Origin of the sequence: Photorhabdus aballayi, from assembly GCF_026153155.1 — a bacterium.
GTDB classification, from domain to species: domain Bacteria; phylum Pseudomonadota; class Gammaproteobacteria; order Enterobacterales; family Enterobacteriaceae; genus Photorhabdus; species Photorhabdus luminescens.
This window is the reverse complement of the sequence record NZ_JAPFCD010000013.1, coordinates 57,672-110,088: the sequence shown is the minus strand read 5'-3', so window position 1 is coordinate 110,088 and position 52,417 is coordinate 57,672. Positions and strand designations below refer to the sequence as shown.

39 protein-coding genes, 2 tRNA genes and 1 pseudogene (1 of these 42 running past the window's edge) are annotated in these 52,417 nt (G+C 41.6%); 20 read left to right on the top strand and 22 right to left on the bottom strand.

Annotated elements, in window-relative coordinates:
* The 5 genes and pseudogenes from OO184_RS09500 to OO184_RS09480 form a co-directional block, all read left to right on the top strand.
* A pseudogene (locus tag OO184_RS09500) lies at nt 1-3,333 on the top strand (hemagglutinin repeat-containing protein); the annotation flags it as partial.
* Between the two features lie 1,009 nt (nt 3,334-4,342).
* Nucleotides 4,343-4,708, top strand: coding sequence for a ribonuclease toxin immunity protein CdiI (gene cdiI, locus OO184_RS09495; RefSeq protein WP_265378965.1), 366 nt, complete (start codon nt 4,343-4,345; stop codon nt 4,706-4,708).
* A 117-nt stretch (nt 4,709-4,825) separates the two neighbouring features.
* Nucleotides 4,826-5,095, top strand: a complete 270-nt coding sequence (locus tag OO184_RS09490) for a hypothetical protein (protein WP_265378964.1) — start codon at nt 4,826-4,828, stop codon at nt 5,093-5,095.
* Between the two features lie 43 nt (nt 5,096-5,138).
* Nucleotides 5,139-5,819 (top strand): hypothetical protein, encoded by a 681-nt coding sequence (locus OO184_RS09485; RefSeq protein ID WP_265378963.1) that lies wholly within the window; start codon nt 5,139-5,141, stop codon nt 5,817-5,819.
* A 22-nt stretch (nt 5,820-5,841) separates the two neighbouring features.
* Nucleotides 5,842-6,333 carry a hypothetical protein gene (locus tag OO184_RS09480; RefSeq protein WP_265378962.1) on the top strand — a complete coding sequence of 164 codons (492 nt, stop codon included), beginning with the start codon at nt 5,842-5,844 and terminating at the stop codon, nt 6,331-6,333.
* A gap of 146 nt (nt 6,334-6,479) precedes the next feature.
* Here the strand turns inward: OO184_RS09480 and OO184_RS25445 are convergent, their stop codons facing one another.
* The 4 genes from OO184_RS25445 to OO184_RS09460 all read right to left on the bottom strand — a co-directional run bounded on the left by OO184_RS25445 (nt 6,480) and on the right by OO184_RS09460 (nt 14,233).
* Nucleotides 6,480-6,677, bottom strand: coding sequence for a hypothetical protein (locus tag OO184_RS25445; RefSeq protein ID WP_265378961.1), 198 nt, complete (start codon nt 6,675-6,677; stop codon nt 6,480-6,482).
* Nucleotides 6,678-6,754: 77 nt separating this feature from the next.
* A complete protein-coding gene (locus tag OO184_RS09470; protein ID WP_265378960.1) occupies nt 6,755-7,219 on the bottom strand; it encodes an avidin/streptavidin family protein in 465 nt (154 codons plus the stop codon).
* Between the two features lie 493 nt (nt 7,220-7,712).
* On the bottom strand, nt 7,713-9,743 hold the full coding sequence (locus tag OO184_RS09465) for a hypothetical protein (protein WP_265378959.1): 2,031 nt from the start codon (nt 9,741-9,743) through the stop codon (nt 7,713-7,715).
* A gap of 2 nt (nt 9,744-9,745) precedes the next feature.
* Nucleotides 9,746-14,233: a hypothetical protein gene (locus OO184_RS09460; protein WP_265378958.1), complete on the bottom strand. Its 4,488-nt coding sequence runs from the start codon at nt 14,231-14,233 to the stop codon at nt 9,746-9,748.
* A 485-nt stretch (nt 14,234-14,718) separates the two neighbouring features.
* On the opposite strand from OO184_RS09460, the gene OO184_RS09455 reads away from it, so the two are divergent.
* Together OO184_RS09455 and OO184_RS09450 are read left to right on the top strand one after the other, a co-directional pair.
* Nucleotides 14,719-16,086, top strand: a complete 1,368-nt coding sequence (locus OO184_RS09455; RefSeq protein WP_265378957.1) for a pyridoxal-phosphate dependent enzyme — start codon at nt 14,719-14,721, stop codon at nt 16,084-16,086.
* A 17-nt stretch (nt 16,087-16,103) separates the two neighbouring features.
* Complete coding sequence (locus OO184_RS09450) at nt 16,104-17,258, top strand: trans-sulfuration enzyme family protein (RefSeq protein WP_265378956.1); 1,155 nt, start codon at nt 16,104-16,106, stop codon at nt 17,256-17,258.
* Between the two features lie 91 nt (nt 17,259-17,349).
* Here the strand turns inward: OO184_RS09450 and deoD are convergent, their stop codons facing one another.
* The 5 genes from deoD to OO184_RS09425 form a co-directional block, all read right to left on the bottom strand.
* Nucleotides 17,350-18,066, bottom strand: a complete 717-nt coding sequence (gene deoD / locus OO184_RS09445; RefSeq protein WP_265378955.1) for a purine-nucleoside phosphorylase — start codon at nt 18,064-18,066, stop codon at nt 17,350-17,352.
* Nucleotides 18,067-18,142: 76 nt separating this feature from the next.
* Nucleotides 18,143-19,366, bottom strand: a complete 1,224-nt coding sequence (deoB, locus tag OO184_RS09440) for a phosphopentomutase (protein ID WP_265378954.1) — start codon at nt 19,364-19,366, stop codon at nt 18,143-18,145.
* Nucleotides 19,367-19,436: 70 nt separating this feature from the next.
* Nucleotides 19,437-20,759 (bottom strand): thymidine phosphorylase, encoded by a 1,323-nt coding sequence (gene deoA / locus OO184_RS09435; RefSeq protein ID WP_265378953.1) that lies wholly within the window; start codon nt 20,757-20,759, stop codon nt 19,437-19,439.
* A 72-nt stretch (nt 20,760-20,831) separates the two neighbouring features.
* Nucleotides 20,832-21,611 (bottom strand): deoxyribose-phosphate aldolase, encoded by a 780-nt coding sequence (gene deoC / locus OO184_RS09430; RefSeq protein WP_265378952.1) that lies wholly within the window; start codon nt 21,609-21,611, stop codon nt 20,832-20,834.
* Between the two features lie 460 nt (nt 21,612-22,071).
* Nucleotides 22,072-23,337, bottom strand: coding sequence for a NupC/NupG family nucleoside CNT transporter (locus tag OO184_RS09425; RefSeq protein ID WP_265378967.1), 1,266 nt, complete (start codon nt 23,335-23,337; stop codon nt 22,072-22,074).
* 608 nt (nt 23,338-23,945) lie between these two features.
* On the opposite strand from OO184_RS09425, the gene OO184_RS09420 reads away from it, so the two are divergent.
* Nucleotides 23,946-24,602: a phosphohydrolase gene (locus OO184_RS09420; protein ID WP_265378951.1), complete on the top strand. Its 657-nt coding sequence runs from the start codon at nt 23,946-23,948 to the stop codon at nt 24,600-24,602.
* A 17-nt stretch (nt 24,603-24,619) separates the two neighbouring features.
* Here the strand turns inward: OO184_RS09420 and OO184_RS09415 are convergent, their stop codons facing one another.
* Nucleotides 24,620-25,513, bottom strand: a complete 894-nt coding sequence (locus tag OO184_RS09415; RefSeq protein ID WP_265378950.1) for a LysR family transcriptional regulator — start codon at nt 25,511-25,513, stop codon at nt 24,620-24,622.
* Nucleotides 25,514-25,683: 170 nt separating this feature from the next.
* On the opposite strand from OO184_RS09415, the gene OO184_RS09410 reads away from it, so the two are divergent.
* The 9 genes from OO184_RS09410 (at nt 25,684) to OO184_RS09370 (ending at nt 37,911) form a co-directional block, all read left to right on the top strand.
* A complete protein-coding gene (locus OO184_RS09410; RefSeq protein WP_265378949.1) occupies nt 25,684-27,207 on the top strand; it encodes an MFS transporter in 1,524 nt (507 codons plus the stop codon).
* A 543-nt stretch (nt 27,208-27,750) separates the two neighbouring features.
* Nucleotides 27,751-29,058, top strand: coding sequence for a 3-dehydroquinate synthase II domain-containing protein (locus OO184_RS09405; protein WP_265378948.1), 1,308 nt, complete (start codon nt 27,751-27,753; stop codon nt 29,056-29,058).
* A 78-nt stretch (nt 29,059-29,136) separates the two neighbouring features.
* Entirely contained in the window at nt 29,137-29,856 is a 720-nt protein-coding gene (locus tag OO184_RS09400; protein WP_162202246.1) for a class I fructose-bisphosphate aldolase, read from the top strand.
* A 56-nt stretch (nt 29,857-29,912) separates the two neighbouring features.
* On the top strand, nt 29,913-32,348 hold the full coding sequence (locus tag OO184_RS09395) for an AMP-binding protein (RefSeq protein ID WP_265378947.1): 2,436 nt from the start codon (nt 29,913-29,915) through the stop codon (nt 32,346-32,348).
* A gap of 43 nt (nt 32,349-32,391) precedes the next feature.
* Nucleotides 32,392-33,087 (top strand): methyltransferase domain-containing protein, encoded by a 696-nt coding sequence (locus OO184_RS09390; RefSeq protein WP_265378946.1) that lies wholly within the window; start codon nt 32,392-32,394, stop codon nt 33,085-33,087.
* Between the two features lie 40 nt (nt 33,088-33,127).
* Nucleotides 33,128-34,789 (top strand): FAD-dependent oxidoreductase, encoded by a 1,662-nt coding sequence (locus OO184_RS09385; RefSeq protein WP_265378945.1) that lies wholly within the window; start codon nt 33,128-33,130, stop codon nt 34,787-34,789.
* A 57-nt stretch (nt 34,790-34,846) separates the two neighbouring features.
* Entirely contained in the window at nt 34,847-36,571 is a 1,725-nt protein-coding gene (locus OO184_RS09380; protein ID WP_265378944.1) for an FAD-dependent oxidoreductase, read from the top strand.
* 72 nt (nt 36,572-36,643) lie between these two features.
* Complete coding sequence (locus OO184_RS09375) at nt 36,644-37,096, top strand: cupin domain-containing protein (RefSeq protein ID WP_265378943.1); 453 nt, start codon at nt 36,644-36,646, stop codon at nt 37,094-37,096.
* A 68-nt stretch (nt 37,097-37,164) separates the two neighbouring features.
* Nucleotides 37,165-37,911, top strand: a complete 747-nt coding sequence (locus tag OO184_RS09370; protein WP_049582867.1) for an SDR family oxidoreductase — start codon at nt 37,165-37,167, stop codon at nt 37,909-37,911.
* Between the two features lie 356 nt (nt 37,912-38,267).
* Here the strand turns inward: OO184_RS09370 and OO184_RS09365 are convergent, their stop codons facing one another.
* The 6 genes from OO184_RS09365 to OO184_RS09340 all read right to left on the bottom strand — a co-directional run bounded on the left by OO184_RS09365 (nt 38,268) and on the right by OO184_RS09340 (nt 43,582).
* A complete protein-coding gene (locus OO184_RS09365) occupies nt 38,268-39,041 on the bottom strand; it encodes a TatD family hydrolase (protein ID WP_265378942.1) in 774 nt (257 codons plus the stop codon).
* 14 nt (nt 39,042-39,055) lie between these two features.
* Nucleotides 39,056-40,111, bottom strand: coding sequence for a patatin-like phospholipase family protein (locus OO184_RS09360; protein ID WP_265378941.1), 1,056 nt, complete (start codon nt 40,109-40,111; stop codon nt 39,056-39,058).
* Nucleotides 40,112-40,307: 196 nt separating this feature from the next.
* The gene (locus OO184_RS09355) at nt 40,308-40,685 is read right to left on the bottom strand and encodes a BON domain-containing protein (RefSeq protein WP_088373612.1); all 378 of its coding nucleotides are present in this window, start codon (nt 40,683-40,685) and stop codon (nt 40,308-40,310) included.
* A gap of 322 nt (nt 40,686-41,007) precedes the next feature.
* On the bottom strand, nt 41,008-42,597 hold the full coding sequence (prfC, locus tag OO184_RS09350; RefSeq protein ID WP_265378940.1) for a peptide chain release factor 3: 1,590 nt from the start codon (nt 42,595-42,597) through the stop codon (nt 41,008-41,010).
* A 156-nt stretch (nt 42,598-42,753) separates the two neighbouring features.
* Nucleotides 42,754-43,200, bottom strand: coding sequence for a ribosomal protein S18-alanine N-acetyltransferase (rimI, locus tag OO184_RS09345; RefSeq protein WP_265378939.1), 447 nt, complete (start codon nt 43,198-43,200; stop codon nt 42,754-42,756).
* Nucleotides 43,169-43,582: a DNA polymerase III subunit psi gene (locus OO184_RS09340; protein WP_265378938.1), complete on the bottom strand. Its 414-nt coding sequence runs from the start codon at nt 43,580-43,582 to the stop codon at nt 43,169-43,171. Before OO184_RS09340 ends, rimI begins: the two co-directional genes overlap by 32 nt.
* A 128-nt stretch (nt 43,583-43,710) precedes the next feature.
* On the opposite strand from OO184_RS09340, the gene rsmC reads away from it, so the two are divergent.
* The 3 genes from rsmC to OO184_RS09325 all read left to right on the top strand — a co-directional run bounded on the left by rsmC (nt 43,711) and on the right by OO184_RS09325 (nt 45,263).
* Nucleotides 43,711-44,727: a 16S rRNA (guanine(1207)-N(2))-methyltransferase RsmC gene (rsmC, locus tag OO184_RS09335; protein ID WP_265378937.1), complete on the top strand. Its 1,017-nt coding sequence runs from the start codon at nt 43,711-43,713 to the stop codon at nt 44,725-44,727.
* Nucleotides 44,728-45,020: 293 nt separating this feature from the next.
* Nucleotides 45,021-45,107 (top strand) — tRNA-Leu (locus tag OO184_RS09330).
* A 69-nt stretch (nt 45,108-45,176) separates the two neighbouring features.
* A tRNA-Leu gene (locus OO184_RS09325) sits at nt 45,177-45,263 on the top strand.
* Between the two features lie 67 nt (nt 45,264-45,330).
* Here OO184_RS09325 and OO184_RS09320 read toward each other — a convergent pair.
* The 6 genes from OO184_RS09320 to OO184_RS09295 form a co-directional block, all read right to left on the bottom strand.
* On the bottom strand, nt 45,331-45,597 hold the full coding sequence (locus OO184_RS09320) for a DUF1435 family protein (RefSeq protein ID WP_265378936.1): 267 nt from the start codon (nt 45,595-45,597) through the stop codon (nt 45,331-45,333).
* Between the two features lie 138 nt (nt 45,598-45,735).
* Entirely contained in the window at nt 45,736-46,476 is a 741-nt protein-coding gene (locus OO184_RS09315) for an aspartate/glutamate racemase family protein (RefSeq protein ID WP_265378935.1), read from the bottom strand.
* Between the two features lie 85 nt (nt 46,477-46,561).
* Nucleotides 46,562-47,782: an MFS transporter gene (locus OO184_RS09310; RefSeq protein ID WP_265378934.1), complete on the bottom strand. Its 1,221-nt coding sequence runs from the start codon at nt 47,780-47,782 to the stop codon at nt 46,562-46,564.
* 127 nt (nt 47,783-47,909) lie between these two features.
* Nucleotides 47,910-50,042, bottom strand: a complete 2,133-nt coding sequence (locus tag OO184_RS09305; RefSeq protein ID WP_265378933.1) for an SGNH/GDSL hydrolase family protein — start codon at nt 50,040-50,042, stop codon at nt 47,910-47,912.
* A gap of 28 nt (nt 50,043-50,070) precedes the next feature.
* Complete coding sequence (locus OO184_RS09300; protein ID WP_265378932.1) at nt 50,071-51,843, bottom strand: carbamoyltransferase family protein; 1,773 nt, start codon at nt 51,841-51,843, stop codon at nt 50,071-50,073.
* A 197-nt stretch (nt 51,844-52,040) separates the two neighbouring features.
* On the bottom strand, nt 52,041-52,417 hold the final stretch of the coding sequence (locus OO184_RS09295; protein ID WP_265378931.1) for a non-ribosomal peptide synthetase. Its footprint extends 7,792 nt past the window's final position; 377 of the gene's 8,169 nt are visible here — the last part of the coding sequence; its start codon lies off the right edge, out of view; its stop codon occupies nt 52,041-52,043.

The window sequence follows — 52,417 nt, the reverse complement described above, 5'->3', positions numbered from 1 at the left end:
GGCGTTGCTTTCAGCAAACAGCAACAACTCACCCCCGGCATCGCCTTAAGCCCATCGCAAATGGCGCTGCTCACCTCGGACATTATCTGGCTGACCAACCGCACCGTGACCCTGCCGAACGGCACAACGCAGGTGGTCGCCGTGCCGCAGGTCTACGCTCGCGTGAATAAAGGCGACCTGACCGGTGACGGCGCCCTGCTCTCCGGTAAAAACGTGACCATAAATAGCCAAAAAGATATCACCAACAGCGGCACTATCCGCGGGCGTGAAGTCACCCAACTGACAGCCAGCAATCTGATCAATAGCGGCTTTATCCAAAGCGGCAGAGTGGATTTAACCGCCCGACAGAACATCACCAACCACGGCGGACAAATTCAGGGCCGTGACCGCGTTTCTGCACAGGCAGATCGGGATATCACCAGCGCCTCTACCCTGCGCGGAGAAGGTGCTGACCGTTGGCTGGATCGGCCGGCGGGCATTTATGTCCAAAATGACAACGGTACCTTGTCGCTGAAAGCCCTCAACAACATCCATCTCACGGCTAGTGACGTGGAAAATGCAGGCAAAGACGGTCAAACAGAGATAACCGCGGGCCTCGACCTGACTCTGGACACTCTGCGCACTCATCGCACAGAAAACAGTGACTGGGGGAGCGACAACTATCGCCATCTCACTCAGGAGCGTGACACTGGCAGCCAGATAACCACCGCGGGCAACCTGGCACTGCGAGCAGGTAACAACCTTAACGCTACCGCGGCTAACGTGAACGCCGATCAACAACTCACCGCCCAGGCCGGGAACAACATCACCCTAAATGCTGGCACCGCTTCATCAGACTTGGTAGAACACAGCAAACAGACCAGTAAAGGCTTACTCTCCAAATCCTCCGTCGAAACCCACGATGAGGTGCATGAACGCCGGGCACAGAGCACCACACTCAGCGGCGACCGCGTGACCGTACAAACTGGGAATGACCTGAATATCATCGGCAGTAACGTGGCAGGCACTCAGAATGTTAATCTGGCTGCCGGCAATCAGCTCACCATCACGACCGCGGATGAAGCCCGTCATGAAACACACTTCAAACAAGAGAAAAAATCCGGTCTGATGGGGACCGGGGGTATCGGTTTCACCGTCGGCAAAGCCAGCCAAAAATCCACTACCGACATCGACAGCAACCTCAACAAAGGCAGCACCGTAGGCAGCAGCCAGGGCAATGTGACATTCAGCGCCGGAAAACAGCTCAACCTTCACGGCAGTGATGTGGTGGCGGGCCGCGATATGCAACTTTCCGGTCAAAACGTTAACATCACCAGTGCGGAAAACAGTCACACCGCCATCACCAAAACCGAACAGAAACAAAGCGGCCTGACCGTGGCCCTGTCCGGCACCGCAGGCGGGGCCCTGAATTCCGCAGTTCAAACGGTTCAAGCCGCCAACAATGAAAGTGACAGCCGCCTGAAAGCCTTACAGGGCACCAAAGCCGCCCTGAGCGGGGTACAGGCTGTCCAGGCTGCTCGTCTGGCCAATGCTAAAGGCGGTGACGACAAAGCCAACAACAACCTGGTGGGGGTCAGCCTCTCCTACGGCAGCCAGTCCTCCCGATCAGAACTGAAACAGCACCAGACCACTCAACAGGGCAGCAGCCTGATGACCGGGGATAATCTCACCCTCACCGCTGCCGGCACACCAGACCAGAACGGCGATATCCGCATTCAGGGCGGCCAATTGCAGGCGGGTAAAGACCTGCAACTCAATGCCAGCCGGGATATCCAGCTCTCATCCAGCCAGAACACCGAACAGACCACCGGCAAAAACAGCAGTCGCGGGGGTTCACTGGGCGTCGGTTTCACGGCCGGACCGGGGGGCACAGGTATCAACCTCTCCGCCAGCGCCAACTACGGTAAAGGCCGTGAAAGCGGCAACGGCGTCAGCCATAACGAAACTACGCTGGATGCGGGGCAAACTGTCACCCTCAACGCTGGCCGGGATGCCACGCTCAAGGGCGCTCAGGTCAGCGGCGAACAAATTACCGCCGACGTAAAACGCCACCTGACGCTCAGTAGCGAGCAGGACAGCAACCGCTACGATATGAAGCAACAAAATGTCAGTGCCGGCGTTAGTGCCACTATCGGCTCAGGTGGTTCATTGAACCTCAGCGCCAGCCGCGACAAAATCCACAGCAACTTTGACTCCGTACAGGAACAAACCGGACTGTTCGCCGGCCAAGGCGGCTATCAAGTGAAAGTGGGGGAACATACTCAGCTTGACGGCGCAGTAATTGCCAGTACCGCAGACAAAGACAAAAACACCCTCGATACCGGTACTCTGGGTTTTGGCGATATAAAAAACAAAGCGGATTTTAAAACCGAACACCACAGCGTAAGTGTCAGCACCGGCGGCTCAGCAGGCGGCATGTTGCTCAGTAACATGGCCGCCAATACCCTGGGCGGCGCTAACCGGGAAGGTCATGCTCAAAGCACCACCCATGCCGCAGTCAGTGACGGCGCCCTGATTATCCGGGATAAAGACAACCAGCAACAGGATATCACCACCCTGAGCCGGGATACCGACCACGCTAACAATGCTCTCAGTCCTATCTTTGACAAAGAGAAAGAGCAGCAACGACTGAAACAGGCCCAACTGATTGGCGAAATCAGTGCGCAGGTGATTGACATCGCCAGCACCGAAGGAGCCATTATCGCCACCAAAGCCGCCCACGCCAAACTGGAGAACATCAGTGACCCGGATAGAAAAGCGGCCATCAAGGCACTGGAGGATAAAGGTAAAACCGACATCACCCCGGAACTTATTAAAGACCAGATTTACAAGACTGCCTATAATCAGGCATTGAATGAATCTGGCTTTGGCACCGGTGGCAAATACCACACCGCTTTACAGGCTGCTACCGCTGCTATTCAGGGACTCGCGGGCGGCAATATTGGGCAGGCGCTGGCGGGCGGCGCTTCCCCTTACCTGGCTGGGGTGATTAAAGACCTGACCACCGACCCGAAAACCCATGAAGTCGATGTCGTCACTAATACTCTGGCCCATGCCATTCTGGGGGCAGTAGCTGCCGAAGTCAGTGGTAGCAATGCGCTGGCTGGAGCAGCAGGCGCGGCGGGTGGTGAACTGGCCGCCCGGGCACTGATGAAGCATATTCACGGCGAAAATGTTAAAGTCAGTGACTTAAGTGAAGAGGAAAAACAGACCATCAGCACCCTCTCCACTCTGGCGGCAGGTCTGGCTGGCGGCATTGCCGGTGACTCCACTGGTAGCGCCGTGACCGGGGCCCAAGCAGGGAAGAATGCGGTCGAGAATAACTTCCTGAGCGTGAATGATCTGGATCGCTTTGCACAGCAAGCCCGAAGCTGTGAAGGGGACAGCTGCCAACAAGTGATCAAGGATATGGTTAATACCAATATCCGCCAGAACCAGGAAATGATGGACTTCTGTAACAGCAACCCGGACCAGTGCGCCCAAAAATACGGTTACCTGGTTGAACAGTGGAATGTGTTTGAACGCACCCTCAAAAACATGGATCGGGATGGCACGTTACCCAATGAGTTCAGGAACTACCTGCCCGCCGTCAATACACTGGGTCAGGCGGCCACGGGTAAGGTGGGTGAACTTGGCTGGACGAAACGCTTTGAAGCCATGGGCATGAGCAAGGAAACGGCGGCTGCCATGGCCATGACGTTGCCTGTTGTGATGGAGGGGGCTAAAGGGCCGAAGTCATCGTCAAAAGTCTCGGGTGATAACAAAGGCAGCAACTGGAGTGCAGGCGAAGGAAAATACAGTCCGAAGGATCAAGGTACGGTAACAAATGTTGAGCACCCAACGGGTAAGTATGGATCTAAGGCAGAAGAAAAGCCCCGTTATCCTGATGGAATAAATTTCAACCCTGACCAAAAGATTCACTTAGCTAAGATAGATGGCTATACGCAACAACGGGGAATTAAAGGAGCTCACAATATTAATGAGTTTCATGCCGCAGGGAAGGAAAAACAGATAAAAATAGTGAGTGAAAAGCCAACAGAAACAAAAGGTATTACTCAAATAGAATATTTAATACCAACTAAAGATCGTGCTGGTAATATCACTGGACTTAAAGGCGATGGTAAGAATGGGCCATTTAAGAAAACAGTATACGATCCAAATATATATACAGACCAAAAAATGTTGGAACTAGGTCAAAAAGCTGCTGCTAGCGGGTATAAAGAGGCAATATCGAAAGGGCAACGTGTATATGATGCTAAGTCTGGTGGTATTGAGTTTAGAGTTTACCTAGATTTAGATAGTGGTCGAGTGAATAATTTTCATCCTAAGTGAGAATAATCATATGAATAAAGAATTATTTGGGCAGCCATATGAAGACTCAGATCCTCATTGGATAGTGAAACATTATTTTGACCGTATGTATAACGATGGAGAATTTTTGAGAACCATAGAGTTATTGACGGAAAAAGGGGCTTTAAATACGGATGGTGCATATTGTCATTTTCCAGATATGGACAGTTATTATGAAGAAGATCATTTTGAAGGTGTTTTGTTCGCTTATGGTTGTACAGAATATGACGAAGCAGAAGTGATTGTAAGTGAAGAAACTTGCTATGACTATGTGCGCTTAGCTTGTGAAAAATATCTTTATCGGCATCCAGAAGATAAAGATAAAATTAACTCTTTACTTGCCAAAATGCCTTGTTAATCTCCAGATCCCAGCCCAAGCGCTGGGATCTTCTTTTTAGCCGTCAGCTGTGCTCAACAAGCCGGATAATCAACTGCCCGTGCTCAATGCTGACCTGCACCGGCTGCCCGGTGGTAAATGAACTGCACCCCAAAAGTTGGGATCTTCCTTTTAGCCGCCAGTTGTTCAGAGCGTCGCAGGGGCGCAGCTTGCGGGCTCTGTGCCGCCCGCGCCCGCAGAACGAGCACCCGCCGCCCAAGCAAGTTGGGCGACGTTCGCCCGTTGCCGAAAAAGGGGCTCCCCAGACAAGGGCACGGCGGGAAAAACCGGCCTTCGGAGGCGAAAAGCGCGTCAGGGAGTTTTGGGTTCGGCAGTCAGCAAGGACTGGGGAAATCTGGTGATAACTGACTGAGTATACAGGGAAAGTCGGCGTTCGGCGGTCAACTTCGCAATGGAATGCGTTATTGTGGAGAATAATTTCCTGACAGCCAAAGATGTTTACGAACTGAAAGAAGAATTGCTGTCAGCAGAGAAGACTGGCACAGATAAGCCGGCAATTTACGACAAGCTTAAAGAGCACAGCGAGAAAAACCGTCAGGAAGGTGTGGCGGATAACTGTTCCCATAATCCGGGCTGTGTGGTGTCCGTCTGGGAAATGATGAACTCGGGAACGGACTCCAGTGGCCTGAACCGAACTTCGCTCTTCTCCAGTCTCAGCAGTGAGGAGATGGCACAGTTAAACCGCTTTGTGCAGGCAGAGAATGTGGAAAGTGCTCAGGCGATTTACCAGTCGCTGCCGGATGTGGTAAAGAAGGTTGTTGAAGGCAAGGAGTTCGCGGAGCAGTTTGGTATAATACCGAAAGTGGGCGGCAATAGCGAGATAATTGGGCTGGGGATTGCAGGGAAGAAGCAAACCAGGGAATCTATGGCTGCTGCTCTGCAAGCGATAGGAGTTCATGACACGAAAGAAAATAATGTACTAATAATGGATAAATTACTCGATTCAGCCAAATCAGTTACAGCCAAAAACCGTAGAAGCTCTATTGTATTAGAAGGTCGTAATGGCAATGGTCACTCTGTCCGTATAAATGCGGTATGGACGATTTTACCTGATGGTTCAAAACGCCTTTGAACTGTAACAACAGGAAAATTCAATGATGGAAAAAAATATTGCAGTACTGCGTGAACAACTAGATAGCTATATACAAAATGGCTATTTGGACATTAATTCCTTTGATAATCCTGATGATGAAGCTGCTGAGGCTCTTACTGAATTATCGTGCACAGATAAGGCATTATGTGAACAATACTGTAGGCTTATTTTAGAGTCATCTGAAATAGGTGATACTTACTTAGATTCGAGATGTCTTGCGCATTTATTTGACTTAAACAAAAAATATAGTCTCGAATATGTCCAAAAAAATGTTCTAAATATGTCAGCTCCAGTATTAGAGGCTACTATGGAAGGATTGGATATGTATAGTAAAACACCATTTAGAACACATTTCTCTACTGAACTAATTGTAAATATCAAGAAGCGTTATGATGAATTAGCTTCAGACGATGCAATTAAAGATATGCTAGATTACAGCTATGAATGGTTTGAAAGAATGTATTTAATCCCCGCAGGATTACCAAAAGATTAATCTTTGTATATATGCGACTATTAACTTAAAAATCCCAGCACAAGTGAACTGCCCCCAAAAGTTGGACATCCAACAAGTAGGGGGAAGTTCTCCACGAAGAAGTACAGGAAAAATTCGCTTAAGTTTAAGAGTAAAGTCGTGCCACATCACCGCTGGCCTGAATATCCCCGCCAGCACCAAACGGCAAAGGCCGTGAAAGTGGCAACGGCGTCAGCCATAACGAAACTACGCTGGATGCAGGACAAACCCTCCCCCTCACCGCTGGCCGAGATGCCACGCTCAAAGGCGCTCAGGTCAGTAGCAAACAGGCATAGCAGTGATCTTGCTGAAATTGTTGGCACCATCAGTAGATCACATAACGTTATGCCTGCCTCATTTTTTCTGAGTATTCCTCAGCGCACGGTGGCGGGGAAATTAAATTTTATTTGTTTATTCTATGAAATGTATCAGTTCCTGAGTTTATTGATGCCCATTCGTCTTTAATATCCTCAGGTCTACTGGTCATCATCCATAAGGTAGTAATTTTTTCTGGAAAGCTATTTTTGGCCGTTGTTGGCTCTGTTGTTACAATGAAAGGTGAATTTATATCAATTTGACCTACCCATGAAGTTATCGCAGCATATTCATCCCAATTCACAAGAAAGACAATGAGGTTTCCACATATAGTCCCTGTGATAATTCCTGTCGTTGAACCTCCCTCAGCGCTTACAGCGCTAGTATATTTACCTGTAAAAAATGGTTTTTTATCTTTCTGTATAATTTCTATTGTAGAACCAAGTTCGTTAACCCATTTTCCTGATATGTCTGCATTATTACTATCTATGTCATCTAAGCCGATCATGCTCTTCGTAGCGACAGATTTTCTAATTATTTCTTCAAGTAACATAGGTCCTCTCCATTAAGTATGATTGAACTTTCTTGGTGTCTTAATGACAATGATAAGTATAATTCATATCTTTTATCTTTCGTGTTGTTTTGTTAAAGAAAATTAATTTGTTGATATATATGGATTTATAATCTAATGACACGCTGATAAATATATATTATGTAGGGTGATTTATTATAGAGATAATAGCGAAATGGTTTTATTTAATAAGAAAATTATTTTCTTTCATGGTAAAAATGAAACATTGAATTTTTTAGCAATTAGATATGTTTAACTACATTGAAAGTAATAAAACCCCATATGGTAATGGGGTTATGGGAAAAATAGATTATCTGATTAAATTACAGACTCTCTACTTGGATACTAACGTGATTTCGCGAACGTCATCAATCTCTGGGAGGATTAGCAGGCATGGCACCGTGACTTTAGCATAGCCTCGGTGCCCGCCGCTGTAATCCTTCCGTTCTTTCAGAGAAAGCCTTTTAACTTCCACTTAGTTCTCAATGTATATCTTAGCTATTTTCTCGAATAAAGAGCTTTTACTAACTTCCCTTAACTTTAATATATCGTTGGTAAAAGAACGTAGGAAAATAGATGTGATATTTTGTTCCATAGCATTTATCTGTTTACCCTCTTTATCGATAGTCAGAATATTGTAAATTAAGTTCTCTTTTGCAATCGTTTGATTAGGTGAATTGCATGGTGATACAAAATACAATAAATCATTCCCCTTCGGTTGAAGATAAATATGTTCATACTGACTATTTTGTTTAGGTGCTAAGTAATAGGGTAAAACTGTTTCAATAGGATTACATACTCTATTTACTAAACTTTCATCTTCCAAGGCATATTCAATATTATCTATTTTCTGATTACCGATGATCCTGGGAATTCTATCTGAGTGATATCGGCTAAGACATATTTTTTCAACATTATCAAATAAATAAAAAGACTCATTATAAAGTTTTGGTATTTTTTTCATAAATTCGCACTTTTCTTTAAGGTCCGATCGACTCTCTACAAGTGAATGTTCATTAATAAAAATCGTTTTATTATGAATATCAACATCAACTATTGAAGCAAGTATTTTATTATTTTTATTAAACCACTCTGGAATCCTAATATATACAAGAGTTATCTTTAAATCTGGAAGGTCAATATTTTCAATTTTTTTCTCTTTGAAAACTCTCTCTTTTAGCCAAAGTTCACTCTTGATCTTTTGGATTTTTATAACTATTTTATTGCTTAATTTTTCTAAGCCAGTCTTCTTATCGTTTCCCACAATATTATCATCTAAATTTATACCCTGAATAACTGTTTCACCTTGCGATTCAAACCTATAATGTTTTAATTTCGAATAGTAATCCAATTCAGCATCTTCTATTCCCTTTTCTCTAATATGCTTAAATGCATCCCATGTCGTGTTTTTAATTTCATCCTTAACCAATATACTGGTTTTAGCTCCACCATCCAATGAATTGAGAACCAAATAGTTTTTATTTTTATCCAATGCATTAAAATCTTTAGCAGTGGAATAAGTTAATTTTTTTATTTCAAATACTTCCTTGATCTCTTTTTCCAAAAACATTTTGGCTTTACTATCAGTAGAATGCTTTGGAATTCTGGCATCTATTAATACCAGAGGATGTAATAAATTTTTATTAACCGTGATAAAGTCATGAAGGACATAATCAGCTTTAAAGTATCTTTCACTAAAAGAGATCTCAGCATGATTTAATAGTTCTTTTATTTTTTGTATAATCAAGTTTTGAACATAATTTTTACTGTTTCGATATCCGTTCATGAATCGCATAAATTCTTTTTTAGAGTGTTCATTGGTATTGATATTATCTGTGACTTGAAAATTATTTTCTTTAGTTCTAAATAATAATTGAATTTCTTCTGTATTGTATGAATCCACTTTCTTTTCAATTCTAAAAACCTTTCTATGTAAATTTACGACTAACTCTTTTTGATGAATGAAATGAAAACGCGGATAAAAAGTATCAATTATATTACCACGTTTTTCTGCTGATAAATAAATTCGTGAATTATAAAATTCAGGTTCTATTTCATAACTCTCTTCAAGCTCTTTTAGAAAAATTCTTTTAATATGCAATCCCACAATCGCAGAAAAAACATTGCATAAAAAATTGCTATTTTCTTCAAATTTATCAATAAAACCTTTTATGTCATATTCCTGGTCGGAAAGATAAAAAAAGTGAACGGCTTTATTATGCCAAAAACTATCGTAAAACACTTTTTCTGATAGATTTAAATTTAGTTTTTTCCTTATGATTTTCTGTATTTCCTTATCTACTTTAGCATAGAAATCTTTGTCTCTCTCACCCTCTTCTTTAACAAAGCTCTTTTGACCATGAGTAATATATAATCCACTACCATCATCTACTTCAAATAGCTTTTCTATATTATCAGAAACACTCCCGCCAATGTCTAAAATATTAGTTTTAGCTATAGGAGAAACACCAGAACAATCCTTAGCAATATCAACTAATTTTATCATTATCAACCACCTTGCAATAAATTTAATATCTGTTTATTAATACGAACTTCTTTAACTAACTCACTTCCTGAACCTATACGAAAATCCTGATCATAATCTTGCTTTTTGTTTTCATACCCAAAGTATTCTTTAAATAAGTTAAGATAATAAATTTTACTATCTGGAGATACTTCTTGTTCAAGGTTTAATGGGTTATTCTCCATACGAGTATTTAAGTATACGAACTTAACCGATTCATATTTACGAGCAATATAACTTGAAATAGTGCTAGCTTTTCTTTGAGCATTATCATGTGTTTTTAAAGATTGATATCTTTTATCTAAAGTAGATGACCAATTTTTTGTATCAACACAAATTAAATGCTTATCCACCTCAATATAAAAATCAAACAATTCATAGGCTTTTTTTCCTATTTTTTCACTTAATAATTCAGGTTCTATTGGCTGACAATTAGGTAATCTAGCCAGAAGTAGGCTAAATAAATACTCACCAATATTCCCTTTGAGCAATGGAATAAAAAATGGATGTGGAATGCAATCTTTAAATACATTCTTGTTTAGCATTGCTATTTCTTTTAAAATATGTGTGACGTACTCATCTTTTCTACCGCCAACTCGATTACCAATACCTGAAAATATCCATTCTTTAGGATGATATATTGAATAGCCATGCTCAATATCAGTTAACGTTATTATCCCATCTTCAAGATTTTTAATACTTAGCTTCAACTGTGGAGCGGTAGATATATCAATATATAGTGCGTCAACCGCATCCATCATTGCCTGATATTTTTGGACATGAGAATTTGATTTCAGTTTTTTTACATAGTTTGATGGCGATATCAAACACTCAATAGATCTAAGCTGTTCATTAAAGATAATCGCTTCAACATTATCTTTCCTTGCAATTGAGAGTACCTCAGGAACAAAATCTTCAAAGAACTCTTTAAGTAAAGCCGAATTTCGAGCTATTTCTTTCTCAAATGACTCCCTCTCTGCACACGATTTAAAACTACACATCGTTCTTTCTTTTTCGCATAGCTGCATAAAATGATGATTTAATAAAGACATACTCTCTAATATCGGACGATTTTTTTTAATCCGAGTAAATTGATTAAACAGAACTATTCCATCCTCTACAGCATTATCCGGGATGAATATCTCTGTGTTCATCTTCGTATCTTTACGCTCAACACGACCAATAGCTTGCATTAAATCTTTTAGTCTAGCAATCATATGCTCACGCATTAAGAACTGGTAATCTTCACCACTTGATAAATTGACATCAAAATCCTTTAGAAATTTTTCTTCATCTGAATCAGAACATTGTTTCATTAACAGCAGATAGTTTTGCAACGAGTGAAGTGTCCTATCATTTGTTTTTTCATCCTTAATGATTGAACTCCAAAATGGCGCACTTGTTAATACTAAACGCTCAAAATCCTCCTCAAATAACCCCCCCTCTTCTCCCGGATAAGTCAGAAAATAATTTAACCCTGTACCGGCACTTTTATAAGAGGAGAGTAATACAACTTTCGTATTTTCATCCTTTACGTGGATGAAGCCTCTAATATTACATTCTTTACGTAATTCCGCATCAAATAAAATCACCCGAATCTTAGGTTTATTTGCAAAAGGCGAATACTCAAATATTTTCCATGAATCATGAATCTTTTTGATATTTTTAATCTTTACTTCTGAGCTGGAAAAATATCTTTTCAATTTACGCTGAAAACGATTACTCAATGCCAAACTCATCGTATGCTTACCTTGATAAGCAGCAAGGAGCATAGAACAAAGCTGACGTTCGAACTCTATCTTTTGGTAGTTATTCAAACTATTTTTAAAGTTTTTATCCAAACCGTAAAGCTCGTTCCTAAGAAAATCAAATTTTATTTTAAAACTGTCATCAAAATCTTTGCAAAAATCAAATAAAGGAAGATCTGAATTAAATACACCAAAGTCAATAGTTCTTAATTCCGCTCGTTTATCCCGTAGAGAAGTCAATAATGCAATGTCAGTACCACTTCGCTCAATGATTTGAATATCTAAGTTATTTGGTTTACCAGAGCAAAATCGCCGTAAGAAATTACGATTATATTGCCCTGAATAGGTTTCAGCAAAACCTGTCGTCGCACTGAGACAAATTACGCTATTCCTTGTGTTATAGAGACTACGGAGTAAAGCCACTTCGGGCTGCTCTTTAATAATATCAAGAGTAAAGTTTATATACGTGAGATTACTTAATGTCTCATCTTGAAACTCTAACTCTTTCATTCGCTCTATGGTAAATACTGTTTTAGACTGAAAATATGTATAGAAGTAAGAAATCAACATTTCTTCCGACGCAGGATGATCAAACATTTGTTTCAGTTCATTCCTGATTTTTCCTGCCTTCTGTATAAACTTATACATCAAAAAGTTTTGGCTACTATCCCCCGCTTGCTTAAGTGATTTAGCAAATTGTGAGCGACTGGAAATCTTCGCAGCAGCAGCTAATACGACCATCGCAAGTTGATAAGTATCATGAAGAGAAGGATTTTTATCTCGATTATCCGTAGAGTAATATAACTGACAACCACTCCCTCTATGTACAAATTCAATTTTCACCTTCTTGAGTGATTCTTCATTAAAAAAACGTTTGGGAGAAAAACTAAATACATTTCTTGTAATATTAATGACTTGTTCAATATCATCACTCTTAATTTGAACAAAATCGATATTGCCGGAAAAAAGTTTAAGTAAAGACTCCAAGTTTTGTTCAATAGTCCCTTCTAAAGATAGCTCGCAATTCTTTTCCAAATATTCCTTGACATCATGAATAAATTCATTTTTCTCAGAAAAAAAAGGTAAATATGGTATCTTAGCAACATCAATATCTTTCACTTGTTGTAATAGTCGGTAAGTTACTGCAAAAACATGAACAAGTTGTACTTTGTTATCAATTAAATTCACACTACGTGACGTTGAAAAAACTCGGTAAGCTTCATGTTCTTCATCAATCACTAATGTAAAACTAATATTGTGTTTTCTAAAATAGTTTTCTTCGTCGATCTTGAAAAACTCTGTCTTTAAATATTCAATTTGTTCCGCAACAGGGGATTCTAAAAAAGCACTTAATACACTGTCTGTGAGTTTCTTTTTTCCACCAATTAAGTAATCAAAAGGCATGGATTTTACAATATATTTACCTGCCTTATTTATCCGTGGCATTTTAATCGGTTTATCAAATTTGCTCGTCGTCGCCAGAAGAATACAAGGCGAAACCATCGCGGCTGCCATAGGTATACAATGAAAGATAATTTCTTTACGCAATTGCTCAATCTCGTTCTCTGCTCGCATAATAGCAGGTAGATTAACTGCCAATTCTTGTTGGTTTAAAGCGGCCTCAGATAACTCATCAAGCGCCCTCGTTAAATTAGATTTATACTTTTTAAGCTGCTCTTCGTAATCCTGAATAAAATCAAATTCATCAACCTGCCGTTTTTGTCTTAAAATTTGACTTTCAATATTATCTATCATTCCAACAATAACAGCTAAATTATTGGCTTGCGATGCCAGCGGTGATTTTTTCGCTCTTTTTTCCCATGTTAAATAACGTTTTCTATTCTCAATAATTTCTCCGTTGCAATCTTCAACCCAGTTTACAAAGTTCAAGTCTCTCAGATCTTCCTGACCATAAAGGCCAAGAAATTCAATACCTTTTTTCTTCGCCTTTTCAATCAGCTTCTTGTCAAAATCAATCTGTGCTTTCTGGGGAGTAATAAATAGAAAATTAGTAAAATCACTGTTTTTCGCATTAATAGCAACTGATTCAATGTAACGACTAAGTACGCCATAACTCTTACCAAAACCCGTTCCGTCATTTGAAAATACCAGTTTCGGACTATTATTTTGATATACGCTATAGAGTTCAGATAATCGAGCTCTCAATGTGTTAATTTCATCTTTAACAGGCTGTGGGGCTCTCTTAGTCGCTAAATAATTAGCAAGGCCAAGTTGTTCTGACTTACGGCTTACGCTATATGGCTGATATTTTCCATCCAAAAGAATAATCAATTTTTGGCGATACAATTCTTGTATAATGTTTCTTTTCGATCGATTTAATTGCAAGGAAAAGTGATCAACAACATCATTTACCAACCACCCCGCCTCAAAAAGCTGATTAACTTTTAAAAATACCTCCCTCTCTTCCTTTTTCAGCGCTTTATAAGATACACGCAATGTGAAATCATCTTTAGATGCTGTTTTGTCTCTCATCGGCAAAGCGACTTTGCGTGCCTTATCTCTACTCCTTTGATATAGAAATCCCATCTTTGCAAGCTCAAACATAATGGCAGTAGTTGTCGCTTTATCATGTTTAAGATCTTGTCTAATATCCTCCAAAATTCGAGCATGTTCATCAATAGCATTATCTAACTCTTTAAATAACTCCAATTTCTTATAAGCGATATCAAAAAGTTTTTCTTTTAAGGTTTCAGACCACCTCATTCATAAAATCTCTTTTGTTTTATTTTTGCACGATCAAACTCTACACAAAATGCATATGATTTGCCAGAGTAAAAATAGAGGACAGAAGAGAGAAGACAGAGGACAGAAGAAAACAGGAGGATGTTATTTTAAAATCATAACAGAGTCTAAAAGTAAATAAGATGAGAATAGCTATCATCTTGTTCATGGGATATTTTTAAAACCTGAATACTTCTTAGATTAATAACTAAGTTATCAATGTATAAATTGCCGATAAAAAATCATCGGATTTATTTTGATTAACATCTAGCAGTAATTTAAATGATTTTATTTACCTCACACTTTAATAAGTCAGGAAATCTAAACGTCTATACTTCTTCACATCTAAAACAAAACTAATATATTCCTTTTGGCTATATATGGTTGCTATTGATTCTTTCAAACAAATACATATACAGAGTTATCCTCCATAACTATCTGAATACAACGGATTATCTGGATATGATATGACCACATCACGCTCTGTTCTCGATATGATTGGCAATACCCCGTTACTGGAATTAACGCATCTGAATACCGGCCCATGTCAATTATTCATTAAACTGGAGAATCAAAATCCCGGTGGCTCTATTAAAGATCGCGTTGCACTTTCTATGATAGAACAGGCGGAAGAACAGGGGTTACTTCAACCTGGCGGTACGATTATCGAGGCCACGGCTGGTAATACCGGCATTGGATTGGCTCTGGTCGCCGCCTTAAAAGGCTATAAATTGATTCTGGTCGTTCCAGATAAGATGAGCCGGGAGAAGGTGTTTCATCTGCGTGCACTGGGTACTGATGTACGTCTTACCCGCTCGGATGTCAGCAAAGGTCATCCAGAGTATTATCAAGATTATGCTCTACGTCTGGCGCAGAAGATCCCCGGCGCTTTTTACATTGATCAGTTCAATAATCCGGCTAACTCCGCAGCGCACACGACCACTACCGGGCCGGAAATCTGGCAGCAAATGGACCACAATGTCGATGCAGTGGTGATTGGTGTTGGGTCCGGCGGTACGCTTGGCGGTTTGAGCCACTATTTCGCCCAAGTTTCGCCGGAAACCGAGTTTGTTCTGGCAGACCCAAATGGTTCTATCTTGGTGGACTATATCGAACACGGCAAATACAGCGAAGCCGGGAGTTGGCAGGTAGAAGGCATCGGCGAAGATTTTGTCCCTCCTCTAGGCGATTTTAGTCGAGTGCGCCACGCATACCGTGTTAGTGATGCAGAAGCTTTTTCCAGTGCTCGTGATCTGTTGCTAAAGGAAGGTGTTCTGGCAGGCTCTTCCAGTGGTACCTTGCTCGCCGCCGCATTGCGCTACTGCCGTGCGCAAACGACGCCCAAACGTGTGGTTACGCTAGCCTGTGACAGTGGAAATAAGTACCTGTCAAAAATGTTTAATGATTATTGGATGCTGGAACAAGGATTCCAATCGCGTGTGCCACAGCACGATCTCAGCGATTATATTACTTACCGTTATCAAGATGGCGCTACGGTTTTTATATCGCCAGAAGATACGTTAAAAACCGCACATACCCGCATGCGCTTGTATGAAATTTCGCAATTACCGGTGCTGAAAGGGGAGCAAGTGGTCGGCATTATTGATGAGTGGGATTTGATGCACACCGTGCAGGCTGATCCACGCAATTTTAGCCTACCCGCTAGTCACGCCATGACTCATCAGGTGAAAACGCTGGATAGAAACGCTTCTTTGCAACAATTGATGGCAACTTTCGATGCCGGACATGTGGCGCTAATCGTCGATAATAGCCGCTTTCTTGGGCTGGTAACTCGTACAGATGTGCTGAATGCATGGCGTCAGCAACTTAATTGATTTTTAGGAATGACTTTATGACCAAGTTTGATACCAAAACTGTTCACGCTGGCTATACACCGGATCACACTGGCGCAATAATGCCGGCAATTTATGCAACATCGACTTACGCCCAATCAGCCCCCGGCCAGCATACTGGTTATGAGTATTCCCGCAGCGGTAATCCAACACGCGATGCTCTGGAAAGTGCGATAGCCGAACTGGAAAACGGTAGCCGAGGTTACGCTTTTAGTTCAGGGCTGGCTGCCAGTTCTACGGTGCTGGAACTCTTAGATAAGGATAGCCATTTGGTGGCAGTCGATGATCTGTACGGCGGCACCTATCGGCTACTCGAAAGAGTACGTAGCCGCACAGCCGGTTTGCGTGTCACTTATGTGGAAGCCAATGACATTGCCGGCCTTGAAGCAGCCATTCGTCCCGATACAAAAATGATTTGGGTGGAAACCCCCACCAATCCCTTGCTGAAACTGGCCGATCTGGCGGCTATCGCACAAATAGCGCAACGGCACGGTATTATTAGTGTGGCAGATAACACTTTCGCCTCACCATATCTCCAGCGCCCGCTTGATCTGGGATTTGATATCGTTGTGCACTCCGCCACCAAGTATCTTAATGGTCACTCTGATGTGATCGCAGGGCTGGCAGTCGTCGGAAAAAATGCAGAACTGGCAGAAAAACTGGGTTTTCTGCAAAATTCTGTGGGTGGCGTGCTTGATCCCTTTAGTAGTTTTCTGGTGCTGCGCGGCATGCGGACACTTGCTCTGCGTATGCAGCGCCACATCGATAACGCAGAAAAAATCGCACACTGGCTGGAACAACAGCCTCAGATCGAAACCGTTTTCTATCCCGGCCTCGCTTCCCATCCACAGCATGAACTGGCGAAACGTCAAATGGAGGGCTTTGGCGGTATGATTTCTGTTCACTTAAAAGGTGACGATGATTATGCCCGCCGGTTAATTCAAGAGCTAAAACTATTTACACTGGCAGAAAGTCTGGGCGGGGTGGAGAGTCTGATCGGTCAACCATTTAGTATGACTCATGCTTCTATTCCATTAGAAAAACGCCTTGCTTCTGGGATCACGCCACAGTTGGTACGAATTTCTGTAGGTATAGAGGATGCAGAGGATCTCATCGCCGATTTAGCTCAAGCGTTGGAAAAAGCCGCACAATAAAAGAGCAATGCCAGCCAATTTATTCAACCGGCTGGCATTTAAATAAACAGCGGCTCTTTTTATGCCATCAAAAGCAAATGTAGAACCAGAATTATTTATCACCCAACAGAACAGATTCCAGGGCGATTTCAATCATTTCATTGAAAGTCGTCTGGCGTTCTTCGGCGATTATTTGTTCACCAGTACGAATATGATCAGAAACGGTACAGATAGTCAGTGCTTTTGCGCCATATTCAGCCGCAACACTATAGATACCAGCCGCTTCCATTTCTACGCCCAAAATGCCATATTTTTCCATTACATCATACATTTGTTGATCAGGCGTATAAAACAGTTCAATAGAGAAGATGTTGCCTACATGCGCATTAATGTTTTTTGCTTTAGCGGCATCAACCGCATTACGGACCAGATCAAAATCAGCAATCGCCGCAAAATCGTGATCTTTAAAACGTATACGGTTAACTTTGGAATCAGTACATGCCCCCATGCCAATAACCACATCACGTAATTTAACATCTTGACGTATTGAACCACAGGAGCCTACACGGATAAGGACTTTAACGCCGAAATCGGCGATCAGCTCTTTCGCATAGATAGAACAGGATGGGATACCCATACCATGCCCCATCACAGAAATCGGGCGGCCTTTATAAGTACCGGTAAAGCCCAACATACCGCGTACATCATTTACCTGCCGCACATTTTCCAAAAAAGTTTCAGCAATATATTTCGCACGTAATGGATCGCCTGGCATCAGAACAACGTCGGCAAAATCACCCATCTCAGCATTAATATGAGGCGTGGCCATAATTAAATTCCTTATTTTTTTATTTAATGGTTATTTTTGTAATATATGGCTGCCCAAAAGCAGCCAATAAGTAGGCTCAGAGCATTGATTTGCCATATTCCATTGGCGACAGTGCAAAATATTCAGCGACTGTCTGCCCAATATCAGCAAAAGTTTCACGATGTCCCAATGAACCAGGTTGTACTTTTGGTCCATAAATCAGCACCGGAATATGCTCACGAGTATGGTCAGTACCAGACCATGTTGGATCACAACCGTGGTCGGCTGTCAGGATTAAAATGTCATCATCTTTCACCAGTTTCAACATTTCAGGCAGACGGCGGTCAAACAGTTCCAATGCCGCCGCATAACCCGGAACATCACGACGATGACCATAAGAAGAGTCAAAATCGACAAAGTTAGTGAATACGATGGTGTTGTCACCCGCTTTTTCCATTTCCACCAGCGTTGCATCAAACAGTGCATCAATGCCGGTCGCTTTTACTTTTTGTGTAATGCCGACATTCGCATAGATATCGGCAATTTTACCGATAGAAACGACTTCGCCATTTTTCTCATCGACCAATTTTTTCAGCATGGTAGGAGCAGGCGGCTCTACAGCTAAGTCATGGCGATTACCGGTACGCTGGAAACTACCCGCCTTGTCTCCAATAAATGGGCGCGCAATCACCCGACCAATGTTGTAACCGCCATCAGTCAATTCTTCACGGGCGATTTCACACAGCTCGTACAGACGATCTAAACCGAAAGTCTCTTCGTGACAAGCAATCTGGAATACCGAGTCAGCCGAGGTGTAGAAAATCGGTTTACCCGTTTTCATATGCTCTTCACCCAATTTATCCAGAATAACTGTCCCCGAAGAGTGGCAGTTACCGAGATAACCTGGCAGATTTGCGCGTTCTACCAGTTTATCCAACAATGCCTGCGGAAAGCTGTTTTCTTCATCTTTGAAGTAACCCCAATCAAACAGCACCGGGACACCGGCAATTTCCCAGTGACCTGACGGTGTATCTTTGCCGGAAGAGAGTTCACTGGCGTAAGCGTAAGCGCCAATAATGTCCGCGTCTTTATCCAAACCGACAGGGAAAGTTCCACAGGACTCCTCAGTCGCTTTACCCAAACCTAAACGGCTTAAGTTCGGCAAAGACAGAGGCCCTTTGCGACCGACATCAGCATCACCACGGGCACACGCTTCTGCAATGTGCCCCAAGGTGTTAGATCCTTTATCACCAAATTTTTCGGCATCTTCACTGGCTCCAATGCCAAAAGAATCCAATACCATGATGAATGTACGTTTCATAAATTTTCTCCTGCGTCAAATCACGTTCAATGCGAAAATGCCACCATTATCTAATAATTAAGTATGGTTATTATTCGCTAATTTGGCGATAAACCATCGGTGCGGCTGGTTTGGCTTCTGTACCCAGAACGATAGCTTTACGTACTGCCTTTGCCGCTTCCTGCCATTCATGCTCATTGTTGGCATGAATAATAGCTAAGGGTGTACCTACATTAACTTCTGAATCCAGAGCAACGATCTTGCTCAGCCCCACACTATAATCAATACGATCTGTTGCCTTACGGCGCCCTCCACCAAGGGAAACTACTGACATCCCCAGAGCACGGGTATCCATATGCGTAATAAATCCCTGTTGTTCAGCCAATACGGGTTTGCTGAAAACAGCGGTTGGCAAGTAACTGTCATAACGCTCAACGAAATCCGTCGGACCTTGTTGCGCAGCAACCATGCGACCAAAGATTTCGGCTGCTTTACCGTTATCTAAGACAGACTGGAGTTTATTGCGTGCGTCTTCACGGTCGGTCGCCAAATGACCGGATACCAGCATTTCAACACCCAGCGCCATCGTAACTTCGAATAAACGTGGATTACGATTCTCGCCCGTCAAAAATCGAACAGCTTCACGAACTTCAAGAGCATTACCCGCACTGGATGCCAGAACCTGATTCATATCCGTCAACAACGCGGTAGTTTTACAACCTGCCCCATTAGCCACGCTAACAATTGATTCCGCCAGTTGTTGTGACGCTTCATACGTTGGCATCAGCGCACCAGAACCCACTTTGACATCCATCACCAGTGCATCCAAACCCTCAGCCAGTTTTTTGCCAAGGATTGAGGCGGTGATCAAAGGGATAGAATCCACCGTCGCGGTAATATCACGGGTTGCATAGAAGCGTTTGTCTGCCGGCGCCAGCGAATGAGTCTGACCAATAATCGCCACGCCAACATCCTGAATAATGTCACGGAAACGTTGCTCATCAGGAAAAATATCAAATCCCGGAATCGCTTCCAGTTTGTCCAGCGTCCCCCCGGTATGGCCTAAACCACGGCCGGAAATCATCGGAACATAACCACCACAAGCCGCCACCATCGGGCCAAGCATCAGGGAAGTCACATCACCCACCCCGCCGGTTGAGTGTTTATCCACAATCGGGCCGTTCAGATTCAGGCTTTGCCAGTTCAACACTGTACCGGAGTCACGCATAGCCAACGTCAGGGCGACACGTTCTTCCATCACCATATCCTGAAAATGGATAGCCATCGCCAGCGCCGCAATTTGTCCTTCGGAAACGGTATTATCACGAACGCCATTGATGAAGAAGCGGATCTCTTCTTCACTCAGTCGGTACCCATCACGCTTTTTACGGATAATTTCCTGTGCCAGAAACAAAGCATTCTCCAATCATGATTAAAATCGGGAAAAATTCAGCCGTTACGCACTGATTAATGCAGTGCTCGATTCTCAGTAATTGCTGCTTTGCTCTTGATTTTGATGGCCCAGAGTAGTTAGCAAACTGCCCAACAAGCTGGAAGCCCCAAAACGAAAATGACGGGCATCAGCCCAATTGCCACCCATAATATGATCAGCTAACGCCAGATATTGCGCCGCCTCTTCAGCGGTACGCACGCCGCCAGCAGGTTTGAAACCAACCGTTTCACCCACTCCCATCTCATGAATCACCTTCATCATGATTTCAGCACTTGCCAATGTCGCGTTAACCGGCACTTTACCCGTAGATGTTTTGATAAAATCAGCACCCGCGTTGATTGAAATTTCAGACGCCTTACGGATCAGAGATGCTTCTTTTAGTTCACCGGTTTCGATAATGACTTTTAGCAACACACCCGCTTCCGCACAAGCGGCTTTACACGCTTTCACCATGTCAAAACCAACTTGTTCATTGCCGGCCATCAATGTACGGTATGGGAAAACCACATCGACCTCATCAGCGCCATAAGCGATAGCCGCACGGGTTTCAGCTAAAGCGATGTCAATATCGTCATTACCGTGTGGGAAGTTTGTCACTGTTGCAATGCGGATTTCAGGTGTGCCCTGTTCACGTAATACCTTACGCGCCAGAGGAATAAAGCGAGGGTAGATGCAGATAGCCGCGGTATTACCCGCCAGGCTTTTCGCCTGATGACAAAGCGCCGTCACTTTTTCATCTGTATCATTATCATTGAGTGTCGTTAAATCCATCAAACTCAGCGCACGCTGCGCTGCTGCGGTTAAATCGGTCATAAAACTCTCCAACGTTATTATCGCGGCTCGCTTCTGCTAGAGCCACACTGCTGTTAAACGATTGTTTGTTGGCGAGCGGACTTGGTTCCCTGAAGATGTCGCAATAGTATGCCTACAGCGACGATTGAATTCCTTTTCACCGCACTATGCTCTCTCCGGCTTATGGTCCTTAATGCGAGCCTCGCCTTGATCCTTGAAATTCGGCATATCTTATATTTGAACATTTCAACGTTCAAAAAATTGTGCCAAAAATCACACTAATTACATGTAATTTGCAAGACAATAATTTCAAATGTGATTTTTATCACATAAAACTATATTTATCGTGGGATTTACCGGCAAATCCAACTTGCTTATCATCAAATAATACACGACAAAAAATATAACTCACGAATTAAGGATCAACCGGTAGGAAAACAGATTGCAGGCGGGATTATCCCACCTGCCTATTTCAACAACGTTACAGAGCCAGGAAGAAACCGGCGATAGTTGCACTCATTAAGTTAGATAGTGTGCCCGCCATAACGGCTTTCATCCCCAAACGAGCAACATCCCCACGACGGTTAGGCGCCATACCGCCCAGACCACCTAGCAGGATAGCGACGGAAGAAAGGTTAGCAAAACCACACAATGCGAAGGAGATAATCGCTTTGGTGTTATCTGACAACACCTGCAAGCCCGCAGCCGCAACTTCATCATCCGGTTTCAAATACTCACCGAAATTCATAAAGGCGACAAATTCATTCACAACCAGTTTTTGACCGATGAAAGAACCCGCAACTGTTGCTTCATTCCACGGCACGCCAATCAGGTAAGCAATCGGCGCACAAACCCAACCCAACATCAGCTCAAGAGAAAGTTGTGGATATTTAAACCAACCACCGATACCACCGAGAATACCATTTAACAATGCAATCAGGGCCACAAACGCCAATAACATCGCACCGACGTTCAAGGCTAATTGCATACCAGAAGCGGCGCCAGAGGCGGCTGCATCAATGATGTTAGCAGGACGTTCCTCTGCCGCAACCAGTGACATTGCATCAACGGTATCAGATGTTTTTTCAGTTTCAGGCACCATCAATTTAGCGAACAACAGGCCGCCTGGCGCCGCCATAAAGGAAGCTGCGATCAGATATTCCAAAGGAACACCCATTGATGCATAGCCAGCCAGTACCGAACCCGCAACGGATGCCAAGCCGCCACACATGACCGCAAACAGTTCAGATTTAGTCATGGTAGCAATATAAGGGCGAACAACCAGCGGCGCCTCAGTTTGGCCCACGAAAATATTCGCTGTCGCAGACAAAGATTCTGTACGTGAAGTGCCGAGAATCTTTTGCAGACCACCACCCAATATTTTGATCACTAGCTGCATAACACCGATGTAGTACAACACAGCAATCAATGAAGAGAAGAAAACAATAATAGGCAGTACACGCAGGGCGAAAACAAATCCCCCGCCGCCAAACAGTTCAAACATTTTGGGGGAAACTAATCCACCAAAAATGAAATCCATTCCTTGTTGACCATACTGGATAACACTGGAAACTCCCTCAGACATACCCATTAATATTTTCTTACCTGCGGGAACATAAAGTACGAAAGCGCCAATAGCGACCTGAATCAAAAAGGCGCCAACGACAGTACGAAGTTTAATAGCACGATAATTACTGGAAAAGAGTACTGCGATCAAGATCAGCACTGCCATCCCGACCAGGCTCATAAGGAGTTGCATTGGAAGAATCCCTGTTCACTTAATAATAAATTAAATATGTCAGTTGAACGTAAATCGTTCACTGACGATGAGTCGGCGCTGATTATACTCAGTCATCGGAATGAACAAGCTATTGACATCACAAATATCTACAGAAAAAAGCAATAAAAAAATGATAAATGTGATGTAAATCACATAAAATTACAAAGATAATCTGCAATAGATAATCTAATCTTGGAATGGCAAAATAATCAACAATTAAGAAATAATTATCAGGTAAGCGCAATTAAAGTGTGGTGGTTATGATCCGCAGACAACCAATCTGCTATATATATTCACATCTATAGATAAGCAGCGAAGTAATGTTTCAAAGATAAATCTAAGTAAATAAGCTCATGTCTAAATTACGAGTCATTCCTCTATGGAGATAGCAATTTATTTTCAAATAACCATTAAACAATCGTGCAAGAATAATTAACTTAATAACATCCAACCTACAACGGTTAATAAATTCCCATTAACGCCTTAGATACTAATATTTAGTTATTCTTCTACTGCATTTCAACTATACTAACAGATAACAGAAGACATATTACACCTTCAAGTAGGTGAAAATAATGAAAGCTAATATTCTAGAAGAACATCTGAAAGAGTTTTTAAAACATCGACTCGCAAACTCTAATGATAACGCCCATGATATTGGGCATCTGATCCGTGTCGCAAATAACGCGAAAAGAATCATGGAGAAAGAAGGAGGTGATCCTTTAGTTATCATTGCCTCAAGTTATTTACATGACATCGTGTCATTACCAAAGAATCATCCAGAGAAAAAACAGTCCTCAAAACTTGCAGCACAGGAAGCCATCAGGATTCTGTCTACAGAATTTCCAGCATTCCCAAAAGAACTTTATAGTTCGGTAGAACACGCAATTCTAACCCATAGCTACAGTGCAAACTTAACTCCAGAAACCATAGAAGCCAAAATACTCCAAGATGCAGACCGATTGGATGCATTAGGCGCCATTGGACTCGCCAGAGTATTTTACATAGCGGGTATGCTCGGCCAAGGGCTTTTTCATCATGATGATCCCTTTGCACTTAATCGCCCTTTGGATGACAAATCCTATACAATCGATCACTTTCAGACAAAGCTACTTAAGCTCCCTGGAAAAATGAACACCACAGAGGGCAAGAAGCTCGCACAATCGAACGCCCAATATTTGATTGACTTTTTAAGCAAACTATCGAGCGAAATTAAAGGCGATGTGGATTAAATTTTTGATCAATATTTCTATCGCTCTTGTGGGAATAAGTTATCTACCATGAAATCGACAAAAACTTTAACTTTAGGTAGGACCCAGCGGTTAGACGGCCATAGAACACGGAAAGTACTCGACGTATCAGACCATTTATCCAATACGGTCAATAACGTACCGTCAGCTAATGCTTGCTTAACAGTAAAATCAGGCAAACAGGCGATGCCGTGGCCTTGAAGCGCCATGTAAAGTAGTGTTTCGATATGATTGCAGGTCATCTTTGCTTGAAGATGTATATCTACTCCAGATTCTCCTAAGCATAGCGGCCATTTCTCCAAAAGATTTGTCGTTGGAAACCGGTGCATTAAGCATGCATGATGGAGTAAGTCTTTCGGTTGTGATGGCTTACCGTATTGTGCAAAGTAACTGGGAGCGCCAACATATAAAAAACGGCTAGATCCGATACGTTTGTTCATCAAGCGTGAATCATTGAGTTCTCCCGTTCGCACCACAGCATCAAACCCTTCATCAATGACATCAACGAGTCGATCACTAAAGTCCAAATCCAATTCTATTTGTGGATAACGCACAGTAAAGGCTGACAATACGGGTAGCATCAGGCTGCTGACTAGTGGCAGACTCACCCGCAAACGGCCTTGAGGCGCAGAGATAGAACTCAATAATTCGTTTTCTGCCGAGGTGATTTCGTCCAAGATACGTTTGCAACGTTCAAGGAATAGAGTGCCTTCCGACGTTAAACTGACGCTACGAGTGCTGCGTTGGAGCAGACGTACCCCCAATTTCTCTTCTAACCGGGAGATGCTTTTACTGATAGACGAAGGGGATAGCCCAAGTTGATTGGCTACGGCTGTGAAGCTACGAGCTTCGGCTACACGAATGAAAATCATGAATCTACTCAAACTATTCATCTGGGTTTCCTGGGCTTTTTTAGATCACAATTAATGACAAAATAGTCACTTCAGAAATGATTATAGGCCTATTTATCTGCCATTAGTGAATCTGTAGTATGAAATAAAATACATCTTGCTCTAGCTGCTATACAGCGACAAGCCACACGTACTCAGGGCAGAAAATCGAAATGGTGATGAAATCTCAAATAAATATAGGATCAAGCGCAAATAAAGCACCGCTGGTCTTGACTGCCTGTCTTACCGCCGCTGTTATTCCTTTGAGCATTGCAGGACCTGCGGTCGTGGTGCCTTCAATCAACAAAGCGCTTGGTGGAAGCGCAGTAGAACTCAGTTGGATAATTAATGCTTATATTCTTACTTACGGCAGTGCAACAATGGCTGCGGGTAGCTTAGCCGACACTCACGGACGCAAGAAACTCTGGCTATTCGGTTTATTTCTCTTTGCTGTTGTTACTGCGGCGATACCTTATATGCCGTCCGTTTTTTGGGTTGATATTTTACGGCTTATACAGGGATTGGGAGCAGCGGCGGCCTTTGCCGGTTCAATGGCAGCATTGACTCAAGAATTTGATGGTCATCAACGTACACGCATTTTCAGCCTGATTGGCACAACATTTGGGGCCGGAGCAGCTTTTGGTCCCTTTTTGGCAGGACTGCTAATTGACTCGTTAGGATGGCCTTGGGTTTTTTGGCTACCTGCTTTGGTGGCATTAGTTGCCAGTATATTGGTGAGTATTTATGCACGAGAAACGCGCGATCCCGACGCAGAAGGGCTAGATTGGCCCGGCGCAATAACATTTACCTCATCTTTAGCCGCTTTTACTTATGGAATCATTCTGGCGCCTGAAAAAGGATGGGGAGACAGTACGGTACTGGCGACACTGATATGTTCCATTATTATTTTCATCATATTTATTATTATTGAACGACAGCGTTCAAGACCTATGTTAGATCTCTCGTTATTTGCCAATGCGCGCTTTGTCGGTGTGCAACTTCTTGCTATCGCGCCAGCGTATGCTTACGTTGTCTTGCTCGTTATATTGCCGGCACGTTTTATTGGTGTCGAAGGGTACAGCGCATTTGAAGCAGGCCAAATGATGATCACCTTGTCCGCACCTTTACTAATAGTCCCCTTTATTGCCGGTCAATTAGCTCGCTGGATTAATGTCGGCGTTATTTCAGGTATGGGGCTTATCATCGCCGCTGGCGGCTTATTCTGGCTAGGTTATGGGATTTCCGGCGCGACAACGGCGGAAAGATTATGGCCAATGTTGGTTATCGGAATTGGGATTGGCCTGCCTTGGGGATTGATGGACGGTTTGGCGGTGAGTGTCGTTCCTAAAGAGCGAGCGGGTATGGCGACTGGAATTTTCAATGCTGTCCGTTTAGCGGGAGATGGAATCGCATTGGCGGTGGTAGGCGCTATTCTCTCTGCGCGTATATCTTCAGGTTTAAGTACATTAAGCACTATTCCGGCTGATATTTTATCTGAAATATCCACACGGCTTGCAATGAGCGATCTAAGTAATGCGGTTGCCATTTTCCCTTCATTAGATCAATCATTGCTGCATAAAGTATACGAAGAAGCATTTCGATATCAATTCGTTGCACTTGCAGTAGCGGCAGCGATTACCGCAATGTTAGTGTTTATTTTATTGGGTAAAGTAAAATCTCACAGTGAAAGTAAATAGAAAAATAATTGATTTACAGTATACCCAATGGATTTCAAGATGCATCGCGACGGCAAAGGAACGAATTCCCGGGAGCATAGCTAACGATGTGACCGGAGTGAGTGCAGCCAACAAAGAGGCAACTTAAAAGAGGACGGATATAAATGGTTTTTCTATTCTCTGAGTATATTAATAAATGATCGCTTTTTTACAGAAGCGAATAATAATGAAACTAAAATAATTTATAATAATAACATTACTGAATATTCATTATTCTGTAATTTAAGAAATTTCTTTTATCATCAGGAGAAATGCCGACACTCTCTATTACCTTTGTAAACAGGGTGAAATTTCCCCGCACATTTCCTCACATTGGAAAAATAATAAAAAAACACTTTCAGGAGGATATTATCACACACCATTTTAATATTATTAAATAAAAAATTTAAAGTTTGGGTGTTTATCAACACAAGAAAAACCGAAGATATGACAACAACTTATTGTCATTCATTTAAAAATTACTATTTGAAGAAATTATCTTGTATTTCACAGGGGATTTTTAATATGAGCAAAAATATCGTTAGCGTACCCAAAGAGGCAGTTAGTATCGCATCTGGAAATTTTGAGACGTCTGAAATAATCGCTAAAAGAGCATCTATAAGATTAAACAGTCCAGGCAAAGAGTATAATTCTAAGCGTGAAGATTTAAATGGGCCAGTAATTTGGTTTGACACTGCAAAATTGTCAGCCCAGAGGCCAGACGATAGTATTTTCATCAGGGTCATAAATTCTCTTTATAGTGGTATAGTTTTATATCCAGATAATATCTCAACTTTCATTAATGCAATACCCAAAAGAATGCAAATAGTTCTGAAAGTGAGAACCCATGAAGAACTTAATAAATTTAAAGAGAGCGAACATTTCGCTTTATTTAAACCTTCTAATACAAACTCAAATAAATGTATTTGTTCCAATGACATAGCCACTTTGAAGAAACTTAAAGCAGAGTCTATTGCGACTTGTTATGAAAGTTATGTTGATGATCAAGATAGTCTTCTTAAAACAATCAATGAAGGAATGGAATTCAATTTTCTTTGGATTCTTTTTCGTGATCCAACCAATATTCCTCTTGAGCTGGTCATTGCATCATTACAGTCTACCGGAACTATTTTATTAAAAGAAATTAGCAATCCTGATGATGTCGATGATGCAATCGTCTCTTATGGCGTTATGGAATATGGCGCGGAAGGCGTTATTTTCTCACCCAATAAACATGATGTCATGAGCGACTTTATCGATCGTTTATCATATAACAAAAAAGAATCACTGCAACTACAAGTCGGAATCATTACAGAAAGTCGTCCTGTCGGTATGGGATATCGGGCTTGTATTGATACATCCACGTTATTCAGCGAGAACGAAGGCATGCTGGTAGGTAGTACTTCTCAAGGCGCCCTGTTGTGCTGCCCGGAAGTATTCTTTTTGCCCTATATGGAACTGAGACCATTCCGTATTAATGCCGGAGCAATACACGCCTATGTATATAACTTTAATAACCGAACAGATTATATGAGTGAATTAAAAGCCGGCTCATCAGTCATGGCGGTCAACTCAAAGGGTGAAGTACGGCATATAACGGTTGGTCGCGTAAAAATAGAACAACGCCCTCTTCGGTTAATTGAAGCAGAATTTCCAGGGAATAAACGGGTGAATGTTTTGATGCAAGATGATTGGCATGTGAGAATTTTTTCTAGCGAAGCAAAACCTTTAAACATCTCTGAACTTAAACCTGGAGACAAGGTGCTTGGTTATATTACAGAGCCTGGTCGTCATGTTGGCATTAAAATTAATGAATCTATTATTGAAAAGTAGGTGATGATTATGGGATACATCGGAAGAAAATTAAGAGAAAGCAGATTGTTATTTCCCAAATCAAGCCGAGGATTAATAGTGCCGATTGATCACGGGTTAACTATGGGGCCAATCTCTGGTTTACAAAGTGTTTATGCGGTTGAATCGTGGATCAATAGCAACTATGTGAGCGCTGTTCTGGCCCATAAGGGAATATTGGAAAAACTCATTCTGCGTGGAATGTTACGCCCTTCGACTGGTATTATTCTTCATATGAGCGGCATGCCAACGATATCAGAATCACCGGATACTAAAATATTAGTGGCGAGCATAGAAGCTGCTCTTCAACTTGGTGTGGATGCTGTTTCTATACAGGTAAATTTCACTGAAACAAATTTCGAACATAATTTATCTATATTGGGATCTGTCACAGACATCGCGCATGAAGCGGGGCTTCCTGTACTCACAATGCTATATGACAAAGTTGTTTCCAAATCGTCAGAAATAAAGATGGAAAGGCTGCACCATCTTATAAGGATTGTCACTGAACTGGGATCTGATGCAATAAAAATAGGTTTCCCTGACTCTGAATCCGCTATTTCAGAAATCGTGGATCTTCATGGTTCTGATATTAAGATTTTCTTCGCCGGGGGAGAAAAAACGTCTGACGAAATACTGATTAATAATACCAAAGCCGCTATTTCGTCTGGAGCTTGCGGATTATGTGTTGGCAGAAATATTTTTCAAAATCTCAACCCACAATCCCTGCTTCACCATTTATATGAATGTATAAATTCAGAGTCAATATCTTTGGCTTGATAAAAGCCTGTATATCATAGATTTCACGCAGTTGAATATGACTAAAAGGGTTTATCATGGAACTCGTTATCAATACTCAAAACGAACCTAAAAAAGCAACAGGTTATTCTTTATCACCATTATGGGAAGACATTTTTTCTAAAGATGTATTGGAAGAAATTAATACCAATGTATTTTTGGCGGCTTGCCGTTCTGGGAAAGCCAACCAGAATTTACTAAGAAAATTCATGATCCAGCACCAGTACTATTCACAATATTTCACCAGATATCTGTGTTCGTTGATGGGAAACTTAGTTGATCAAAATGATTTTACGCTTCTTTCTCATAATTTGCTGGAAGAACTAACAGGAACTGATGCTGCAAAGATATCTCACGTAGAATTATATAAAAAGGCGATGGCGGCAATTAATGCGGTTCCTAAAAGTCACCCGATTCTTAGCAGCACTCAGCAATTGATTAACACTATGTTTGACCATTGCCGGAGTAATAATTCTTTAAAGGGACTCGCTGCGCTGTGCCTGGGTGCTGAGGCGATCGTGCCTTTAATTTATGGCCCAATTTTAGATGCATTGCGAGCAATGAAAGCGCCTGATGACGCATTGCATTTCTTCAAAATCCATGTTGAGGAGGATGAAGAGCATGCCATAGTGATGAGGAAAATTATTGATCGCATGATTGAAGGAAATCCTCGCGGAAAAGCAGAAGTTATGGCTTTTGGTGAAGAAGTAATACGTGTTCGGATGGCGATGCTAAATGAGATATATCAAAGTAATATCGGGATAGCTCCAAACGTAACGACCCTTTTATCTGAACGTGATTTAGTCTGTTTGCGTAATGATAACATGTTAGGTAGCGGTAATTTTCTCGACCGCTGTTTATCGCTAAGTCGTACCCCGACTGTGGATTTTATTTTTACAGATAAACCTATAACTATTGCCAGTCAACGTAATATCCAACAATTCAGCTTAGCTACCTTGGCAAATATTAGACGTGAGCTTGCGGGCTGGTATTTAGCTAATGGGATTAAAACCGGGGATGTGGTTGCTGTTTGTGTGCAAGATGGAATTAGTCCATTTCTGCATTACATTGCCATCACGAGTATTGGCGCAACAATTGCGTTAATTAATCCGGCGATGCCGTCGGATACCGGCATCGCTTACATCAAAGAGAACGGTTTTAATACACTCGTCACCGATGAATCTTCTTTTAATAATAATTCACTGATAAAGAGTTTACGGAATGCCGGTGATATATGTGAAATTCTCAATGTTTCAAATTTCAATACCGAGGTGGAATATAACTTGCCTTCCTGGCGGCCGTATATTCCGGTGGATACAACATTACTTATGTTGAGCCATACTTCTGGTACGACGGGCATACCCAAGGCAGTAAAATTTGAACATCGTCAATTCTTTATGGGAAAACGCGCCAGACTTGGGCGTTTTGTCGAATCACCAGATGAGCGTTTGCTGACCGTTTTGCCGCAGTCTCACTCCTCTGCTATTAGTCATCTTGAAACAGCGATATTGCACGGTCTCCCAACTTATGTACTCAGTAGCCAGGAGGGCGAACCGGTAAGGAAAGCGATAAAAGATTTTTCTCCTACAACGGTTGTTGCGTTTCCCAAAAGCTACGTTTCTTTGCTGGAGCGCGAGGTATCGTATGCTGAATTCCCGTCAATACGGCGATGGTTTAGCATGGGTGATGCAGCCCATCAGAGTCACATTAGCCGTTTACTGGTGGGTTCGCCGGGCGCACGTTTTATCGATGCATTTGGAAGTTCAGAGCTTGGTATGGCTCTGTTTCAAAGTGTATCCACGACAGATCGAATTGCACCGTCTCGTTCAATTGGGCGTCCCGTTGATATCGTTACAGCCAAAATATTGGACATGACTTCTGGTGATGAAGTGTCGCCAGGACGTGTTGGAGCGCTCGCTGTCTGTTCACCAACAATTACTTCTGGCTATTGGAAGCAGAACCAAAAAACCGCCGACGCATGGCGAAATGGGTATTTCTTGACCGGAGATATCGGATATTGCAAAGACAATGTTTTTTATCAAATTGATCGTGTGGTTGATGTTGTTCAAACCTCTGACGGCTCGTTGTATACCCTGCAACTGGAAGAGACGATACAGACAATCGAAAGTGTCTATGATGCAACAATTATAGGATTGAATTTACCCTGTGCTGAAAATGAAAAAATAACATTAGTCGCATTGGTTCTATTGAGTAAGAAATTAACGGAGGATGTCGATCTTGTTACAGACAAAACGCTTCATCTCATGCAGGAAAATAATGAAATAGGGAATGCTATTGGAGAATATATTGTTATTGTTGTTAATAGTTTCGATCAGATTCCCATTGGCGTAACCGGTAAGGTTTTGAAACGCAGATTAAGGGACCTTCTGCCTAAAATTCTTGAGGAATATGAAAGAAATAAAGAAATTCCAAATGGAATTTTAAAAATCATTCGCCATATACCCACTAATTAACATTAATAATAGTTAACATTAATAATAGAGAAGGTAAATTACAGTGAATGAAGATCTTTATGAAAAACCGGTTATCGACGCTATAAAACAAAAATTGATTCTCGCTGAGTCCTCCGATATTTCTGAGTTTGAATGTATGGGCAGGTTATTTAACATTCATAAAAATGTGTTCCCTCCCACTCATTTCCAATCCACCGGTATTTTTACCCGGAATATTCCTTATGCACGAAATAGCTCTTTTTTGGAGTTAGGCTGTGGTGCGGGAGTGACAGCTATTACAGCGGCGCTAGCAGGATGTTATCCCGTTGTTGCTTCTGATATTAGCGAAGAGGCAGTGAAAAACACCTTATTTAATGTGACCCGGCATCGGGTAAATAATTTAATTTCTGTCAGGCATGGAGATTTATTTGACATATTAAAAGATGGTGAAAGTTTTGATATTATTTTCTGGAACTCTAATTTCTTATTTGTTTCTGAAAATTACACTTTTAAAGAGGAAATTTATCACGCATTTTACGACCCAGGATATATAACCCATAAACGTTTCCTGCAAGAAGCAAGAAAATATCTTAATCCTCAAGGGAAGATACTCATCGGGTTTAGCAGCCAGGGAAATGAAGCCGCATTTAGTGAGTTACTCACAGAACACGGCTACAACTATTTTGTTTTATATGAGGAACAAGGAACAGGTGAAAATGCACAGATATATAAAATCTTTCAACTGACATCTTTAATCTAAGTCGTTAATTGCCACGGGTCATGATTAAGGAGGGTTAATTTTGACTTTAGAAAATGAATCTCCAGTAGCCATCGTCGGCGGCGGACCCGTTGGCTTAATGCTGGCTTTATTTCTGGATTTATACGGTATTCGTTCGGTTATTTTTAATTTGGACGAGGAAACCCGATGGCATCCTAAGGGTAATACCCATAATGCTCGCACGATGGAACATTATCGTCGTTTAGGGATATCTCAAGCTATTCGGGCATTAGGATTGCCAAAAGAGTTTCCGCTGGATGTGTCATATTTTACCCGGCTTAATGGATGGGAACTCGCTCGTATCAATATGCCGTCAGGAATACAGAAAATATCCAGGCTCCAACATGCTATTTCGACCGATCCCGTTCCAGAACCCTTGATGCGGGTCAACCAAATGTATGTTGAAAAGTTTTTACTACAACATGCCCGTAGTCGTCCAAATATCACCATGAAATATGGCTGGCGCGTTAAAGATTTTATCCAGCTTAAAGATGACGTAAAACTTTATGCAGAGTGTATTCAGGGAAAACATCCCGATGAAGTCTGGCACACAAGCTATATGATTGGCTGCGATGGTGGACAAAGTTTTGTTCGTTCCAAGCTTGGTATCGCATATGAAGGAACGGTTGAAGCTAAAATAGGTTTTCTGACTGGCGGCATGATATCCAGTTATATCCGTATCCCTGGGCTTCACCAAGGGATATTAAAAGACAAAGAATCTTGGATGTACAATATCATCTGCCCGATGTTGAGAATGTTATTTATCAGCCTGGATGGCAAAGATGATTTTTTACTTATGACTCAAAGTGAACATGGAAAGGTTATCAATGAGTCAGAATTAATTCGTATGGCTCAGGCAGGAATAGGCTCAGATCTCGAAGTATCCGTTCTGAGTAATTCGGTATGGAAAGGTGGCGTGGCGCTTGTCGCTGAAAGATTCTCTGACGGAAAAATATATTTAGCAGGCGACTCCGCTCATTTATTTTCGCCTACCGGCGGCTTTGGCATGAATACTGGCATTGATGATACGAGTAATTTAGCCTGGAAACTTGCTGCGTCTATCAAGGGTTGGGCAGGTAATGCGTTAATGGATTCTTATGAAAGCGAACGCCGCCCAATTGCATTGAGAAATACCGCTGCCGCACGTTTTTTAACGCAGCGGGTCTCATCATTATCCATACCGACAAATCTAGAAGATGCAGATTCCGCAGGGAATTTGGCCCGCAAAAAAATGGGGATTGAGCTAAGTACTTTCCGCAGTCAATTTTCTTCTATCGGTGTTGAACTTGGCGCCAGATATGACCATTCTCCCCACATTATTAATAGTGCGCCAATACCGGATGATGACTTTATCCATTATCAGCCAAGTCATGTGCCAGGAGGCCGATTGCCGCATCTGTGGCTCACACCGGTTCCTGGAGCAAAAATATCGCTATTCGATATTTTAGGCACTGGCTTTAGCTTACTTCGGGTAGGGGCTTATTTCCCAGAGGTATCTGAACTATTAGATCAGGCATATCAACGTAAAATTCCGATCAAGATTATTGATCTTTCCGGTAGTGATGCCTGGCAATTGTATCAAGCAAGGCTCCTTTTAGTACGTCCCGACCAATATATTGCCTGGAAAGGCGATAAGGTTCCTAACAATATAGGTTCAATACTGGATAAGATTATAGGTAAATAAGAGATGATTTTCCGGGGATATGGGTATTAACATGAATTAAATACGGAACACAATATTATGATTGAGACAGATGTTCTTATCGTAGGTAGTGGCCCTTCTGGCTCCGCAGCAGCTTTGTTTCTGAGTAGTTATGGGATTAATACAATGGTCATCACTAAACATCGGTGGTTGGCTAATACACCTCGTGCACATATAACAAATCAGAGGACAATAGAAATATTATCGGAGTTTGGTGTTGGTGATGAATTAATGGCAAGCTCAGTACTAAATGAGATAATGGGCAATAGTATATTCTGCGAGACGTTGGCAGGAAACGAGATTGCGAGAATAAAATCATGGGGAGCGCATCCAGAACGTTTAAGTGATTATAAAATAGCGAGTCCATTTAGTATCTGTGATATACCGCAAACTTACCTTGAACCGATATTGATTGGCCGTGCTATTAAAAATGGAGCACATGTTAAATTTTCGTCAGAATATATACAAGCCACACAAGATAAACAGGGTATTACGGTAACGGCTTTTGATCGCTTAGAAAAGCGGGAGTACCAAATACGGACTAAATATCTTATTGGGGCTGATGGCGCCAGAAGTAAAGTTTGTTCCGATGCACAACTGCCGATGAAAGGCGAATTGAATCTTGCTGGCTGTATAAATATTTTCTTTGATGCTGATCTATCTGCTTTAGTTTCTCATCGGCCCGGCGCGTTATTTCTCATTTTCAATAATGAAGCTATTTCTGGTGGAATTGGCCTGGGTGCATTAAGAATGGTGCGTCCGTGGAAAGAATGGCTGGGAGTATGGAATTACGACATCACCCAACCGCCGCCCATAATTACCGAGAATGATGCGGTCAATATTCTTAAAAAGCTTATCGGCGATTATGATGTGGATATAGATATTAAGTCAATATCGACCTGGACGGTAAATAATATGTATGCGGAGGAGTATTCTAATCAACGAATATTTTGTGTTGGCGATGCGGTTCATCGGCATCCACCCAATAATGGGTTGGGATCTAATACCTCAATTCAAGATTCTTATAATTTATGTTGGAAACTTGCCTATGTTCTCAAACATTATGCAGGACAGGAATTGTTAAAAACTTATAGTCAAGAGAGAGTTCCAGTAGGAAAAGCGGTTGTTGCCCGAGCAATGCAAAGTATAAGTGAAAGCCAAGAACTGAGTCTTTCATTAGGGTTGGATAAACCTACAGTCTCTACCGCAGAATTTCTTTCCTCTGATGAGGATATTGGCATAACGAGAAGGAGTAGATTTTATAAGGCATTAAGATTAAAGAACTATGAGCTTAATGGGCATGGAGCTGAGCTAAACCAATGTTATAGATCGGCGGCTATTTTGAGCGAAAGAGTTTCTAACGAAGAAGAAAAAAGTGACGATCTATTTTTCATGTATCACTCTACATTTACACCTGGCGCACGAATTCCACATGTTTGGTTAAGCCAAAAGGGAAAAATTATATCTTCAATTAATTTAGTTGGTCATGGGAAATTTTCATTGTTCACCGGAATAGCGGGAAAGAAATGGATTTCGGCAGTAGAAAAATATAACCAAGAACATGCTTGCAAAATAAATGCATATATTATTGGTCCTGGCGAAGAAATTAACGACATTTATGGTGATTTTTATGGTCGCTGTCATTTTGATGAAAACGCCTGTGTTCTTGTCAGACCTGATGGACATATCGCATGGTATTGCCGGGATAATAGAGAGCATGATAAACGCCTGGCAGAAGATATGGCTAAGTTACTTTTAAAATAAAGTGTTTTTAACGTTATCTCAAAATAGCAAAAAATGCAAATTTTGGAATAAGAGGCGATATTAGAGGTAATTATGGTGAAAATGAATCATTTCTCCTCTGGAGATTTTAATAAAGTTCCTGATGAATTAATTGAAGATAAACCAAAGCAATTAATTCATGAAAATGTATTAAATTCTGAAATTAGCCAAGATTTGAATTTCTCAAATGAAAGACGTCATAAAGTGGCTATGGTTAATTTACCCAGTAAAGTTTTGAGTATGACATTAGGAGGATTACAACCTGGAGAATCCACGCGTAAACACAGACATAGCTATGAAACGATCATCTATATCGTGAATGGAGAGGGATATTCATTAATTGGCGAGCAACATGTTTCATGGAAAGCCGGTGACGCGATATATGTGCCTGTATGGGCATGGCATCAACATATAAATAGCAGTGTCACTGATGAGGCTCTCTATATTGCATGTGAGAATGCACCCATGTTGCAAAACTTGGGGCTTGCAGTTCGTGAAGAACTTTGAATTTAGCAGGATATACATCAATTAAAAGCCTATCCCAGTAGGCATTTTTTAAGAGGAATGAAACAATCATGTTTAGACTATCGGGGAAATATACCTTAATTACCGGAGGAACAACCGGTATTGGTTTCGAAACGGCAAAAAAATTCCATGCTGAAGGAGCTAATGTTGCAATTACTGGAAACAATCCAGAGACATTAGATTTTGCCCAGAGATTCTTTGGCAAAGATGTTTGGGTTATACCCAGTGACGCAGGGTCTTTGGCATCACAAGTAATCTTAAGGGATACAATTAAAGAGCGCTGGCCGCAGATTGATGCGCTTTTTCTTAATGCCGGAATTGTGACGAGTCATAAATTAGAAGAAGAAAGTGAAGAGGGTTTTGATCGCCTCATGTCGATTAATTTAAAAGGGCCGTTTTTCCTCTTACAATCCATGCTCCCTCTTCTTGCGAGACCATCTTCCATCATTCTGTCCGGCTCAGTCAGTGGTCATATCGGTAAAAGTGGAACAAGTGCGACTTATTCAGCAAGCAAGGGGGCTTTATTAGCTATGGGACGTGCTTTAGCTGCGGAGTTCGTAGATCGTCAGATTCGAGTTAATAGTATTAGCCCCGGCCCAATAATGACTCCGGCATTCGACAAACTAGGGATAAACAATACTCAACGTGTATATCAGGAAGTGAGCGCTATGATTCCAGCCGGACATCTAGGAACCCCGGCGGATGTCGCAGATGTGGCCGTTTTCCTCGCTTCAGATGAGTCTAAATTTTTGTTGGGAACTGACATTATTATCGATGGCGGTATGGTTAATATTTAAGTAAAAGCAGATTTTACGAATAACTGTACCGTTGGTTTATGCAATCCACGAATAAAATTTCTCAAGATTATTTGGAAAATGGACGGCGCCTCAAACGTTGAGCAACTAAACTCACGGTTGGGGTACCGTTTTTTTAATTGCATATACCCGTTATCTTTCAAGTCGCCTCTTTGTTGGCTGCACTCGCTCACCCCGGTCACATGCTCCAGGGGATTCACTCCCTTGCCGTCGCGATGCATCTTGAAATCCATAGGTATATATCATAGCTTCGACGCCTTGAGTGTTAATCCGCCATCATTTTATCCAATTTCAGTTAACCACACCTTTGCTAACGATGGTTAAAATCACTCTATAAATCATATAACCAATCGAAACAATTCAATACTGTTATGATAAAGTTGGTTAGCAATTTCATCAGGAGATTCGCAACGAAGCTCACATAACGAAGCAAAAACTCCGGCAATTTTTTCCGGCCGATTAGGCTCTCCCTGAAAGCCGAAAAGCGGCATATCCGGGGCATCGGTTTCCAACACAAGGGACGTTAACGGCAGCTCCGCCATTACGCGACGTGTTTTCTGTGCTCTTTCATAAGTAATGGTTCCCCCTATCCCAATGTAATATCCCAAACTGATAAAAGCCTCTGCCTGCGATAAGCTACCCGCAAATCCGTGTACTACACCGGTACAGGGAAGGTTGATTCTTCTGAGGATCGCGGCCAGTTGATCATGGCTTTTTCGGGAATGAAGGATAACCGGTAATTCATACTGTTTTGCTAACCGCAATTGAGCACATAACAATGCTTTCTGTTTTTCAAACTGCGGTTCAGCCATATAGAGATCGAACCCAATCTCCCCAACCGCCACCAGCTTTTCATGTTTCTGTTGCAGAAATTGTTCCAGATCCGCAAGATGCGCCTCCTGATGTTGATCGATATAAAGAGGATGCAAACCCAACGCAGCATAAATCGCTGGATAAGAATGAGCCAATTCAGATACCCGCTGCAAATTTGCCCTACTGATAGCAGGAACAATAATTTTATCCACACCAACCTGTGCCGCTCGTTGCAGGCTCTGCGGTTCATCACCACGAAACGGCGGGAAATCAAAATGGCAATGGGTATCAATAAACATGAAACTATCCGTTATTAATCTTGTTCTGACGATGCGGCTAAGGCGGTCGGTAACGCAACCAATGTCCTGTTTTCTTCGTTCTGGCACAAAGTGCTACCGCTTAAATGGTCGTTGTTATCCTGAGTAAGGGTAAACTTATTACCAATAAATAAGTGACCAACTGTCTCCAGGAAATAACGCCCACAACGACGCCCAAGGTAATAATCCCTATTCAGTGCCGGCAAACGGCTACCTAATGCACTGCTAGTTAAGGGAGCTGGCGGGTAGATCTCAAAAATCTGTACATCATCAGGTGGATTTTCAATAAATTTCTGGATGCGGTGGTAGCTTTTCGCATGTTGTTGTAGCATCCGTACCATCTTTTGCAAACCACTATCTCCCAACCAACGTTCCATTCGTTGCACCCAATCAGGTGTGTAATAGAGCTGTGAAGGGACTGTGCGGATTACCACTATGGTATCAGCACCACGCCGATACGCCTCTTCTACTGGAATAGCATCACTGATGCCGCCGTCATAATAAACAACATCATTGATCGTCACGCCATTGCGATAAAACCCAGGAATGGCGCTTGATGCCTTAATCACTTCCAGCCAGTTATTCTCATCAGGCTGGAAATAGGTAGGTTCAAAATTATCTGAACGACATGCACACGTATAAAATTCACATCCTGCTGCAAATTTACGTAAAGCTGTCGGGATATCCAATGGCAGATCCTGAAAAGCGGTCTGCACAAACCAATCTAAATCAACTAAATGACCACCACGTACAAAACGCAAAGGGTTAAAGAAAGCTGGATTGGTTGTATAGCGACTGATAGCACGCCGGGCATATCCACGCTGCCCACAAATATAAGCTGAAAGGTTCTGAGCGCCTGCCGAAGTACCAAGCAGTAGATCAAATGGGTTGAATTCAACACGCATAAATTCATCCAGCACACCTGCGGTAAAAATGCCGCGTTGCCCTCCACCTTCACAAACAAGCGCAACCTTTCCAGATTTAATAGATGACTTATATTTATAGGATAATAGATCAATATTTCCCAACGTTATCGGTATACGTTTCCCCACACAGCCCCCAAGAAAATAAATGACGGATAGAGAGCATAACTTGGAAAGTTATTATCCGTCATTATATTATGGTGCTACATAGTCAATATTTTGACAAAAATACCCCTGGTGAGGGCGCATATCCGATTAGTGCTATTCGATTAGTACAACATAAAATTATTTGAATGGAAAACAACCACTCAATTAACAAAATATATTATTTTTTTATGGTCAGACCATTTTGAATCGACTTGACCCCTTTCACTTTAGAGATAATCTCTATAATTTCTCTGGATTGTTTCTCGCTTTTCACAAAACCAGAAATATAAACGACTCTCCCCTCTGTTTTTACTGAGATATCACTACTGTTGATCCCTTTTGCCGCCAACAACTCACTTTTAATCTTCGCTGTGGTAGCACTGTCACCCATATAACCATCGATGTTTTTCATTGAATCATCGATTTTCTGACCAGCACTGTCGAGTGCTTGTGTCGCTTTATTTTTAAAAGACTCCTCCGCCAGTACGCTATTGCTAACTAAAGTGGTCCCCAAGGCAATAGCCACCAACAAGTGAGCCAATTTAACATTCTTCATTCTATACCTTCCTTAATTGTCGGTTAGATTTCTGAATCTATAAAGCCATTCAAGCTGTCTTTACACATCTCTTTGCATAACATAACCTAAGTCATCTAAACAGAATCACAATCCTCGTTAGCATTAGAAAATAGGTTATTCCTTCCAATAAAATCAGAAAATAAAAACAGCAATACAGTAAAGACCAGGGAAATAATAACAGGAAAATAAAGCAAAGCGCTATAAAAGTAAGTCGGATCTTGCCGACTAAATTATAAATTATTCTTGTGTTACATATATTTTTGTAAAGAAAAAGGCTAACTCATTGTTAGCCTTAAAAATATTAATGTTCCCGCGTTTTACGGAAATTGACGTCAGGATAACGCTCACCTGTCAGATTTAGGTTAACCATCGTTGGAGCAATATAGGTCAGGTTGTCACCACCATCGAGCGCCAGATTTTGCTCATTCTTACGTTTAAACTCTTCCAGCTTCTTCGCGTCATGACACTCAACCCAACGCGCCGTTGAGACATTTACCGGTTCATATAAAGCTTCAACGTTGTATTCGCTTTTTAAACGGGCAACAACTACATCAAACTGGAGAATACCAACGGCTCCCACAATCAAATCGTTATTTGTCAGTGGACGGAATACCTGTACAGCGCCTTCCTCAGATAATTGGACCAATCCTTTCAGGAGTTGCTTCTGTTTCAGAGGATCACGCAAGCGAATACGACGGAATAATTCTGGAGCAAAGTTAGGAATACCGGTAAATTTCAGATCTTCCCCTTGAGTAAAGGTATCACCAATCTGAATTGTCCCGTGGTTATGCAAACCGATAATATCTCCCGGATAGGCATGATCCACATGAGAGCGATCGCCCGCCATAAATGTCAGCGCATCAGCAATCACCACATCTTTCTTAATTCTGACCTGATGCAGCTTCATGCCTTTTTCATATTTACCGGATACAACACGCAAGAAAGCCACGCGGTCACGGTGTTTAGGGTCCATATTGGCCTGGATCTTAAAGATAAACCCGGTAAATTTATCTTCCTGAGCGGAAACTTGGCGAACATCTGTCTGACGCGGCATTGGCGCAGGCGCCCATTTCACTAAACCATCCAGCATGTGATTAACGCCGAAGTTACCTAACGCAGTACCGAAAAATACCGGTGTCAGTTCACCTTGCAAAAATGCCTGATGATCAAACTCATGGGAAGCCCCCTGCACCAGTTCCAGTTCCTGACGCAATTGTTCAGCCAAATCTTCACCAATCGCGGCATCCAGTTCAGGATTATCCAGCCCCTTAATTGCGCGGACTTCCTGAATCGTATGCCCTTTTCCGGTCTGATACAGGTAAGTTTCATCAAGATAGAGATGATAAACCCCTTTAAAAGACTTACCGCACCCAATCGGCCAGGTAATCGGACAACAAGCGATATTCAACTCATTTTCCACTTCATCCATCAGTTCCATTGGATCACGGATATCGCGGTCAAGCTTGTTCATGAACGTTAGAATCGGAGTATCGCGCAGACGGGTCACTTCCATCAATTTACGTGTCCGATCCTCAACCCCTTTAGCGGCATCAATGACCATCAAGCAACAGTCAACCGCCGTCAATGTACGATAAGTATCTTCGGAGAAATCTTCATGCCCTGGCGTATCCAACAGATTAACCAGACAATCTTGATAAGGAAACTGCATCACAGAAGTGGTAATGGAAATACCACGCTGTTTCTCCATTTCCATCCAGTCAGATTTCGCGTGCTGGTTTGAACCACGACCTTTCACCGTACCGGCTTTCTGAATCGCCTGTCCAAACAGCAACACTTTTTCAGTAATTGTCGTTTTCCCTGCGTCAGGGTGAGAAATGATAGCAAAAGTTCGCCGTTTAGCGACTTCCTGCTGAAAAGGGGAATTTGACATCAATAACAATCTTCTGCTTTCTATACGGGCTTGTATTCAACATCAGACGTTTCCCCGCAAGGAAAACCGTTGCCAAACCCGTGGGTGAATGAAAAATTGGCGCTCATTTTCGCTGAAATTGGTGTTATAAACAATCAATCAATTTTATAGCACTTATTAGGCAAACAACGGCAACGCCATGATGATGGCATCTTCTTTACCTGTCGCAGTAGGATAGTAACGCTTACGGACAGAGACTTGGTTAAACCCTGATTGTTCATACAATCTAATAGCGGAATGATTCGATTGCCTGACTTCTAACCATAAGGTATTCACCCCTTTACCCGGCAGAATTGAGATTAAATATTCTAATAATGCTTTACCATAACCTTTACCTTGATAGTCAGGATGAACAGCAATATTAAACAAGGTTGCTTCATCTAATATCACTTGGGTTATCGCAAAACCAATAAGTTGTTCCTTAATCGCAAGCTTATAATTCAAATACCGCTCACCCTGATTGCTGAAAAATGTTTTTTCACTCCACGGGAACGCATGACTGGCTTTTTCCACCAAAAAAGCGGACGGGAGATCAGCGGGTACTAATAGAGAAATGTTGTTCATGTTGAGAAATCTGTCGCCAGAGAGAACGTTTTGCCTGTCCATCAAAATATAAATCATTTAATGCCGGGCTTCTCAAAGAAATTCCCGGCCATGATAGTGTAATATTCACTCCCAACAGCCAACATGGGCACTTAACCTGTTCCGGTAACATTGCAACATTATTTGCTGTAATGCAGTAAACAGAGGATTTATCCAGACCCATAGCAGTGAGAATATCTACTAATAATGAATGGGTTAAATCAATGTGGTCGTTGGTAATAATCAGCAGACGGGTGGTATCAGGTAAATGAACAGCTAATTCACCTTGCAAAACCGCCGGGTTACGTAAAGTCCATTGGGTAATCCCCAATTGAGCTAATAACCTGTCGCGCCGGGTTACCATATCTATTCACCTGCTGTAAGAAATAATCGGCAACATGTTATCAGAGGCCATGATCTGCGCCAATATTGGGTGTTAGATTTATCGTTCCCTGATACTTGGACACAGAACATGAAGGAGCTTATAGACAAATGTCTGCGTTAACCCCCGCCAGTGAAGTTATTTTGCGTCACCGTGAGCAATTTAGCTCTCATCACCTGCTCTTCGCCGGTGATATTCAGGATACACTGGCAACCCAAATTGATGCTGCCAGTGTGCGAGTGCACACTAACCAATATCATCACTGGCAATCACTGATCCGTACTTTAGGTGATCATGCCTGGTTTGGCCTGGTAGCCGAAAAAGCATTTACCCAGGGTTGTGACACCCTGATCTACTACTGGCCTAAAAGTAAGCAAGAAGCTCGCTTTCAATTACGCAGCCTGTTCTCTGTTTTGCCAAAAGGCATCAATATTTTCATTGTCGGAGAAAACCGTAGCGGAGTACGTAGTGTAGACAAATTGATGGAAGGCATGGCAACGTTTCGAAAAATCGACAGCGCCCGTCGTTGCAGCCTGTTCTACGGCCAGTTAGAACATGAAGTGCAGTTCGAACAGGATAACTGGTGGAACAGTTATCAGGTAGAAAACGTCATAGTGAATACGTTACCGGGTGTATTTAGTCAGGATGAGCTGGATGTTGGCAGTCGTTTATTGCTTTCTACTTTTGACAAACCTCTCTCTGGCAATTTACTGGATATCGCCTGTGGTGCAGGTGTTCTGGCAGCGGTATTGGGTAAGAAAAATCCTGAGTTAGCACTGACGCTCAGTGATGTTAATGCCGCAGCTATTGCCTCCAGTAAAGCAACCTTAAAAGCCAATAAACTGGAAGGTCATGTGGTTGTCAGTAACGTTTATTCCAATATTGAAGATAAATTCAACTGGATTATCTCTAACCCTCCTTTCCATGAAGGATTAAAAACCAGTTTATTGGCCGCCGATGATCTGATCCGCCAGGCTCCCAACCACCTCAAACCCGGAGGAAAATTGCGGATTGTCGCCAATGCCTTCCTGCCTTATCCCGATTTACTGGATAAAACGTTTGGCTCTCATGAAGTCATTGCTCAGACAGGGAAATTCAAGGTTTATCAGGCGACAAAAAAATTCTAATTGACTTATACCCTATGGGTTTCAAGATGCATCGCGACGGTAAGGGAGCGAATCCCCGGGAACATAGCGAACGATGCGACCGGGGTGAGCGAGTGCAGCCAACAAAGAAGCAACTTGAAAGATAACGGGTATATACCTGTCCTTGGTTCAAGGACAGGTTCAAAATAATAGAAGGATGATGATTTTTACGGCAATTATGCAACGCTATAATAAATAATGATTGACGCCTGCTAAAAAACCACTAGAATTCGCCCCCATGCTGTCAATCCAACAGATTGGCAGTGTCTGAATTTGCGAGGGTGGCGGAATTGGTAGACGCGCTAGCTTCAGGTGTTAGTGTTCTTACGGACGTGGGGGTTCAAGTCCCCCCCTTCGCACCAAATCAGACAGCCGCTGATTGAATTCGGCCAATATTAAATTAGGCAATAAAAAGTAAAATGACAGTACCTGCGAGGGTGGCGGAATTGGTAGACGCGCTAGCTTCAGGTGTTAGTGTCCTTACGGACGTGAGGGTTCAAGTCCCTCCTTTCGCACCAATCTGTTCATTTTCTACATTTCATTTTCTACATCGCGCTTCTCATCCATTTTTCCTTCGATAAAACGTCAAAAACAGCCAAACTGGTGCATGCCAGCCAATAAAGCACACAACACAGCAAACCCTGACGGTATCAACAAAAAATGGCGCGACTTCTGGTTTAGCAACATAAATAGCGTCAGCAACATCGCTAATACCACTCCAATTTTGAACTGCTCAATACCGGGATTAACGATGACGAATAGCATGCCAGCCAGGCTAGATAAACCGATTCCCCACAAACTGGTCATACCCTGCCAGAAAAGCGATCTCTCTCTGTCTTTAATTCTGACCATAACTTGCACCCAGACAAATGATAATGATTACCAATATCATATACAAAAAAGTGTGAAGTACAAGCCAGTTGCAATTGCTAATCTGGCAGATCAAATCAATATCTTAATAATGGGATGGCAATTACACAGAATTACGAACTAAAGCCGCTTAATGCAACTAATCCCCCTTTCTCTTAAATCCAACTTTGGATATTCCAAACGACTGTGGGTAAGACCAGCTCTTATCATCATCTGTAGATAACCCAATGCAACTGCCGTAGGATCAATGACTTGAATCGGCATTCCTACAGCCTTCATTTCTTTGGATAAGTACTTTGCCATCCCCATCATGCCGGTACAACCTAATACTATGGCAGTTACCCGCTCTTCTTTGATCATATTCTTAACTTGAGTAAGGAGAGCATTTTCTAGCTGTCCCGGTGTTTCATGCAACTCATTAATAGGTTGATCAATACTGCGAATAGAAGCCAATTGCTGATGAATACCCGCTAATGTCGCAAGATCTCTAACCAAACGTGCGCAAGATTGAGAAATTGTAATCATTCCCCAACGCTTCGAGATCATTCCAGCACTGAGAGCGGCAGGCTCGAACCCTCCAACGATAGGGATATCAACCATCTCTCTCGCAACCGAAATGGCTGGATCACTGACACAGCTCACGAAAACGCCATCATATCCTTCCTCTTCGGACTCAACAATTTTGCTAACAATCTCAGGCGTTGAATATATCTCGTCATAACGTGACTCAATAGAAGGCGAGCCAGACTCTAAATTAACAACAGTAATTGATACATCCGGTGCAATATAGGGATAAATTTCTTCTTGTACCGCAGAATTATATTTTGACGTCAACAGTGGAATGATAACTTTAATTCTCATAAATAACCTCAGAAAAATAGACATCAACAAATGCCTAATGTTATTAGTAAGATAATTTCACTACTCCGAACAAGTACTTTTTTAATCAGCTAACACGTGACCCATCATTAACATTCCTATTAACTGCATTGTTTCGCAAATCAATTAAAACAAACAATGAAAATAACAATCCCATAGCAATTATTGATGACACTATAATTGCTGAATTAAATAGTTTCCCGGTAAATGCCCATCCTGAAATAAGAACACTGAAACTGAAAAAAATAAGTCTAAAAAAAGTTAATAGGGATGATGCTGAACCAACTAACTCAGGGTACAACGCCAAAGAACGAGAGAACACCATACTATATTGAAAAGCAGAACCTATACAAATAACGGCCATCGACAATGTAAAAGGTATTGCAGATTCGGGATAAATATTACTGAATATCATTAATGAACTACAACCTATCAAGCAAATTATAATACTCAAATAGATACAATTAGCTGAGCCAATCTTTCTATTCAAAGCACCTGAATAAAATCCAGCCACTGCCAAACATATTCCTAATACTGCTTGATGTACTGCAAATGTGTAATAACTCATTCCCATTTTATCTATATATAAAAAGGGAACAACAGATACATATGCAATACATGCAGATACTAATAACCCAGGTGTAAATGCATATATTAAGAAACGCGTATTGAATATAAGTTGAAAATAACTTTTAGCGACCTTATTTACACTCAACTTTACCGTATTACGATTTGTTTCAGGAATGATGAACACAGCCATAAGAGAAAGAAAACTTAATAAAGCCACTAAGTGGTAGGTAAATCTCCAATTATAATGTGCAACAATAAGAGAGCCAGCAATAGGGGCGATAATGAGGGCCATTGATATGGCTGCGTTGAGAATTCCAAAAACTTGTACTGACTCCTCATCTTTATAAGTATCCGAACAAATGATAAACCCGACAACCCAAATAGCACTGCACCCAGCCCCTTGGATAAACCTAAATAAATACAACTGATTAAGATCAACTACAGTTGAACAACCTACGCTACCAATAAAGAATAGAGCAGCTCCGATTAAAATTATTTTTCTTCGCCCATATGATTCTGAAAGTGGACCGAAAATAGGCGTGAATAGACACAACCCTAAGAAATTGATTATTAGAGTAAATTGCACTGCCGACTCAGTCGAAGAAAAAAATTCTAGCATTTGGGGGAATGCTGGCAACGTGACGTCAACTTCTATAAATGATGGAACCATTCCAATGATAAGTATTATTGGTAATAACCTTAATATTAACGGCGGCATAAATCAATTAACCTCTGAACATTATGAATCCTATGTAATATAAACACAAAAAGCTGCCATTAAACAACGTCTATAAATCAGATTTACTGAATGGATGGCAGCTCATACATGACATTATAAAACCAAGTTATTCTGCGCAAGATACCTTCAATGAGAATAACTCTCCAAAAATTGGAAATATTTCAGTCTTTAAACCTTTATTATATCGGGATGATATATTTAACACTTCCTTTTCTTCATCCTGTGCCAATTTAGGCCATTCCAAGGTGACTTTGTTGAATCCCGGTTTAGTGAGAGAACCAGGAATGATTAGCTTATGATGGGACCATTCCGATGATATCTCTACTTCTTTAATCAACTCACCATTAATTGAAATACTAACTTTACTTTCTTCGATATGCTTCTTAACTCTACTCGTCATCTCTATATTCAGATCATGATTACCGCTGGTAATCAGAGTAAATGATGATGTCGGCCACCATGATTTAAAGTATGGAATGCTTCTTCGAGTATTTATCTCAGGATCTTTAGATATTCTAATAACTGAGCCAACTCGTTCAATATATTGAGGTTCTGTCAAATCTACACCATGTTTAAGTTGGTCGATATAACTCTTTTGATAAGATTCTTTCAACTCCTTGCCATTACGGCCGTACTTATCGAATATTTCACAAATTGCGTCAATAGTTTGTTCATCCGCACCTGGTGACGATTGAGCCACTGGAAAATCGAGTGGAGAATTGACAAGTTCAAGTAGCTTTTGCCCCGCTCGACTCAGGCCAAATCCAGCCCCCTTTTCACAACTTCTGGCTTTAACATAAAGCTCCATAACATCCAATATTTCTTCTGAGTACTGAACAGCTTTGCCAAATAACTTAACTATTCGCTCTCTTTCTGCGACTTCATCAATAGGTCGATTTATATGACTGTTATATAAAGCAATGTAAAAATAAGAAACAGCTAAATTATATGAAGATACGTCTAATTCAATGCTCTTCTTTGCCATTACCTCCCAATTTACATCTGGCTTATCTTTTTTATGAAAAATTAACCATTCTGCTATAGAAGACATCGCAACTTTAAAGCCTTCTGGTGTCATATGACAGTAATCGACAAAAAGTGAGCCACCTATCACATTCGAACCTAGATATTTAGAGAAGTAATATTCCAGATCGATAACTTTAATATCAATATCTTGTTGGGTAATACGCTCTTTAACAAATGAGGGAGTACTAGGGAATGATGTTACAAGATCATGCATCAATGCATAGCTGCATTCTGCATCCAGATACGATTTAGCTTCTTCAGCACGATTTAATGCAATCAAACTATTAGCCACAATACGGTTAGAAGTGGCTGCGATACCACCATCAATCTCGACCATGCTGAGGCCCAATTCCAAAGCCTCAACATACTGCCCACTCATCATTGCTTGTGATGCATTTCGGTATAATTCATACCACTCGGCAGTTTTGCCATTACCTAACCAATGGAGCGGCGTTGTACGCTCCCAATCTGCGTAATTTGATGCGGGTAAAACAAAAATAAACTCAGCATGACTTTCTTTAGATATTGCATCTATTCTATTTATCAATATTTCTGCATTCTTTTCTAATTTTTCCTTATATTCAACCGCAATTCCATTAGGGCCTAAGTTTGCAAGTACATTAGCATAATCTCTTCGTCTTTCTAAAGGTGCATTATGCTCAAATAACACATCTGAAAACCAGTTGTTACCCGCAAGAATAACCACATAGTCCGGTTGTAATTGTAAACTCGCCTTGCAAATCTCTAATAAACCACCTGCATTAATACAACTTCTTGCCAGATCGATAACTTCCCATTCAATATCACAATATTGGTTAAGCAAATGAGATAATGTTTTAGCCGGTGTAATATAAGGTGAGAAAAACATGCCAAGCGCCGCAGACTCACCGATAAAACATACCCTTTTCACACCTTTTGTTTTACTCGCCGTCAGTTGCTGCTGTGAACTCTCCCAAAAAATGGAATCAGATTGATCGCGTCTTACAAAAACCATCTCATCATCAATTTTCGTTGGATGCCATGTACCGATAGCAGTATATCCATCAACATTCTCATTGCATGAAGGGATATTATTGTAAAATGTCGTATCATTACTGTTTTGATCTTCACTCATCAAATAGATTTGAGCCAACCGCATAACTTCCAAGGCATTTTCTTGATTATCAGAAAGAAACTCCACTAATTTTTCGGTATTGACGTTAGATTGATTCATATTATTTTCCTAAAAACGTAAGTTTATTCTAGATAAAGGTATAGATGGCTTCTATAGATTGCCCTGTAAATAGATCTTGTGGTGGCTGAATAAAACCAAACTCTATTTCCGCCATCTTAGAAAATGCTGCCGGAAGCATAGCTCTCTCAATAATAAAATCTTCCAGTACTAAAACATCAATTCCTGAATTCCCAAAACACCTTACCGCATCAAGTGGAGTACAAACGATTGGTTCTCCCCTCACATTAAATGAAGTATTCACCAATATTGGGCAATTCGTCGCGTTATAAAACGCCTTCAATAAAGAATGAAACTTTGGATTAGTATCAGCAGTCACTGTTTGTGGTCGGCAAGATCCATCAACATGTGTGACTGCGGGTAAACTGAGATTTGAAGTTACTTGACAAGTTTCAAGCATGAATGGTGTTGGAATTGATAATTCAATATGATTTGCGGCTTCCTCCTCCAAAATAGCTGGCGCAAATGGCCTAAATCCTTCTCTCTTTTTAACCAATGCATTTAGCCGATCTCGCATAGAAGGATCTCTTGGATCCGCAATAATACTTCGTGCTCCTAAAGCCCGCGGACCGAACTCCATCCTCCCCTGAAACCAACCAATGACTTTTCCATTTGTGAGCATCTTAACAATAGTCTGCTCAAAACCTTCTCTATTTTCACGGAAATCCAAAGCTTCAATCTCCATTGAAGTTAGCATCTCCAATATGTTGTCATTATTAAACTTTGGACCGAGATAAGGGTTTGTAAATGGCTTGTAACTGTGCCGTTTTCCCGTCATCTCAATATGAGCTAATGCAGCCGCCCCCAAAGCGGAACCGGAATCTCCAGCAGCAGGAGGAATAAAAATATTATTAAATAGGTCAGTCTTACGGATGGCATGTGTCGCAACACAGTTTAGAGCTACACCTCCTGACAGACATAAGTTTGTTGAGTCTACCTTTTCCCGCAAATCATGAACTTGCTTGATGAGAATCTCTTCCAACACCACTTGCAAACTTTGCGCTAAATCCATGTGATGTTGTAGCATCACAGATTCTTGTTCTCTTGGGGGAAAACCAATCAATTCGATAAAAGCATCCGTGTACATTCTATTTATCTGGCTAAAATCAAAGAACTTCATATTTAGCTTAAAACTGAACTTTTTCTCCATACTAAACATTTCTCGCAACTTATTGGTATATATTGGTTTACCATAAGGTGCTAATCCCATGACTTTATATTCGCCACTGAGTACTCTGAATCCTAAATAGTTAGTAATAGTGCTATAAAAAAGACCAACTGAATTTGGATATTCAATTTTCTCGAACAAATTGATGTTATCGCCTTGCGCATAACCAAAAGTAGAAGTTTCCCATTCCCCTACACCATCAGAAGTTAATATAGCCGCGTCAGTAAAGCCAGAAAATAGATAGCTTCCGGCGGCATGCGCCATATGATGATCATAAAATTTGATCTCTTTCTCATACCCCAATACTTCAGTAATATCACGAAATGGCTTGTGGCAGTCCAACCAATGAAGACCATTAGTAGCAGAAAAATTGAAATTGGAGGCAAGTTGCCTAGACAATTTCTTATAAGGGTTTTCATAATAAGCTATACAGTCGATGTCTGTAATATTAACGCTTCCCTCCTCTAAACAATATCTAAAGGCTCTAATTGGTAGTCGAGAATCATTTTTGAATCTGGAAAATCGCTCTTCTGACACAGCAGCGATAAGTTGCCCATCGCTGATCAGAGCACAAGAAGAATCATGAAAATTTGCAGAGATACCAATTATATTCATAGCATCATACCCTATTTTTTCAGGTTTAAGAATAAACACTAGCTCTAACTAATTTATTTTAAGCGAAGTTATATATCTTATTTTCATTTATCAATTCAAACAATGGATTCATTATTCACCACGCATGCTTATTAATACAAGAAAAGTATATAACAGAAGTCCTATTTCAATAGTTATATAAAATCGGCCTCCCCCAATTAATTATTCTTATCCATCCATTCATTTATTATCGCAGAAATTGCGTCAACATTAGGTTGGAACATTATCGACATATGATGACCATCAATATCCTCAATAATAAGATCACCAGAAATATGTTGGCTCCAACCCAAGCATCTTTCTTTAGCCTCATTAGGGAATACCAGCATCTCTTCCATATGTGAACGGTCCTTAGCACGAAAAAGAATCGTGTCAGTATTCACAGCACCAGCAGTGTACTTTGATGACACTCTAGAATTAACCAGGCAGGTATCAATCATGCGTTCAAGCATAGTGACATCAGCATCTGGGGCAAATCCACCATGCTCTTTAATGGTATTCAATACAACATCAAGTATCTCGCCGTGAGTCAGCT

Excerpts from the sequence above, each read along its gene's own strand:
- OO184_RS09340 (WP_265378938.1), bottom strand. The coding sequence starts at position 43,582 with ATGGTAACCCGGCGCGACAGGTTATTAGCTCAATTGGGGATTACCCAA.
- rsmC (WP_265378937.1), top strand. The coding sequence starts at position 43,711 with ATGTCTGCGTTAACCCCCGCCAGTGAAGTTATTTTGCGTCACCGTGAG.
- OO184_RS09455 (WP_265378957.1), top strand. The coding sequence starts at position 14,719 with ATGACCACATCACGCTCTGTTCTCGATATGATTGGCAATACCCCGTTA.
- OO184_RS09355 (WP_088373612.1), bottom strand. The coding sequence starts at position 40,685 with ATGAAGAATGTTAAATTGGCTCACTTGTTGGTGGCTATTGCCTTGGGG.
- OO184_RS09300 (WP_265378932.1), bottom strand. The coding sequence starts at position 51,843 with ATGAATATAATTGGTATCTCTGCAAATTTTCATGATTCTTCTTGTGCT.
- OO184_RS09370 (WP_049582867.1), top strand. The coding sequence starts at position 37,165 with ATGTTTAGACTATCGGGGAAATATACCTTAATTACCGGAGGAACAACC.
- OO184_RS09480 (WP_265378962.1), top strand. The coding sequence starts at position 5,842 with ATGATGGAAAAAAATATTGCAGTACTGCGTGAACAACTAGATAGCTAT.
- OO184_RS09315 (WP_265378935.1), bottom strand. The coding sequence starts at position 46,476 with ATGAGAATTAAAGTTATCATTCCACTGTTGACGTCAAAATATAATTCT.
- OO184_RS09410 (WP_265378949.1), top strand. The coding sequence starts at position 25,684 with ATGGTGATGAAATCTCAAATAAATATAGGATCAAGCGCAAATAAAGCA.
- cdiI (WP_265378965.1), top strand. The coding sequence starts at position 4,343 with ATGAATAAAGAATTATTTGGGCAGCCATATGAAGACTCAGATCCTCAT.
- OO184_RS09310 (WP_265378934.1), bottom strand. The coding sequence starts at position 47,782 with ATGCCGCCGTTAATATTAAGGTTATTACCAATAATACTTATCATTGGA.
- deoB (WP_265378954.1), bottom strand. The coding sequence starts at position 19,366 with ATGAAACGTACATTCATCATGGTATTGGATTCTTTTGGCATTGGAGCC.
- OO184_RS09460 (WP_265378958.1), bottom strand. The coding sequence starts at position 14,233 with ATGAGGTGGTCTGAAACCTTAAAAGAAAAACTTTTTGATATCGCTTAT.
- OO184_RS09470 (WP_265378960.1), bottom strand. The coding sequence starts at position 7,219 with ATGTTACTTGAAGAAATAATTAGAAAATCTGTCGCTACGAAGAGCATG.
- OO184_RS09375 (WP_265378943.1), top strand. The coding sequence starts at position 36,644 with ATGGTGAAAATGAATCATTTCTCCTCTGGAGATTTTAATAAAGTTCCT.
- OO184_RS09415 (WP_265378950.1), bottom strand. The coding sequence starts at position 25,513 with ATGAATAGTTTGAGTAGATTCATGATTTTCATTCGTGTAGCCGAAGCT.
- OO184_RS09420 (WP_265378951.1), top strand. The coding sequence starts at position 23,946 with ATGAAAGCTAATATTCTAGAAGAACATCTGAAAGAGTTTTTAAAACAT.
- OO184_RS09425 (WP_265378967.1), bottom strand. The coding sequence starts at position 23,337 with ATGAGCCTGGTCGGGATGGCAGTGCTGATCTTGATCGCAGTACTCTTT.
- OO184_RS09465 (WP_265378959.1), bottom strand. The coding sequence starts at position 9,743 with ATGATAAAATTAGTTGATATTGCTAAGGATTGTTCTGGTGTTTCTCCT.
- OO184_RS09490 (WP_265378964.1), top strand. The coding sequence starts at position 4,826 with ATGAACTGCACCCCAAAAGTTGGGATCTTCCTTTTAGCCGCCAGTTGT.
- OO184_RS09305 (WP_265378933.1), bottom strand. The coding sequence starts at position 50,042 with ATGAATCAATCTAACGTCAATACCGAAAAATTAGTGGAGTTTCTTTCT.
- deoC (WP_265378952.1), bottom strand. The coding sequence starts at position 21,611 with ATGACCGATTTAACCGCAGCAGCGCAGCGTGCGCTGAGTTTGATGGAT.
- OO184_RS09380 (WP_265378944.1), top strand. The coding sequence starts at position 34,847 with ATGATTGAGACAGATGTTCTTATCGTAGGTAGTGGCCCTTCTGGCTCC.
- OO184_RS09485 (WP_265378963.1), top strand. The coding sequence starts at position 5,139 with ATGGAATGCGTTATTGTGGAGAATAATTTCCTGACAGCCAAAGATGTT.
- OO184_RS25445 (WP_265378961.1), bottom strand. The coding sequence starts at position 6,677 with ATGGTGCCAACAATTTCAGCAAGATCACTGCTATGCCTGTTTGCTACT.
- prfC (WP_265378940.1), bottom strand. The coding sequence starts at position 42,597 with ATGTCAAATTCCCCTTTTCAGCAGGAAGTCGCTAAACGGCGAACTTTT.
- OO184_RS09450 (WP_265378956.1), top strand. The coding sequence starts at position 16,104 with ATGACCAAGTTTGATACCAAAACTGTTCACGCTGGCTATACACCGGAT.
- rimI (WP_265378939.1), bottom strand. The coding sequence starts at position 43,200 with ATGAACAACATTTCTCTATTAGTACCCGCTGATCTCCCGTCCGCTTTT.
- OO184_RS09395 (WP_265378947.1), top strand. The coding sequence starts at position 29,913 with ATGGAACTCGTTATCAATACTCAAAACGAACCTAAAAAAGCAACAGGT.
- deoD (WP_265378955.1), bottom strand. The coding sequence starts at position 18,066 with ATGGCCACGCCTCATATTAATGCTGAGATGGGTGATTTTGCCGACGTT.
- OO184_RS09365 (WP_265378942.1), bottom strand. The coding sequence starts at position 39,041 with ATGTTTATTGATACCCATTGCCATTTTGATTTCCCGCCGTTTCGTGGT.
- OO184_RS09320 (WP_265378936.1), bottom strand. The coding sequence starts at position 45,597 with ATGGTCAGAATTAAAGACAGAGAGAGATCGCTTTTCTGGCAGGGTATG.
- OO184_RS09405 (WP_265378948.1), top strand. The coding sequence starts at position 27,751 with ATGAGCAAAAATATCGTTAGCGTACCCAAAGAGGCAGTTAGTATCGCA.